37 protein-coding genes and 1 pseudogene are annotated in these 57,671 nt (G+C 52.0%); 24 read left to right on the top strand and 14 right to left on the bottom strand.

Annotation, left to right across the window (positions count from 1 at the left end; translation table 11 throughout):
- The first annotated feature begins 149 nt into the window (after positions 1 to 149).
- The 6 genes from AC01YT_RS01355 to AC01YT_RS01330 all read left to right on the top strand — a co-directional run bounded on the left by AC01YT_RS01355 (position 150) and on the right by AC01YT_RS01330 (position 7,362).
- A complete protein-coding gene (locus AC01YT_RS01355) occupies positions 150 to 1,397 on the top strand; it encodes a CpaE/TadZ family protein (RefSeq protein ID WP_424911665.1) in 1,248 nt (415 codons plus the stop codon).
- Between the two features lie 97 nt (positions 1,398 to 1,494).
- Complete coding sequence (gene lepA / locus AC01YT_RS01350) at positions 1,495 to 3,297, top strand: translation elongation factor 4 (RefSeq protein WP_476672370.1); 1,803 nt, start codon at positions 1,495 to 1,497, stop codon at positions 3,295 to 3,297.
- On the top strand, positions 3,294 to 4,322 hold the full coding sequence (locus AC01YT_RS01345; RefSeq protein WP_476672369.1) for a lysylphosphatidylglycerol synthase transmembrane domain-containing protein: 1,029 nt from the start codon (positions 3,294 to 3,296) through the stop codon (positions 4,320 to 4,322). The genes lepA and AC01YT_RS01345 overlap by 4 nt, the downstream gene beginning before the upstream one ends.
- A 14-nt stretch (positions 4,323 to 4,336) precedes the next feature.
- Positions 4,337 to 5,362, top strand: coding sequence for a GDP-mannose 4,6-dehydratase (locus tag AC01YT_RS01340; protein WP_476672368.1), 1,026 nt, complete (start codon positions 4,337 to 4,339; stop codon positions 5,360 to 5,362).
- Positions 5,363 to 5,377: 15 nt separating this feature from the next.
- Positions 5,378 to 6,541 (top strand): glycosyltransferase family 4 protein, encoded by a 1,164-nt coding sequence (locus AC01YT_RS01335; protein WP_424911661.1) that lies wholly within the window; start codon positions 5,378 to 5,380, stop codon positions 6,539 to 6,541.
- A 2-nt stretch (positions 6,542 to 6,543) separates the two neighbouring features.
- On the top strand, positions 6,544 to 7,362 hold the full coding sequence (locus tag AC01YT_RS01330; protein WP_424911660.1) for a class I SAM-dependent methyltransferase: 819 nt from the start codon (positions 6,544 to 6,546) through the stop codon (positions 7,360 to 7,362).
- Here the strand turns inward: AC01YT_RS01330 and AC01YT_RS01325 are convergent.
- Positions 7,359 to 8,456: a DNA methyltransferase gene (locus tag AC01YT_RS01325; RefSeq protein WP_476672366.1), complete on the bottom strand. Its 1,098-nt coding sequence runs from the start codon at positions 8,454 to 8,456 to the stop codon at positions 7,359 to 7,361. The genes AC01YT_RS01330 and AC01YT_RS01325 overlap by 4 nt on opposite strands.
- 159 nt (positions 8,457 to 8,615) lie before the next feature.
- On the opposite strand from AC01YT_RS01325, the gene AC01YT_RS01320 reads away from it, so the two are divergent.
- The 7 genes from AC01YT_RS01320 to rpoC all read left to right on the top strand — a co-directional run bounded on the left by AC01YT_RS01320 (position 8,616) and on the right by rpoC (position 27,615).
- A complete protein-coding gene (locus tag AC01YT_RS01320) occupies positions 8,616 to 10,775 on the top strand; it encodes a glycosyltransferase family 39 protein (protein WP_424911658.1) in 2,160 nt (719 codons plus the stop codon).
- A 21-nt stretch (positions 10,776 to 10,796) separates the two neighbouring features.
- A complete protein-coding gene (locus AC01YT_RS01315) occupies positions 10,797 to 16,067 on the top strand; it encodes a DUF2298 domain-containing protein (RefSeq protein WP_476672365.1) in 5,271 nt (1,756 codons plus the stop codon).
- Positions 16,068 to 16,074: 7 nt separating this feature from the next.
- Entirely contained in the window at positions 16,075 to 17,817 is a 1,743-nt protein-coding gene (locus AC01YT_RS01310) for a hypothetical protein (RefSeq protein WP_476672363.1), read from the top strand.
- A gap of 16 nt (positions 17,818 to 17,833) precedes the next feature.
- Entirely contained in the window at positions 17,834 to 18,511 is a 678-nt protein-coding gene (gene cmk / locus AC01YT_RS01305; protein ID WP_476672362.1) for a (d)CMP kinase, read from the top strand.
- Between the two features lie 8 nt (positions 18,512 to 18,519).
- Positions 18,520 to 19,869, top strand: coding sequence for a C69 family dipeptidase (locus AC01YT_RS01300; protein ID WP_476672361.1), 1,350 nt, complete (start codon positions 18,520 to 18,522; stop codon positions 19,867 to 19,869).
- A gap of 15 nt (positions 19,870 to 19,884) precedes the next feature.
- Entirely contained in the window at positions 19,885 to 23,190 is a 3,306-nt protein-coding gene (locus tag AC01YT_RS01295; RefSeq protein WP_476672359.1) for an ATP-binding protein, read from the top strand.
- 198 nt (positions 23,191 to 23,388) lie between these two features.
- On the top strand, positions 23,389 to 27,615 hold the full coding sequence (gene rpoC, locus AC01YT_RS01290) for a DNA-directed RNA polymerase subunit beta' (protein WP_476672357.1): 4,227 nt from the start codon (positions 23,389 to 23,391) through the stop codon (positions 27,613 to 27,615).
- 76 nt (positions 27,616 to 27,691) lie between these two features.
- Here rpoC and AC01YT_RS01285 read toward each other — a convergent pair whose 3' ends face one another.
- The 5 genes from AC01YT_RS01285 to AC01YT_RS01265 are packed head-to-tail and all read right to left on the bottom strand — an operon-like array spanning position 27,692 to position 31,922.
- Positions 27,692 to 28,789, bottom strand: coding sequence for a nuclear transport factor 2 family protein (locus AC01YT_RS01285; RefSeq protein WP_476672355.1), 1,098 nt, complete (start codon positions 28,787 to 28,789; stop codon positions 27,692 to 27,694).
- A gap of 31 nt (positions 28,790 to 28,820) precedes the next feature.
- Complete coding sequence (locus tag AC01YT_RS01280; protein ID WP_476672354.1) at positions 28,821 to 29,402, bottom strand: HDIG domain-containing metalloprotein; 582 nt, start codon at positions 29,400 to 29,402, stop codon at positions 28,821 to 28,823.
- On the bottom strand, positions 29,399 to 30,100 hold the full coding sequence (locus AC01YT_RS01275) for a SanA/YdcF family protein (RefSeq protein WP_476672352.1): 702 nt from the start codon (positions 30,098 to 30,100) through the stop codon (positions 29,399 to 29,401). The genes AC01YT_RS01280 and AC01YT_RS01275 overlap by 4 nt, the downstream gene beginning before the upstream one ends.
- Before the next feature lie 47 nt (positions 30,101 to 30,147).
- Positions 30,148 to 31,167 carry a phosphate/phosphite/phosphonate ABC transporter substrate-binding protein gene (locus AC01YT_RS01270; RefSeq protein WP_476672351.1) on the bottom strand — a complete coding sequence of 340 codons (1,020 nt, stop codon included), beginning with the start codon at positions 31,165 to 31,167 and terminating at the stop codon, positions 30,148 to 30,150.
- The gene (locus AC01YT_RS01265; protein ID WP_476672349.1) at positions 31,164 to 31,922 is read right to left on the bottom strand and encodes a lipoate--protein ligase family protein; all 759 of its coding nucleotides are present in this window, start codon (positions 31,920 to 31,922) and stop codon (positions 31,164 to 31,166) included. The genes AC01YT_RS01270 and AC01YT_RS01265 overlap by 4 nt, the downstream gene beginning before the upstream one ends.
- A 398-nt stretch (positions 31,923 to 32,320) precedes the next feature.
- Between AC01YT_RS01265 and AC01YT_RS01260 the strand changes: the two genes are divergently transcribed.
- The 5 genes from AC01YT_RS01260 to AC01YT_RS01240 all read left to right on the top strand — a co-directional run bounded on the left by AC01YT_RS01260 (position 32,321) and on the right by AC01YT_RS01240 (position 41,126).
- Positions 32,321 to 33,628: a sugar ABC transporter substrate-binding protein gene (locus AC01YT_RS01260; protein ID WP_476672348.1), complete on the top strand. Its 1,308-nt coding sequence runs from the start codon at positions 32,321 to 32,323 to the stop codon at positions 33,626 to 33,628.
- A gap of 68 nt (positions 33,629 to 33,696) precedes the next feature.
- A complete protein-coding gene (locus AC01YT_RS01255) occupies positions 33,697 to 35,199 on the top strand; it encodes a carbohydrate ABC transporter permease (RefSeq protein ID WP_476672346.1) in 1,503 nt (500 codons plus the stop codon).
- 15 nt (positions 35,200 to 35,214) lie between these two features.
- Positions 35,215 to 36,123 carry a sugar ABC transporter permease gene (locus tag AC01YT_RS01250; protein WP_476672344.1) on the top strand — a complete coding sequence of 303 codons (909 nt, stop codon included), beginning with the start codon at positions 35,215 to 35,217 and terminating at the stop codon, positions 36,121 to 36,123.
- A gap of 4 nt (positions 36,124 to 36,127) precedes the next feature.
- Positions 36,128 to 39,229 (top strand): glucodextranase DOMON-like domain-containing protein, encoded by a 3,102-nt coding sequence (locus tag AC01YT_RS01245; RefSeq protein ID WP_476672343.1) that lies wholly within the window; start codon positions 36,128 to 36,130, stop codon positions 39,227 to 39,229.
- A gap of 130 nt (positions 39,230 to 39,359) precedes the next feature.
- Positions 39,360 to 41,126 (top strand): uridine kinase family protein, encoded by a 1,767-nt coding sequence (locus tag AC01YT_RS01240; protein ID WP_476672341.1) that lies wholly within the window; start codon positions 39,360 to 39,362, stop codon positions 41,124 to 41,126.
- Positions 41,127 to 41,204: 78 nt separating this feature from the next.
- Here AC01YT_RS01240 and AC01YT_RS01235 read toward each other — a convergent pair whose 3' ends face one another.
- From AC01YT_RS01235 to AC01YT_RS01220, 4 genes and pseudogenes are all read right to left on the bottom strand, one after another.
- Positions 41,205 to 42,431, bottom strand: coding sequence for an aminotransferase-like domain-containing protein (locus AC01YT_RS01235; protein ID WP_476672340.1), 1,227 nt, complete (start codon positions 42,429 to 42,431; stop codon positions 41,205 to 41,207).
- 227 nt (positions 42,432 to 42,658) lie between these two features.
- The gene (gcvT, locus tag AC01YT_RS01230; protein ID WP_476672497.1) at positions 42,659 to 44,131 is read right to left on the bottom strand and encodes a glycine cleavage system aminomethyltransferase GcvT; all 1,473 of its coding nucleotides are present in this window, start codon (positions 44,129 to 44,131) and stop codon (positions 42,659 to 42,661) included.
- A 255-nt stretch (positions 44,132 to 44,386) separates the two neighbouring features.
- Positions 44,387 to 45,787, bottom strand: a pseudogene (locus AC01YT_RS01225) (serine hydroxymethyltransferase); the annotation flags it as partial.
- Positions 45,788 to 45,929: 142 nt separating this feature from the next.
- Complete coding sequence (locus AC01YT_RS01220) at positions 45,930 to 46,766, bottom strand: lysophospholipase (protein ID WP_476672339.1); 837 nt, start codon at positions 46,764 to 46,766, stop codon at positions 45,930 to 45,932.
- 205 nt (positions 46,767 to 46,971) lie between these two features.
- On the opposite strand from AC01YT_RS01220, the gene AC01YT_RS01215 reads away from it, so the two are divergent.
- Genes AC01YT_RS01215 through AC01YT_RS01205 form a run of 3 tightly spaced genes read left to right on the top strand, consistent with a single transcriptional unit; the run spans position 46,972 to position 48,651 of the window.
- Positions 46,972 to 47,547, top strand: a complete 576-nt coding sequence (locus AC01YT_RS01215) for an RNA polymerase sigma factor (protein WP_476672338.1) — start codon at positions 46,972 to 46,974, stop codon at positions 47,545 to 47,547.
- Positions 47,544 to 48,398, top strand: a complete 855-nt coding sequence (locus AC01YT_RS01210) for a DegV family protein (RefSeq protein WP_476672337.1) — start codon at positions 47,544 to 47,546, stop codon at positions 48,396 to 48,398. Before AC01YT_RS01215 ends, AC01YT_RS01210 begins: the two co-directional genes overlap by 4 nt.
- Positions 48,399 to 48,402: 4 nt before the next feature.
- A complete protein-coding gene (locus AC01YT_RS01205; RefSeq protein WP_476672336.1) occupies positions 48,403 to 48,651 on the top strand; it encodes a hypothetical protein in 249 nt (82 codons plus the stop codon).
- A 21-nt stretch (positions 48,652 to 48,672) separates the two neighbouring features.
- Here the strand turns inward: AC01YT_RS01205 and AC01YT_RS01200 are convergent, their stop codons facing one another.
- Both AC01YT_RS01200 and AC01YT_RS01195 read right to left on the bottom strand, forming a co-directional pair.
- A complete protein-coding gene (locus AC01YT_RS01200; RefSeq protein ID WP_476672335.1) occupies positions 48,673 to 48,954 on the bottom strand; it encodes a glutaredoxin family protein in 282 nt (93 codons plus the stop codon).
- Entirely contained in the window at positions 48,944 to 49,303 is a 360-nt protein-coding gene (locus AC01YT_RS01195; protein ID WP_476672333.1) for a hypothetical protein, read from the bottom strand. Before AC01YT_RS01195 ends, AC01YT_RS01200 begins: the two co-directional genes overlap by 11 nt.
- Positions 49,304 to 49,400: 97 nt before the next feature.
- Between AC01YT_RS01195 and AC01YT_RS01190 the strand changes: the two genes are divergently transcribed.
- Genes AC01YT_RS01190 through AC01YT_RS01180 form a run of 3 tightly spaced genes read left to right on the top strand, consistent with a single transcriptional unit; the run spans position 49,401 to position 53,954 of the window.
- Positions 49,401 to 49,892: a MarR family winged helix-turn-helix transcriptional regulator gene (locus AC01YT_RS01190; protein WP_476672331.1), complete on the top strand. Its 492-nt coding sequence runs from the start codon at positions 49,401 to 49,403 to the stop codon at positions 49,890 to 49,892.
- Positions 49,879 to 51,867, top strand: a complete 1,989-nt coding sequence (locus tag AC01YT_RS01185; protein WP_476672329.1) for an ABC transporter ATP-binding protein — start codon at positions 49,879 to 49,881, stop codon at positions 51,865 to 51,867. The genes AC01YT_RS01190 and AC01YT_RS01185 overlap by 14 nt, the downstream gene beginning before the upstream one ends.
- Positions 51,868 to 51,893: 26 nt before the next feature.
- Positions 51,894 to 53,954: an ABC transporter ATP-binding protein gene (locus AC01YT_RS01180; RefSeq protein WP_476672328.1), complete on the top strand. Its 2,061-nt coding sequence runs from the start codon at positions 51,894 to 51,896 to the stop codon at positions 53,952 to 53,954.
- Positions 53,955 to 54,028: 74 nt separating this feature from the next.
- On the opposite strand, the gene AC01YT_RS01175 is transcribed toward AC01YT_RS01180, so the two are convergent.
- Both AC01YT_RS01175 and AC01YT_RS01170 read right to left on the bottom strand, forming a co-directional pair.
- Positions 54,029 to 54,373, bottom strand: a complete 345-nt coding sequence (locus AC01YT_RS01175; RefSeq protein ID WP_476672326.1) for a DUF4870 domain-containing protein — start codon at positions 54,371 to 54,373, stop codon at positions 54,029 to 54,031.
- A 147-nt stretch (positions 54,374 to 54,520) separates the two neighbouring features.
- Positions 54,521 to 57,671: S8 family peptidase (locus AC01YT_RS01170; RefSeq protein ID WP_476672324.1), on the bottom strand; the 3,151-nt coding region annotated here is incomplete at its 5' end.

Genomic DNA, 57,671 nt, shown 5'->3' with positions numbered 1-57,671 from the left:
TACTAATAATATCCCTGCTTAACTTGCATGTCAATTATAGAGTAGATTAAAACTTTTACTCTATGATCTGTTGAATAGCCTACTTGTCCATGAGATCATGAGATAATAATGTGGAAACCCGAGCTGTGCTCAAGAGGGAGAGAGAGGCGATGACTAGTCCACAGGACTTAATCACGGTTGTTTTAGTGGAAAACAATCCACAACTAAGCAAGCACCTTCAAAAAACGCTAGGTTTGATTGAAGAGGTTGATTTAGTTAATGTCTCGATGTCGGCTCAAGAGGCGGTTGAGGCCATTCGAGATCTTAAACCCGATGTTGTCCTGATCGAGTATGATCTCCCGGATATGAATGGAATTACCTTGACCGAAATGCTGCGTCGAGATTTTCCGGGCACTCAAGTGGTTCTTATCTCACAAGACAACTACACTGATTTGGTATTGCGAGCCGTTCGAGCGGGGGCGTGCGACTTTATTACCCATGATGTTTCTATTAAGGAGATTACCGATGTCCTAAGACGTGCGGCACAACTTTCTTCAGCCGAGCGGCAACGACAAACTCCACCGGCCGGCTTGCCAGCCGGACCAACGCAAATGTTTGTGCCTGGGCGCGGCATTAATGGTCGAATTGTGACCGTTTACAGCCCTAAAGGGGGGACGGGGGCTACAACCATCGCGGCTAATTTGGCCCTGGCTCTACTGAATAACGAGGTGCGGGTAGCTCTGGTAGATGGGTGCTTGCAGTACGGGGATGCTCATATGTTCTTCAACGAACTGGGGCAGTTCTCGGTTTTAGATCTTGTTCCCCGTATTTACGATTTGGATATCCCTTTGGTTGAGAGCGTGATGATTCTAAATCGGGCTACTGGGCTCTATCTTTTACCGGCACCACCGCGCCCAGAATTTGCAGAAAAGATTACCGGGGAAAACTTTGCACGCATTTTAGAATTCATGCGTCGGTTTAGTGATTACACTGTTGTAAATACACATTCTTTCATTAACGATCCGGTTTTGGCTGCATTGGATGCAGGGGATGTGGTGGTTCTGGTGGTAGAACAACAGATAAATTCTATTCGTAACGTGCGGCTTTTTCTGGATCTTTGGGATGCGTTAGGGATGTCGCGAGAACGAATTACGTTAGTGATGAATCGTTATCGTAAAGATCACCCGATTACTGTAGAAAAAGTGAGTGAACGTCTTAAGCACACTGTTGTCATGAGCATTCCTGAAGACATTGAAGCCGCCCAAAAAGCGGATGCTCTGGGAATACCGATTATACGCAGTAGTAAAGATTCACTCATTGCTCAAAGTTTTATGGATCTGGCTGAGCATGTGCGTAAACGCATTACTAACCTTGAGCGAGTCGAAGCGCCGCGAATGCGCCTCTTTTCGGTGAGTTAGTCGTTTTTTTTTCGATGTATTCTATCTTCTTAATTGCCTCTGCTGGAATGGGCAGAGGTTTTTTGTCTTCATTTTGGGGTATACTTATTCCCCGGCGATGGATAAGGCTTTAATTCGCAATTTTTGTGTTATTGCCCATATTGATCATGGGAAGTCCACCCTGGCGGATCGTCTCTTGCAGATCACCGGTACGATCTCTGATCGCCAGATGGTAGAGCAGGTTTTGGATTCCATGGAATTGGAGCGCGAGAAGGGGGTGACCATCAAGGCTTCGGCGGTGCGAATGCTTTACCGTCGTTCCGATGGTCAAGAGTATGAGTTAAATCTTATTGACACACCGGGGCATGTGGACTTCAGTTATGAAGTTAGCCGTGCCCTGATGGCCTGTGAAGGTGCGTTGTTGGTTGTAGATGCTACTCAGGGAATTGAAGCCCAGACGTTAGCCAATCTTTACCTGGCACTGGATGCCGATCTGACAATCATCCCGGTTATTAATAAGATTGATTTGCCCTCAGCGCGGGTGGAAGAGGTGGCGCAGGAGATTCAAAATTTATTAGGAACGCCATCGGAAGAAATCCTGGCGGTTTCAGCCAAAGAGGGCACCAATGTAGAGAAGGTGTTAGAAGCTGTCATCGAGCGAGTACCACCGCCCCAGGGTGACGCATCTTTACCTCTACGAGCATTGGTGTTTGATTCGCATTATGACCCCTACAAAGGTGTGGTGGCATATATCCGCGTATTTGATGGCACACTTCGCCCTGAAGCTATACTCAGGGTAATGTCCAGTGGCATTGATTTCCGACCGGTTGAAATTGGGGTGTTCGCTCCGGATATGCGTCCGGTTAACTCACTGAGCGCAGGTGAGGTGGGGTATGTAGCGACTGGTCTAAAAACAGTTTCGGAATGTCGCGTCGGGGACACAATCACCCTTGCCACCCATCCGGCCGCGGAGCCACTGCCTGGTTTTCGTCATCCCAAGCCAATGGTTTTTGCTGGAATTTATCCGGTTGAAAATGAAGATTATGAACGCCTAAAAGAGGCCCTTGAGAAATTGCAACTCAATGATGCCTCGCTTGTCTTCCAACCCGAAAAGTCCCAGGCGCTTAATTTCGGCTTCCGTTGTGGTTTTCTTGGTCTGTTTCATATGGAAATCATCCAGGAGCGCTTGGAACGGGAATACGACCTGGATATTGTGGTCACGGCGCCTTCAGTGGAATATGAGGTAGTTTTACGCACCGGTGAAGTGATTCGGATTGATTCCCCGGCCTTGCTCCCAGATGAAGGGCTGATTGAAGAGATACGCGAACCCTGGATGGTGGTTCAGATTTTCACCCCTATGGAATACTATGGTACCGTGATGGATTTGGTGCGTCGTCGCCGGGGAATTTTCCGCGAGCAGGAATATCCGGCTCCCAATCGTGTCCAGTTAACTTTCGAGGTCCCTCTCTCCGAATTGATTGTGGATTTTTTCGATGAACTGAAATCGCGCACGCGGGGATATGGCTCGATGGATTATCATTTTGCCGAATATCGCCCCGGTGATTTGGTTAAGTTAGAGGTGTTGGTGGCCGGAGAGCCGGTGGATGCGCTGGCGACCATTGTGCATCGTGATCAGGCCTATCATAAGGGGCAAGCCCTGGTGAGCAAACTCAAAGAGGTCATTCCGCGTCAATTGTTCGATGTGGCGATTCAAGCTGCCGCCGGAGGGCGCATCATCTCGCGGGCGAATGTCAAAGCACTGCGCAAAGATGTGCTGGCAAAGTGTTATGGCGGGGATGTGACGCGCAAGAAAAAGTTGTTGGAGAAGCAGAAGCGGGGTAAGAAGCGCATGAAGATGGTAGGTAATGTAGAAATTCCGCAGGAAGCTTTCCTGGCGGTTTTGGGCTTGGAGGAAGATTGAAGCGGGAAAGCAGTGCGCAAAAATCTTTCCAGTGGTTGCAATGGTTGCCGGGGGTGGTGATCAGTTTACTGGCGATAGGTATTTTGTTCCGGGTCGCTAACTGGAAAGATGTTGGAGCCGCATTGGCGGCCTATCGGTGGCCGTTTATTATGGGTTCATTGCTCTTAACCCTTAGCTTTTTGTGGGCGCGAGCCTGGGCCTGGACGGCTCTGCTGGAAGGACAAGCCCGCCCTATTCAAGCCTTCTGGGCGATTAACCAGGGGTATTTAATCAATAATCTGTTGCCACTGCGGGCAGGTGAAGTGGGTCGCTCAGTTCTTTTGGGTCACCAGATCAACCAAAACCCTGTTCGGGTTCTCTCAACAGTTGTTATTGAACGGATCTTAGACCTTGCCTTTGCAGCGACGCTTCTTTTGAGCACCTTACCTTTGGTGGTGGGGATGGCTTGGGCGCGTACCGTGTCCTGGCTTACGCTGGCGATAATTCTAGCTGTTCTGGTCATGTTGATAATTCTCTCGCGAAACCAAGAAAGCACCCTACAGTTCTTTGATAATATAACTCAAAGGTGGCGCTGGCGATTTCTGAGAGTGGTTATATTACCGCAGTTGCGCCATCTAATGCAAGGCTTAGGCGCTTTGCGCAATCCCCGTGCGCTTTGGAAGGCTCTGTTCTGGGTTGGCGTTTCATGGGGATTAGCTGTTTGCAATTATTATTTGATGCTCTTGCCCCTTGCCCCACACGCTCGTTTTTGGTGGGGGGTATTTGCTGATGGGGTATTAGCCATGGGGATTGCCTTGCCATCAGCACCAGCTGCGCTGGGTACTTTTGAAGCCTCTCTGGTAGCAGCCTTGGCCCTATTAGGGGTGAATTCAACGGCAGCATTGGCCTATGCAATAACCCTTCACTTCTTGCAATTCCTGGTCACAGGAGTTTTGGGGTTGCTGGGGTTTCTGCGTCAACGGCATTCTTTACAGGAATGGGGTCAATGGTTGCAACTTCGTGAACGTGGAAATCTTACTCAATAAATTTGGGAGGTACAATGCCCCGACGCTATCTTATCACCGGTGGAGCAGGTTTCATTGGCTCGAATTATGCTGCGCGGCTAATCGGTCAGGGACACGAGGTTATCCTGTATGATAATCTTTCCCGGGCTGGTGCGGTGCGTAATCTGGAATGGTTACGGACGACCTTTGGTGAAGATGCCTATCGTTTGATCGTGGCGGACGTGCGAGATGCGTCCCGATTGAACGAGGCTGTGCAAGGCGTGGATGTCATTGTGCATCTAGCAGCACAGGTAGCAGTGACGACTTCGGTTGCCGATCCGCGCACAGACTTTGAGATCAATGCCCTGGGCACGTTTAATGTCCTGGAAGCTGCCCGGCTCTCAGGCCGAGATCCTATCGTGATTTATGCTTCAACAAATAAGGTATATGGGGGAATGGAGAATGTGGCGGTGGTGGAAGATCAAACGCGTTGGCGTTATCAGGACTTGCCCGAGGGATGCCCTGAAACCCAACCCTTGGATTTCCATTCCCCCTATGGGTGTTCAAAAGGTTGTGGTGACCAATACGTTCGCGACTATGCTCGCATTTATGGACTACCCACGGTGGTGATGCGCCAGTCCTGCATATATGGGCCGCGGCAGTTTGGGGTAGAAGATCAGGGCTGGGTGGCTTGGTTTGTCATTGCCGCCCTGCTCAAACGACGATTGACCATTTACGGAGACGGCAAGCAGGTACGTGACTTATTGTTTGTTGATGATCTTCTGGATGCCTATGATGCCGCAATTGAACGCATTGAGCAGGTTGCTGGGCAAATTTTCAATCTCGGTGGCGGACCACAAAACAGTATTTCCATCTGGCGTGAGTTTGGCCCCCTACTGGAACGCTTGGTGGGTTACCCCATTCCAGTAGATTTCGGAGAGTGGCGTCCTGGTGATCAGCGGGTTTATATCTCCGATATTCGCAAGGCACGTCAGTGGTTGGAATGGCAGCCCAAGGTGGGCGTGGAAGAGGGGGTTGAGCGACTGGTAACTTGGGTCAAGAACAATCTCAATCTGTTCTAATTCCGGCGAACAACGATGCGCATTCTAACAGTATTGACCTATTATCGTCCGCATACGTCGGGGCTCACCATTTACGCAGAAAGATTGGCTAAAGCCTTGGCACGACGCGGCCATCAGGTGACTGTGTTGACCTCGCACTATGACCGTTCGTTGCCGCGCGAGGAAATCATAGATGGGGTGCGAATTGTCCGGGCGCCGGTGGTGATGCGGGTAAGCAAGGGGGTTATCATGCCCACATTTGGCTTCTTAGCCACGCGGCTGGTGCTGAGCCACGATGTGGTGCATTTGCATTTACCTCAGTTCGATGCCGCCGGGATCGCCTTGCGCGGGCGGCTGTTTCGCAAGCCCACGGTGATCACTTATCACTGTGATTTGCGCATGCCTCCGGGATTAATAGCCTGGTTGGCCAATCAAGCCGTATTGGTCATGAACGAATTGGCAGCCTTATTTACGCATCGCATGGTGACCTACACCCAAGATTACGCCGATCACTCGGCCTACTTACGCCGTTATCAGCATAAATTACAGATCATCCCACCGCCAGTTGAATTGCCCGAGGTTAACCCGGAAAGTATTCAGGCGTTTAGACAACGTAATAATCCTGAGGGCAATCGCCCGGTGATTGGCATGGCAGCGCGCTTTGCCACTGAAAAGGGAGTAGAAGTATTGCTAGATGCGCTCCCTCGGATTTTAGAGGTCTATCCGCGGGCCCAAGTGCATTTTGCCGGCCCTTATCAGAACATCGTTGGCGAAGAGCACTACTTTCAGCGTTTAGCGCCGCGCATTCAGGCTTTTCAAGCGCAGGGACATTGGCGCTTTCTGGGTGTTTTAAACCCCGAAGATATGGCACGCTTTTATCCAAATATTGATGTCTTGGTCTTGCCTTCCCTTAACTCAACCGAAGCCTTTGGGTTAGTCCAGGTTGAGGCGATGATGAACGGTGTGCCGTGCGTGGCTTCGGACTTGCCGGGTGTACGCCAGCCAGTGCTTCGACACCGTATGGGGAGAATTGCCCCCGTGGGTGACTCCAAAGCCCTCGCCGAGGCCATTTTGGATGTGCTCAATCACCGTGAACAGTTTATGGTGGATCGTGACGCCATTCGTCAGCAATATCATCCTGATGCCATTGCGGCGCAGTTTGAAGGCCTGTTTCAAAGCATGCTGAACAAGTTGCGGTAGTTATGGACAAACCTTCAGCATCATCAAGTCAGCCGTCAGAGCGAGATTTTCTTTGGTTGCATTTACGCGAATTGCCTTACTTTCGGGCATTACTGCGGGCGGTTGAGGCGCGTTTTTACCAGGGGTTGCACTTGCCACATCCGATATTGGATATCGGTTGCGGAGATGGTCATTTTGCCAGTGTGACCTTTGATGAACCTTTGGATGTTGGCCTTGATCCCGATCCTCGGGTTTTACCCTTGGCGCGGGGGTATGGAGGCTACCGCTGGGTATTGCGCGGCTATGGAGATGCCTTACCCTTTGGTCGGGCAACTTTTGCCAGTGCGGTCAGCAACTCTGTTCTTGAACATATCCCTGATATAGATAATGTTTTATGTGAGGTTGCACGGGTTCTGCGCCCAGGTGCGCCCTTTATCTTCTGTGTGCCAAATCATCGTTTTGCCCCCTCGCTTTCGGTGGTGCGTTTCTTCGAGCGCTTGGGTTGGTGTGGGCTCGCCAATGCCTATCAACGCTTCTTCAATCGTATTTCACGGCATTATCATTGTGATGATGTTCCGCGCTGGCAAGAGAGGCTCGAGAGAGCGGGCTTCACTTTGGAAAACTACTGGCATTATTTCTCGCCTGGGGCTCTGGCTTGTCTGGAATGGGGACATTACTTTGGCCTGCCATCGCTAGTCTGGCGGAAATTGACCGGTAAATGGATTTTAGCGCCGTACCCATGGAATCTGGCACTAACCCGACGGGTTGTTCAACCTTACTTTGATCAACCAGCAGAGTGTGCAAATGGGGTTTATACGTTTTACATCGCGCGGCGATCTTAATCGCTTTGGCCCCCTGAAGACTCCTGGATTAGTTTCTGGCGTAATTCATTAATGGGGTGTAGATTGCCATCGGTATCGCGGAAATGCCAGAGTTCCCATCCATTGCACGGGGCATTATTGAGCATGGCCCGTGCTAAGGTGTGAATTGAACCGGTTAGATTACCACAACGAAGATGTCCGTTGGCCTGGATCGTAGCCTCGGGGGTATTACCGCGAAAATAGAGAATTTGTCCGGGTTGGAGTAGGCCGGCCTCTAGCAGAGCCCCAAACGGGATACGTGGACGGCGTCGAGGTTCGTTCAGTATTACCGCAGAAAGAGGGGCGGGGGTTGTTTCTTCGATGCGAGCGCACGCAATGTTCACATACCTGGGATCGCGTTCAATGCCCACAAAGTGGCGATGGAGTTTCTTTGCTACGGCACCGGTTGTCCCGGTGCCGAAAAATGGGTCTAAAATGATATCACCGGGTTGGGTAGATGCCAGAATAATGCGGTAAAGGAGGGCTTCGGGTTTTTGGGTGGCGTGGGCTTTTTCGCCATTAATACGAATGCGTTCATTGCCAATGCAGGTGGGCAAATACCAGTCAGACCGCATTTGTAGATCATCGTTGAGTGCCTTCATGGTGTGATAGTTGAAGGTATATTTTCTGCCTTTTACTTTCTGGGCCCAAATTAATGTTTCGTGAGCATTGGTAAAGCGGGTACCGTGAAAATTGGGGGTGGGGTTGGTTTTGATCCAGATTAAATCATTGAGAATCCAGAATCCCAACTCTTGTAAAATTGCACCGACTCGATAGATATTATGGTAAGTTCCGATCACCCAGAGGGTTCCAGTATCTTTGAGGATACGGCGGCACTCGGAAAGCCAGGCACGGGTAAAGGCATCATACGCGGCGAAGGACTCAAACTGATCCCAATGATCATCAACGGCATCCACGCGGGTGAAGTTAGGGCGATATAGAGCATTTCGTAATTGCAGGTTGTAAGGTGGATCCGCGAATACCATATCCACGACCCCAGAGGGTAATTGGGGCAGAATTTCAAGGCAATCACCTTCCAGAATGGTATCCAGAGGAAGAGGGGAAACTGATTTCATCACGTCATCTCTGTGTGCATCGCACTACTAAAAATAAGTTTAGCACAACCGTTATTGAGTGAGGCAGCGCTTGTCAGCCCCCTGGTCTTGAATTATGATATACACTCAATCGGAATGATCCGCTGAAAAAACGGTGAACCCGCAAAAGACACATCAATCATGAAAGAGCCGACCATTCTGGATTTCGTGAAAGCCCTACTGACGCCCTGGCGGGGTAGACCCCCGGCCATTCCTCCATTAGAAGAATCCCAATCCGCATCTCCATCGCCATTAGAACGCCAAGTTGCGTCAATACCCAAACCTGAAAGCCCTGGCCAGATTTTCCCAGAACGACGGGTCGGATTCCGAGTTCCCTGGTCAAGTCTCTTGGCGGTGGGGTTGGCACTTCTAGCCCAACGTCTACTGGAACCACCGCGTCAGGGCTCACCCTTGGTGGCCGTTATAATCTACGCTATGGCGTTTGTGGCCCTGGTAGCGGCCATTGGGAGACGGGAATGGCAAATCCCGCCGCTTACTAATAATGAAGATTCTCCCCCTCCTATGCCGTTAAGGGTGCAAACTCGCGCCGCGCTTCTGGCAGCTGGATTGTTACCATTGGCCTTTATTGCACTGGGGGGAAACCGGTTTACGGTGTTTAATCTGGTGCTTTGGTTGGGGGCATTGGCAGCCACCTTGGTAGCGTTTATTCTCCCTGGGCAGCGGTCGCATAATCGGCGTGATTGGCTGACCTTCCTGCATCAACCCGGGTGGACGATAACTATCTCGCGTTGGGCTATTTTGCTGAGTTTAGCTACCTTGGTTGTGGCCTTCTTCCGTTTCTATCGCCTGGATAGTGTGTTGGGGGAGATGTTCAGCGATCATGCCGAAAAATTACTGGATGTGGCGGATGTGTTGCAGGGTCAGACGTCTATTTTCTTCCCCCGCAATACTGGGCGAGAGGCGTTTCAGATGTATCTGACGGCGCTGATCGCGGTTGTCGCTGGAACTGATTTGTCTTTCATGAGTTTGAAACTTGGTACAGCGTTGGCTGGCTTCATCGCACTGCCTTTTATCTATCTTTTAGGCAAGGAAATTGGGGGAAAATGGACGGGATTAACGGCCTTTCTCCTGGCTGGGATGGCCTATTGGCCGAATGTGATTTCGCGAGTGGGGTTGCGTTTTCCTCTTTATCCGATGGCAGCGGCGCCAGCGCTGTATTTTCTTATCCGCGGCCTAAGGCATGGAAGCCGCAACGATTTTATTTGGTCGGGACTGGCTCTGGGGGTTGGCTTACACGGTTACAGCCCCACCCGACTTCTGCCCGTGGTCATGGTTCTGGCGCTGGTTCTATATTTACTCCATCGCCATTCTGAAGGGCGGCGTTGGGCATCCCTATGGGCTTTTGGAATGCTGGCTTTCACGGCGCTGGTGGTATTTTTGCCCCTTTTACGGTATATGATGGAACAGCCAGACATGTTTGCCTTCCGCGCGTTGACGCGACTGAGCGCCATTGAACGGCCGTATCCAGCCCCGGTATGGCAAATCTTCCTAAGTAATTTAGGAGAAGCTTTGGTGATGTTCTTTTATGATAATGGGAACATCTGGGTGCACTCCATTCCTGGCCGCCCGGCGCTAGATATTTTCACGGCGGTGCTTTATTTCCTTGGTTTGGTGGTAGTAGGAGGGCGTTACCTCCGTGAGCGCCATTGGGTGGATCTTTTCCTCTTGCTTTCGATACCTATGCTCATGATGCCCTCCATTCTTTCCTTGGCTTTCCCTGAGGAAAACCCTTCGCTTAATCGCACTGGTGGGGCAATTGTGCCGGTGTTTATCATCGCGGCGATTGGTTTGATTTCCTTTTTGCAGACCATGGTCAATCATCTTCAACCCCGGCTGGGGCGAATGGCTGCTACATTAACCGGGGCGGCGCTTTTGATTGGAGTCGGTTATCAGAACTTTGACTTAGTGTTTCGTCAATTCGATCGGCAGTTTATGGCCGGTGCCTGGAACACATCGCAAATCGGGCATGTGATTCGTGCGTTTGCCGATTCAATTGGCAACCCCGATTCGGCATACGTTGTCCCTTATCCATATTGGGTTGACACGCGGTTGGTGGGGATCAACGCGGGCTATCCATTGAAGGACTATGCGCTGTGGCCTCAAGATTTCGAGAAGACACTTGATCAACTCGGGGCCAAGTTGTTTATTCTGAAACCCGAGGATCAGGCCGCTTTGGATAAACTGCGCCAGCTTTACCCGACAGGGTTTCTCTATTATTATGACAGTCACCGTGAGGGCAAAGATTTCTTGATCTTTTTTGTCCCTCCCACGGCACCCTAGGATTCACAGGCGGATCATACTATGGTTGAAGCCTATATTATGAAAGAAACCTTAACGGTCAAGCCTCGGCGCCTGTTTGGGGATGTGCTGTTACTTGTCATTTTATTGGTGGGGGCTTATTTTCGGTTGATTGGGCTGGATTGGGATGAAGAGCAACATCTTCATCCCGATGAGCGATTCATGACCATGGTTGCCAGTTCCATCCACACACCGGGAAGCCTGGGAGATTATTTCAATACGGCTACCTCATCGCTAAATCCTCATGTGGTGGGTTATGGCTTTTATGTATATGGTACATTTCCGTTGTTTCTGACGCGATGGGTGGGCGAGGCACTAGGCAAAACCGGTTACGGCGACATTTATCTCGTGGGTCGCGTGCTTTCAGCCCTGGCTGACCTGCTGGCTGTTTTCTTGGTTTATCATATTGCATGGCATCTCTATCGCCGTTACGCCATAGGGACACTGGCGGCAGGGTTTGCCGCCCTGGCTGTATTGCAGATTCAACTCTCGCACTATTTTACGGTAGATACATTTGCCAACGCGTTTCTCTACTTGGCATTTTACGCCGCCGTGCGGGTGATGACGGTGCCATTACCATCTTGGAGTCAGGATAGCACCTCCATACGCCATTTGGACGAGCCGGTGGGATTCTATCTTTTGTTCGGACTCGGGTTGGGTTTGGCGCTGGCTTCCAAAGTAAGCACCCTCCCTGTTGTTCTTCTGTTGCCTATAGCGGCTCTCATTCGTTATTCTCGTGTACCCACCCCCCAATTGCGCAGTCGGCTTAGCCTTGGGATCGTGCGTAACCTGGTGCTGGCCGTAGTGGTAGCCTTTTTCACCTTTCGCATCTTTCAACCTTATGCGTTCAGTGGACCGGGCTTTTGGGGGCTGGCCATTAATCCGCGCTGGGTGGATAACCTGCGTGAGTTGAGCAACTTGAGCAACGGGGATGTAGATTTTCCTCCGGCGTTGCAGTGGGCACGGCGTCCGTTAACCTTTGCCTGGGTGAACATGGTAAGATGGGGGTTGGGCTGGCCATTGGGACTTTTGGCGTGGGTAGGGTTTTTATGGATGGGGTATCGAATTATCAGGGGGGCTTGGCGTGAGCACATCTTATTGTGGGCATGGACTGGATTGTATTTTTCATGGCAGAGCCTGAACTTCACCCGTGCCATGCGCTATCAACTTCCGGTATATCCTGCGCTGGCAATCATTGCCGCCTGGGCAATCATCACATTGTGGGATAAAGCCGCGTTAAACGGCTTGCTCACACGGGCGGTGAGAAGGATTAACCCGTGCCGATTGATGGCGGTGGTTTTGGGGGGCTTGGTTCTGCTCGGCACGTTTTTATGGGCGTTTGCTTTCACCCGCATCTATACCCGTCCGGTGACCCGCGTGGCGGCCAGCCGTTGGATTTATCAGCATGTGCCCGGCCCGATCAATTTGCGCATCCAGACCGGAACCGAAACGGTTAACCAGCCGTTGCCAATCCGAGAGGGAGTATCCTTAACCGTCCAACACCCTCTCCGTTGGGTATTTACACCGACTGAAGATTGGCGTGTGACTCAGGCTTGGATTACGGCCATTTATGACCCAGCTTTGGGTTCCGATTTGAAAAATGTGCAATTTGTTTTAGGGCAAGGTGACGGAAAGGTTCTGGCAGTTTCACAACTAACCGATACCTTTGCCATCCCTGAGGAACAAGCGAATCGCGTTATCCCATTTGATTCAGTGGTAACCCTTATAGCCGGCCACCCTTACTGGTTCGAAGTCCGTTTGGAGGGTGAAGCGCGTTTACTGCGTCTGAACGGTGCGATTCAGTTAGGTAATGCTCAGGTTCCCCAGCGGCTCACCGTGATCCCGGCACTCGTTGAACCTTTGCGCTTGGGGCAGGGGCTGGTCATTCCATTCACACCGGTGCAGTCTGGGATGTTGTCGCAAGTTCTGCTCAACCGCATTGTGGATTGGAAAGCCCTGGAGGATATAAAAACACTGCGTTTGCAAATCTTAGATTCGGCTAGCGGTATAACATTAATCACAATTGAATTTAAGGGAGTCTTCCACGCATTGAGCGATCCGCGTGGGGAATCCTATTCGATTACATTGGAGAACCCAATTCAGATCGAGAAGAATAAAAGCTATCTTCTCACATTAGATGTCACAACCGGTGAAGGTGACCTTGCGATTTACGGCAGTGCACCAGCGCATGAATCCACTTGGGATGATGGACTGCCTTTACGCTTGGATGGTTATGATCCCTATGGGGGGATTTACCGCAGTGGTTTGAACTTTGAGATGTATTGGGATGACAACGAAGACAAACTGGCGCGCTTCCTCTCTATTCTCGATCAGGCTGATTATATTTTCATCACGTCCAATCGCCAATGGGGGACAACGACCCGTGTACCCGAACGTTATCCGTTAACAACGGTTTATTATCGCAATTTGTTGGGCTGTCCGGAAGAGACATCCATACTTTGGTGCTATAGTGTAGCCCAGCCGGGCATGTTTGAAGGTAAGTTGGGCTTTGAGTTGGTAGCAGTTTTCCAGAGCGACCCTAACCTGGGTTCGCTACGTTTCAATACACAGTTTGCTGAGGAAGCGTTCACGGTTTACGATCATCCCAAGGTGTTGATCTTTAAGAAACAGGCCGATTACAACCCGGCACAGGTGCGTGCGGTATTGGGCGGTGTGGATTTAAGTAAAGTGATCCGGCTAACCCCGCGTCAGTTTAAATCTTACCCGGCTACGCTAATGCTCCCTCTAGAACGTTGGGTTCAACAGGTCAAGGGAGGGACTTGGTCGGAATTATTTAGCACCTCGGCCTGGAATAACCGGTATCCCGGCTTAGGACTTATCATCTGGTATGTTGCGTTAATGTTAATAGGGTGGATGGTGTACCCCTTGGCACGGTTGGTTTTTGGGGTCTTACCCGACAAGGGATATCCGCTGTTACGGATATTAGGTTTACTGTGCTTGGGGTGGGGGGTATGGATTCTGGGATCAATGGGTGTGCCGTTTACGCCATTTACCATCTCCCTTAGCGCCTTGGCGATTCTGATGCTAAACCTGGGATTAGGTTATCTCCAGCGTGAGGCTATTCGCCAGGAATTACGGCAAGAATGGCGCGATTTTTTACGCATCGAAGCCCTAGCCCTGGCTTTCTTCCTCTTCTTTTTGCTTATTCGCCTCGGCAATCCGGATCTCTGGCACCCCTATAAGGGGGGAGAGAAGCCGATGGATTTTTCCTATTTCAATGCAGTGCTGAAGAGCACTACGTTTCCACCCTATGATCCTTGGTTCGCGGGTGGATACATTAACTACTACTATTTTGGTTTTGTGTTGGCGGCTGTTCCCACCAAATGGCTGGGAATTGTTCCTTCAATTGCCTACAATTTCATTTTGCCCTCATTCTTTGCGCTAGTGGCATTGGGGGCGTTCAGCGCGGGCTACAACCTAGTGGCGTGGGTCAATAGCCAGCGCGTTCGCGGTGACCATAAAAATCCATATTACGTAGATGGGCATCCCTGGTTGGGCGGATGGGCGGCGGCCATTGGTGTGCTAATCCTGGGCAACCTGGGTACGGTGCGCATGATCTGGCATGGGTTGCAACGGCTGGTTGCCCCAAATGGGCAAATTGAAGGGGTAAATTTCTTCCAGCAGATTATTTGGGCATTAGGCGGATTGGGGCGCTTGGTGGCAGGGGCTCATTTACCCTATGCGCCAGGGGATTGGTATTGGATCCCCAGCCGCGTTTATCCGGGTGAACCGATTACCGAATTTCCGTTCTTTACTTTCCTTTACGCCGATCCGCATGCTCATCTCTTTGCGCTGCCGCTGACCCTTTTGGCGTTAGGGTGGGCGCTGGCAATTTCCTTCGCGGCTTGGCGCTGGGGACGTTCTGATGACCTCCCCTGGCCGATACGGACGGCGGCGGTGTTTTTCCTGGGCGGGCTGATCATTGGCGCCCTACGCCCGACCAATACCTGGGATTTGCCCACTTATCTGGGATTGGGCCTGCTGGCGTTGGCCTACAGCGGTTGGAAGGATGCGGACCTTCCGGAGGGTTGGTGTCCATACTTCCCTGCTTGGCTGAGGCGCTGGGTAGCCATAGGTCTGGCTGCGGTTTTGCTGATCGGGCTGTCGTTCTTGCTCTATCTCCCTTTTAGTCAATGGTATGGGCAGGCCTATGCGGCGATAGATCTGTGGCGTGGCGCTCGTTCGCCTTTCTGGTCGTATCTGACTCACTTGGGGGTCTTCCTGTTCATTTTGGCTTTCTGGTATGGCTGGGAGACCTATATCTGGATGGCGACCACACCACTTTCAGCCTTAAGGCGAATCTATCCTTACCGGTATCACTTGTTGGTTGGATTAGCGGTTTACCTTGGGATCATGATTTATCTGACTCATGGGCTTGGGGTAGAGATTGCCTGGCTGGTTATGCTTTTGGTACTGTGGGCAGGGCTACTCCTCTTACGTCCTCGCCAGGATGATTCACGACGTGCTGTGTTGGTTATAAGCATCACGGCGCTGGTGCTTACGTTGGCGGTGGAACTGGTGGTTTTGCGTGGTGATATTGGGCGCATGAACACGGTCTTCAAGTTCTATCTGCAAGCCTGGGTGCTACTAGGGCTCAGCGCTGCCGTGGCTCTGACATGGTTATGGCCCGCGGTACGGCGATTCTGGAAGACAGGCTGGCAGTATGTTTTTAGAGTGGGGGTCAGTTTGTTGGTGGGAGGTGCGTTACTTTTCCCCTTATTGGGTGGGTTGGATAAAATTCGTGATCGTATGAGCCCGACCGCGCCTCATAGCCTGGATGGCATGGCTTATATGCCATTTTCAACTTATTGGGAGGGGGAGCACACGCTTGATTTAAGCCAGGACTATCGTGCTATTCGCTGGATGCAAGAGAATGTAGAAGGATCGCCAGTTATTGTCGAGGCGAATGTCCCCGAATACCGCTGGGGTAACCGATTCACAATTTACACCGGCTTGCCGGGGGTGGTAGGGTGGAATTGGCACCAGCGGCAGCAGCGTGCCCTGCTACCCGACACCTGGGTGACCGAACGGGTGTTGGCAATTGCTTCTTTCTATAACACGACCGACCTCCAAGAAACCAAGCATTTTTTGGAGCAGTATCACGTTTCGTATATTATCGTGGGTCAGTTGGAAAGGGCGGTTTACCAACCGGAAGGGTTAGCCAAATTCGAAGCCCAAGAAGGCCGGCTCTGGCGAAGAGTCTATCAGGATGCCGATACCGCCATTTACTGGGTTATTCGTCCGGGCGAGTGAGGTGACTATGAGCACCATTCCTGCCGATCAACCATGGCATCAAACGCTCAAATGGGAGCAGGGGGTATTTTTAATCGCACTACTGTTGGGAGGCATATTGCGTTTTGTTGGCTTGAATCTTCACCCTTTGAGCGATACCGAAGCGCACTTAGCCTTACAGGCTTATACGTTGGCTCAAGGGCAATCTGTGACTGATTGGGTTGGGCAACCCGGTTATCTGATCCCAACCGCAGTGGCATTTTTCTTGGTGGGTGCACGCGAAGCCACCGCCCGCTTTTGGCCGGCCGTTTGGGGGTTGCTGGTTATCATTCTGCCTTGGCTATTGCGGAATCGCTTGGGGCGACCCTTAGCGATCTTTCTCACCTTAGGTCTGGCAATGGACGCGGGTTTGGTTGCGACCTCGCGTTTGGCCGCTGCAGATTCTTTAGCCTTGCTTGGGGTTATAGGTTTTATCACGTTCTTTTGGCGTGGCGAATGGTACCTAGCAGGGGTCGCGTTAGCTTTGGGTGTATTAAGTGGCCCTTCGTTTTGGGTTGGGATTTTGATCCTGTTGTTAACCTGGCAGATCTGGCGCTGGGTTAATGGATCATGGCAGAATGGGTTGATGTTAGACCCCCAAAAACGTGAAGCGGGTCAATCTGTTTCTTGGAAGAAGGTGGGCTTTGCTTTTCTGATCACTCTGGTGGCGGTGGGGAGCGGTATGGGCGCGTTTTGGCGCGGCTTGGGGGCAGTAGCAACCGGGCTAGCTGAATTTCTACACAGTTGGTCATCTGAAGGGGTGTCGCTGGGGCTGATGGGAGTGGGTTTATTCATCTATCAACCTTTGGGTTGGTTTATGGCGTTGGCTCAGTGGCTAAGGGGATGGCGGCGTATTCCACCATTGGCACAAGTGGCGACACTGTGGCTGGGGATTGGTCTGTTGGTTCTTGCAGTGTATCCGGGGCGACAGGTTTCTCATTTAGTGTGGCTGTTGGTGCCGATGTGGGTGTTGGCGGCTTCTACATTAGCCCAAGCGATTGAGCATCTAGCGCAGACGGATTGGATAAAACTGGTTGTAGTCGCGGCGGGATACTTTACTCTGGTGGGTTACCTTTGGTTGAATATCGAAGGATTTGTCCCCGGTAACTTGATGCCACAGTGGGTATGGGTGCGCTGGTTGGCTATTTTAGGGGTGATCTTGTTGGGTATTGCGATAGGATTGGTTGTGAGTTGGACGTGGGGATTACATGTGGCCCGTCAAGGATTGTTCCTGGGGGGATTTGTCTTCTTGTCCTTTTTAACCTTTTCATCTACATGGCAAGCGGCGGGATTGGGGCGTGCGCCATCAGCACAGGTGTGGGGACCCCAACCATATCCTGCTGAGGCAGATCTGTTAGTGAAAACATTAGGCGATGTTTCCGAGTGGACGAGCGGGCGACGCGATGCCATTGATATTCGGGTTGTGGGGGTGGATTCACCTGCATTGCGGTGGGCCTTACGCCATTTTTATCATGCCCAGTTTGTTCCAGTCCTAACCCCGATGGAAACACCCTCAGTGATTATCACACCTGAAACCGCAATGCCTGGGGTGAGTGCGCTGTATCGTGGACAAGATTTCGTCTGGCGGGAAACACCATCTTGGTCTCTGTTCTTGCCAGGCGAGTGGTTATCCTGGATAATATATCGTAAAGCCCCCTTACAACGCCAAGGTGTGATTGTTTGGGTGCGCACAGATCGTTTTCCACACGTTTTGGGTTTTGCGAGTCCATAACATTAGGAATTCAATCATGGAAGCACCACCATTGACAATTGCAATTGATGGACCAGCCGCTTCGGGAAAATCTACCGTGGGGGAACGTTTAGCGAAGGCACTGGGTTATTTGTTTTTTGACACCGGAGTGATGTACCGCGCGGTAACTTGGGTGGCCTTGCAGTGTTTGGGATCCGTTGAAGATGAGTCTGCTGTTACCCGCCTGGCCGAGGTCGTGCAAATTGATGTTCAGCCGCCGAGTCAGAACGATGGTCGGCAAGCCGATGTGTGGGTAGATGGTGAAGATGTCACCTGGGCGATTCGCCGTCCTGAGGTAGATAAATGGGTCTCGCGCATAGCGGCCTATCCAGGGGTACGTCAAGCCATGACTCAACAACAACGGCGGATCGGCTTACGCGGGAAAGTCGTGATGATTGGCCGCGATATTACTACCGTGGTGCTTCCGGAGGCGGAAGCCAAGATTTACCTAGATGCTTCAGTAGAAGAACGTGCCCGCCGGAGATACTTAGAGCGAAAAGCACGAGGCGAAGAGGTTAACTACGAGGAAATTTTGGAGAGCTTGCGGCAACGGGACTATTTGGACTCTACACGCGAAGTGGCTCCACTTCGGGTGGCTCCGGATGCCATCGTGATCAATACCGATGGCTTGAGTGTAGACGAGGTGGTGCAAAAGATCCTGGCTGAGATCAATTAGGAGCGCCGATGTGTGACACTCTGGTGGCTTTAAACAATGCAACTGCAGATGGGTCGGTCATTTTTGCGAAGAATTCTGACCGTGAGCCGGATGAGGCTCAAATTCTGGAATTGATCCCAGGAGGGTTTCATCCGCCTGGGACAATGGTTAATTGCACCTATCTTGAGATTCCTCAGGTGGAGCGGACCTACACCGTACTGCTTTCACGCCCCTTCTGGATGTGGGGGGCGGAAATGGGTGCTAATGAATATGGCGTGGTCATTGGAAATGAAGCGGTTTTTACCCGTATCCCCTATGAAAAGCAACCCGGTCTGACCGGTATGGATTTGTTGCGGTTAGCCCTGGAACGATCTCAAAAAGCCGAAGAAGCACTGTGGGTGATTGTACGCTTGCTGAAAACTTATGGGCAAGGGGGGAATTGCGGTTTCCGTCATCCTTTTTACTATCACAATAGTTTTTTAATTGCAGATCCTTCGGAAGCATGGGTTTTAGAAACGGCGGGACGCCATTGGGTGGCAGAACGTGTGCGTGATGTACGCACGATATCAAATGCACTAAGCATCCGCAAGGCAGGGGATTTGGCCTCCGAGGATGTCGTGCGTTATGCCCTTGATCAAGGGTGGTGCAAACGCCGCGAGGATTTTGACTTTGCGACCTGCTATTCGGATTGGTTGTATACCCGTTTTGGTGATGGACATCGTCGTCAGGTTTGCACTTTAGAAGCTCTCGGTCGAGCAAAAGGGGGGATACAAGTTGCTACGATTATGGCTGTGCTTCGTTCCCATCCGGTTTCTCGAGGAACCCCCTGGCGACCAGATCGGGGTTTACTTGGTGCGGATGTGTGCATGCATGCCGGATTTGGTCCGGTGCGGCGCAGCCAATCGGTAGCCTCGTTTATTGCCCATCTTAAGCCCAACCAGTTTACGTTTTGGGGAACAGCTACCTCAGCACCCTGTACCAGCCTGTTTAAACCTTTCTGGCTGGATAGCGGCTTGCCTAACATGGGACCCAAACCGCAAGGTGAATATGATCCTGATTCCTTGTTCTGGCGACATGAGGTGCTGCATCGGGAGATACTGCGTGACTATCCCACCCGAATAGAAGCGATACGGGCGGAGAGAGAAGCCTTAGAAACCGAGTTCTTATCCGAGGTGGAGCGCCTGAATGGAAGCTCGGCAGAGGAACGGTATCAGTTGAGTCAGCGATGCTTGGAGCAAAGCATTTTAACCGAACAACGCTGGCTGGATATTGTGCGCCGTTTGCCGCTAGAAACTCGGCTTGCATGGGTTTACAAGGCCTTTTGGCGAAAGATGAATCGGCTGAATAAGATTCCTCAAGAGGTGCTGGATTGGGTCTAGGAGCGGGATAGTCGTATGATGGAATGGGTCTGGCCGTTTCTCCAGGAGCCCTCAATTTCTCTACCTGCCCAGTGGTTGGGTTGGGTAGGGTGGGGGCTTTTATTGCTCGTTTGGGGGTGGGGAATCCGGTGTTTTGCCCCCGACGCCTTAGAAGTAGCCCGTCAACGATGGCATTTATTGGCTGGGTTGGTGCTTTTATCGCCATTGGTTACCCTGGGAGTGGGCTTACGTCTGGTAGGGGAGACCTTACAGCCCTTGCCCTACCTTCCTGGTGAGTCTCCTTTACCGTTATTTTTGCCCTTAGCGGCCATCCCCTGGGTTTTGGCATCGGGATGGCTAGGGCCGTTCTGGGCCGCCTGGATTGCGTTGGAGAGCGGTATGTTTATGGGGTTGTGGGTGACTCATGAGCTTTTTACCCCATTGTTAATAAGTGGGCTGGGTATGCTGTATGGGTTTACGGTATCTCAGGCATATCACGGACGGCTCTGGGCTTGGTTGCGACGACCTTGGGTGGCGGCTCTTGGGGTGGGGTTGGCTTATGCTCCAATTTTGATTTTGGGCGCTTTCTTTGCCACCCCTGGGGGTTTGGCGGCACGACTTGATTTTGCTTTATCCCAGGCCTGGTTACCGGGGTTGGTGCGTTATTTTGAATTGATTTTGGCTAGCATAATGGCTACGATGGTGTCAATGCTTCCTGGCCTGGGTTGGCGGCGGAGCACAATTCTTGTATCTGCCCCCTGGGAGTCCAGTCTAGCTAAGAAGATTTTAGTCATTACCTTGCCTTTGATCATGCTCTTGGTGATAGTGATGACGGTAAGCCATTGGATGGCGGCGGGGAACGCTGCGCGCGAGATGCTCCGTGAACGTTTAAGTGCGGCGGCTCAGGTGGCGGCTGAGGGATTGCCGTATTTTTTGGAGAGCGGTCAGAGCCTAATCACACGTCTGGCGGAACCCAGCCTATTGGTTCAACCACCGGAGGTTATGCGGGACCGATTGGCACAACAATTACGTGCGGTACCTTACTTTAACCAATTGATGCTATTCAACTCTGCTGGTGAGCTGGTTGCAGCCTATCCTGAGGTGGATATAAAGACAACCCCACTTTCTGACCAAGAAAACCAGGGAATTAGGTTGGCCCTCAAAGGTGTGCCGATTCAAGTGTATTCAATTCTTCCGGTGGGAGAAAAGCGTTCCATGCAGGTGGTTTTTGTGGCAACCATTCAAGAAGGGGGAAAGGTAGAGGGTGTTTTATTAGGTCGCACTGACTTTGATACCAATCCATTTACCCAACCCGCCCTGGCCGCATTACAAAGCATTCTGGCTCAAGGTGGGGATGGGTTTATCCTGGATGAGAACGGGATAGTGTTGTATCAAGCCAATCCCAGCCAGGGAGCACTTCTTGGCGAGCCATATGGCGCGATTGGGCTTGGAGATGCACCGCGGTTCTTTGAAGGCCTTTCGCCGCTGGGTACACGCCAATTTGCCTTCTACCAACCGGCGGTGGGCAAAGCGTGGAGTGTGATCCTCGTTCTACCGGCACAACGTGTGCAAGAGGTGGCACTTCAAATTGCAGCGCCCACTTTGATCTCATTAGCGGTCTTTGCAGCCTTGCTGATTCTGCTGGCTAATTTAAGTTCACGCACCCTAGCCGCTTCACTTTCTCTTTTGGCTTCTCAAGCAACCCGAATTGCGCAGGGCCACTTGGAATCTGTTGTCAATGTAGAGGGGGTAGATGAAGTTGGACGGTTAGGGCACGCTTTTGAGCAGATGCGGGTGAGCCTCAAAGCACGCCTTGAAGAATTGAACAAACTTTTGCAAGTTAGTCAAGCGGTGGCGACCAACTTAGATATTGAAGCTGCAATTGCCCCCGCACTTGAAGTTACCCTTGGGGAGCATGTGGTTGCGGCACGGGTGATGTTGGTGCCTGAGGTAAAACTGGATTTTGCCGGTGGGGGCGAGGTCAAAGTAGCGAAAGGGAAGCTTTCAGAGACATTTGGTTACCTGGATGAGGTGCTCTTTGATTGGCTTCGACAACAGAATCTGTTCACGGTTGCCAATGTCAGTCGTGCCCGGCACCTACAAGAGGTTGTGCGCGACCGTCCCTACCCAGCAGCGCTGGTTGCCCTTGCCCTTCGCTATGAGAACACCTATTACGGTGTGTTTTGGGTAGGATACGATCAGCCGCGGGCGTTCTCTGATGAAGAATTGCGCTTTTTAGAAACGTTAGCGGGATATATTGCGGTAGCCGCGGCCAATGCGCGTTTGTATGCCACCGCCGAAGTTGGACGTAAACGTCTTGAGGCCGTCCTGACCTCAGTACCTGAACCGGTGCTGGTGTTTGATGATCAGGATGAGCTACTGCTCTTAAACCCGGCGGCGCTCCAGGTGCAGGGATTGTTTAGTCAGGTTGCACCGGGTCGCCCATTGCGTGAGGTGATCAGTGTTCCTGCACTGCTTGATCTTTTATCGTTGAGGCCCGGAGCGCATTTCCAGGCGCGAGAAATTGCGCTTCCTGATGGCCGGGTTTACCATGCCAGTGTTGCAGCCGTGTGGGGTGAAGAGCGGCCCATTGGCAAGGTGTGCGTGTTGCAGGATATCACGCACTACAAGCAACTGGATGCGCTGAAGTCCGAATTTGTGGCGACAGTAAGTCACGATTTACGTTCGCCGCTGACTCTTATTCGAGGTTATGCCACGATGTTGCAAATGATCGGTGATCTCAACGAGCAGCAGCGGGGTTATCTGCAGAAAATGATCAACGGTATCGAATCCATGACCCGCTTGGTGAATAATTTGCTTGACCTAGGGCGGATTGAAGCGGGCGTGGACTTAAAACTTGAACCCCTTGAACCGGCTGAAATCGTTGGTCAGGTTATCGCTCAACTGCAACCCCAGGCGGCTCAAAAGAACATTGAGATACAGCGGGAGTTTCATCTTCCTGAGGGGTTAATGCTACGGGCTGATCCCGACCTGCTGAAGCAGGCATTGTTTAATCTGGTGGATAATGCTGTTAAATACACACGACTTCAGGGTGAAGTAAGTGTGATAACGACGTATAACAATGGCTATATCACGTTTGCGGTGCGCGATAATGGGATTGGTATTGCCCCGCTGGATCTTCCACGCTTGTTTGAGAAATTCTACCGCAGTGGGCGGCGCGAGGCATATGAGCAACGCGGCACGGGGTTAGGCTTAGCCATTGTCAAATCTATTGTTGAGCGTCACCATGGGCGGATATGGGTAGAAAGCCAACTTGGTAAGGGAAGTGTTTTCTATGTTGAATTGCCTCTTGACCCTGAAAAAAGCGAATCTTTGGTATAATAAACATAGGAAATTGGTTTCTCTAAAACCTTAAAATTTCGCCAGAGGGGATACAAAGAACGTTTTTCGTGTTATAATTTGATTTTGCATGCATGCTAATGTTTAATGCTCAGGCGAACTTAAACGCATGAGACTGTGAGTCTCACGCGTGTATCTTGTTTAACGTCAAAAAGGTTATTTGCTAGAGGAGGCGTATTTGTGGAAACGAAAAGCCTGATTGCCCTTCGAATCAGCCTGGCCTCTCCGGAGACGATTCGGTCCTGGTCGTATGGCGAAGTCCTCAAACCTGAAACGATTAACTATCGTCGGCTGCGCCCCGAAAAAGATGGGCTCTTTTGCGAGGCCATCTTTGGCCCAACCAAGGATTATCAATGCTACTGCGGTAAGTATAAAAATCCACGTTATAAAGGCATTGTTTGCGACAAGTGTGGGGTAGAAGTCACGCGGTCTTCGGTGCGCCGTGAACGCATGGGGCATATTGAATTAGCCTCCCCGGTGGCTCATATCTGGTATACGCGGCGTGTGCCTTCTTACCTTGGCTTGCTATTGGATATCTCGCGCCGTAACCTGGATCGTGTGCTTTATTTTGCCCAGTATATTGTCACCTACGTGGATGAAGAAGCACGCCAGAAGGTGCTCAAGCGCATGGAAGATGAAATCACTGTATCCGAGCGCCAAAAAGCGGCTGAACTTAATAAACGTATTCTTGAAGTCAAACAAGCACGCGATCGCCGCATCGCCGAGTTGAATCAGCAGCGGGCTGAAATGGAAGCCCGTCGCGATGAGCAAATTGCATCCCGCTTAGAGCCAGTGATCCAGGAAGGGCAGTCCCTGGAACGAATGCTGCAGGAGAAAGTAGGGACGGTGGTGCGCGTTCCGGTGGTCTTTTCTTCGGCGAATGTCGAAATCGCCGCTGCCGGGGAGACGATCACCCCACAGCATATTGGGCGGGTGCAGCGGGTGGTTAAAGAGCACCTGGAAGAATTGGAGAACGAATTCCGCGAGCAATTCCAGCGTGAACTCGAACAAATTAAGATGCAGATCGAAGAGATTCGAGCGCAGGCTGAGATGGAAATGGAAGCCTTGCGAAGCGAACTCGAGGATCAGTCGGTGGCGGCGCAGAGCAGTAGCGCGCGCCAGCGGGATGAATTGCAGGAACTGCGCCCCTTTACCTTCCTGACCGAAAGCCGCTATCGCGAGTTGAAATCGCGTTGGGGGCAGGTGTTCCGTGCCGACATGGGTGCGGAAGCCTTCTATGATATTTTGCGTCGTTTAGACCTGGACAAACTGGCCGAAGACCTATGGCATGAGGTGCGTACCTCCAAGAGCAAGCAGAAGCGCAAGAAGGCTACCACGCGCCTCAAAGTGGTTGAGGCATTTCGCCGATCGGGCAACCGTCCCGAGTGGATGATCTTGCAGGTCTTGCCGGTCATCCCGCCTGATTTGCGCCCTATGGTGCAATTGGATGGTGGGCGTTTTGCCACGTCGGATCTCAACGATCTCTATCGGCGAGTTATTAACCGCAATAACCGCCTCAAACGTTTGCTCGAATTGGGTGCGCCAGACGTGATTGTGCGTAATGAGAAACGTATGCTACAGGAGGCGGTGGATTCCCTCATTGATAACTCACAGCGCGGCAAAGCTCTTTCGCGCCGGGGACGCCGCGAACTCAAATCCCTAAGTGATATGCTTAAGGGTAAGAAGGGGCGTTTCCGCCGCAACTTGCTGGGTAAGCGTGTGGACTACTCGGGTCGCTCTGTGATTGTCGTTGGGCCAACCCTGAAACTTTATCAGTGTGGTTTGCCCAAGACCATGGCGCTGGAACTATTCCGCCCCTTTGTCATTGCGCGTCTGGTACAGCATAATTATGCCGCTAATGTCAAAGGCGCGCGCCGTTTAATTGAGCGCAATCGCCCTGAGGTTTGGGAAGTCTTGGAAGAGGTTATTAAGGAGCGCCCGGTATTGCTCAACCGTGCGCCGACTCTGCACCGTTTAGGTATTCAGGCGTTTGAACCGGTATTGATTGAAGGTAGCGCGATTCAACTTCACCCCCTGGTTACCACCGCCTTCAACGCTGACTTCGACGGTGACCAGATGGCTGTTCATGTGCCGCTTTCCGAAAAAGCCGTCTGGGAAGCGCGCAACTTGATGCTGTCTTCCAAGAACCTGCTCAAGCCAGCGGATGGCGAGCCGATCATCAGCCCGTCCAAGGATATGGTGCTCGGGGTTTATTACCTTACCATGGAAGATAATAAATCCCATCGCGGGGATGGACGGATCTTTGCTGATTTGGATGAGGTGGAGTTGGCCTATCACCTCGAGCAGGTTGAAGTTCACACGAAAATCCGTCTACGAGTCAAAACTTGGTACGATGATCAGGGCAATCGCCTATCAGCGCCACGGCAGGCCCTCATTGAAACCACAGTTGGGCGTGCATTGTTCAATCGTATTCTTCCTGAAGAGGTGCAGTTTGTCAATGAAGCGCTAGATAAAGGCGGGGTAAAAGATCTCATCGCCCAAGTCTATGAACTCTGCGGCGAAGAGGTTACCACAGTAGTTGCTGACCGCATTAAGGACATTGGCTTCGAATACGCGATGCGTTCGGGTGCGACGCTGGCGGTAGAGGATATCACCATGCCGCCGGAAAAGCGGGAGATCCTGGCCAAGGCTCACCAGCGTGTGGATGAAGTGCAGCGTGCTTTCCGCCGCGGCTTGCTCACCGAACAGGAACGCAATGAGCGTGAAATTGAAATTTGGCAGCAAACCACCAAAGAGGTGGCCGAGGCGGTGCGCCGCGTAATGGATCCAAACGGCAACCTGGCTATTATGGCTAACAGTGGCGCCACCAAAGGTGGCTTTGGGCCGATCTCGCAGTTAGCTGGTATGCGCGGATTGATGGCGGATCCAGCGGGACGCATTATTCGCTTGCCAATTCAGTCCAACTTCCGCGAAGGTTTGACCGCGTTGGAGTACTTCATCTCCACCCACGGCGCCCGCAAGGGTTTGGCGGATACCGCCTTGCGTACCGCAGATGCGGGTTATCTAACCCGCCGCTTGGTGGATGTAGCCCAGGATATCATTGTCAATGAGGTGGACTGCGGCACCCAGGAAGGTATTTGGATCCGCAAGTCAGATGATGTGGCAGGGCAATCTATGGCGAGCCGCTTATATGGCCGTCTGACCGCAGCACGCGTGGTGCATCCTTTGACCGGTGAAGTATTGGCAGAACGCAATCAGATGTTGGATCATGATTTGATCCGTAAGATTTTGGCCGCTGGTATTGATGAGGTTAAGGTGCGCTCGCCGCTCACCTGTGAGTTGGTGCACGGGGTCTGTGCCCATTGTTACGGTATGGACCTGGGTCGGGGCAAGATGGTCGAGTTGGGCGCGGCGGTAGGAATTGTGGCAGCCCAGTCCATTGGTGAGCCGGGTACGCAGTTGACCCTGCGCACTTTCCACACCGGTGGTGTAGCTGCGGGTGGTGACATCACGACCGGTCTGCCGCGCGTGGAAGAACTTTTTGAGGCTCGCCGCCAGCCCAAGGGTGAAGCGGTCATGGCACGTATTTCTGGTACAGCAAAGATCATTCAATCTGATCGTTACTCTGACCAACGCGTAGTGCGCGTTGAGCACTCTGAAATGGTCAGCGACGAGTACGACGTGCCTGAGGGTTGGGAGATAAACGTCACCGATGAGGGTGAAGTGAAAATCGGTGATTCAATTGCAACCCAGGGTGAGGCGGTAATCACGGCTCAACACAGCGGTCGGGTGCGCTTAGAAGGGCGGCGCGTGATTGTCTCTTACGAACAGAAAGAGGCTGAGGAATATGAAATCCCCAGCACGGCGCGCCTGCTCATTCGTGATGGGGACCATGTTGAGGCGGGCCAACCTTTGACCGAGGGCTCACTTAATCCGCATATGATCCTACGGGTGAAAGGGCGTGAAGCCTGCCAGATGTATCTGCTCTCGGAAATCCAGAAAGTTTACCGTGCGCAAGGGCAGAACATTAATGATAAACACTTTGAAGTGATCATCCGCAAGATGATGGGACGCGTTCAGGTCATCCGGCCGGGAGATTCGCCCTACCTGCCAATGGATTTGGTGGATCGGCTGGAAATCCGCCGCGTCAACGAGCAGTTGATCGCTGAGGGTAAGCAACCCGCTCGCTACGTTGAGGTGCTCTTAGGGATCACCAAAGCCTCATTGAGCACCGATTCGTTCCTCTCAGCGGCCTCCTTCCAGCACACGATCAAAGTATTAGCCGGAGCAGCCATTGCGGGCGCGGTGGACCCGCTTTACGGCTTGAAAGAGAACGTGATCATCGGTAAACTCATCCCGGCTGGCACAGGTTTCCATCCTGATCGCTTTAAGGCGGATGGAATCTTCTCCAAGAGCGTCTCTATGGCCAATATCACCGGCGACTAAGTGGATGCTCGCGCAGAGAGATGAAATAAAAGCAGGTGGTTAAAAAGCCATCTGCTTTTTTCTTGTCATTAAGGGGTCATGAAATTTTGAAGGATGAATAATGGTAAGCGATCTTTCCATCAAAGGTGCCCAGCGTATCGCTGCCGTCGCGCACGTTACCCAGACTGGATTGGGCAGTCCAGGTGAAATGTCGCGAGTTACCGCTACCGCTAACGCTGGTTAAAGTAAAAGTCGCTTGGGGTAATAGTTGGCGTAACAGCGTCGTGTACCAGGCACGGATAGCCTCTCGTCCCTGGATAGTGCGAGCTGCCGTGATATGCACTGCGTCCGGATGGTATAAGGCCACCACGCTGTCTGGATTACCGCTGTTTAAGGCGGTGATGAATTGTTGGGTAATATCGGGTGGAGGGGGTTGAATGTTCCATATATAGGTGGCTATAGTGTTCCATATGGTGGGGAGATCACGACGGCACTCATCCCACGAGAAGAAATTGGCTGCACTTAGATTAAGCGCTCGGGCAGTATCCAGGAATGTAACGATATCAGCGGGAGTTGGTGCCCAGCCGTTAACTTTATAGGCCGGTCCAGTGGGAATGATGGGACGAACCGGGGATAAAGCCTGAAATTCGCTCACACAACGCCGGAGTTGGGCATCTGGGTTATGCGCCTGTTCCCAATAAACCTGAGGCATGTTGTAGTCACAATATTCCAGAAAGGCTTGCCAGGGGAAGGAGCGGTGGTAAGAAGGGAAGCGATAGGAACTGAGGGCAAAGGGAAGATTGGGAAACGTGCTACGTAGGCGGCTCATCAAGGTGCGGGCGGCGGTTTCTCGTCCGGGCTGCTTGAACTCGGCCTCAGCGTCAATCACGTAGCCTTCTAAGCCCAAGGTTTGAATGCGCTGAATCGCGATATTAGCTTCTCCCACTGGGTTGGAACCGTATACATAATGCCACCCCCAGACTCTGATACCTCGGGCACGCAAGGCTTGCAAAACCGGGGGCACCAGATCGGCGCCGGTCGAGGTGTTGATATTATAAGCATATGGCCCGTCGGCAACCTTGATCAAGATATGCGTATAGCCAGAGGATTGAGCGAGGTTTGCAATGGCTTGAGGATCGCCACCTTCACAATCGCGGACTTTCCAGATAAAAAAACCCTTTCCTTGGAGCGTCATGTTACTCCCTCTTCCCTATGTAAATTGAGACTCAAACCTGGGAAGAAGGTTGCAAGTTCCCTGCCAGTCCAATCTCGGGTGCAATACGGCGCATGGCAATGATCACATTTTCCACGTGTTCCCACAGTTCAACCCCGAATTCTTCCGCAGCACGGGCGATTTCCTCACGATTGGCACCCGCTGCAAAAGAGCGCTCTTTCCATTTCTTTTTGACTGAGGCAGCGGTGAGGTCATAAAGCGAACGTGAGGGGCGAACTAAAGCCACGGCAGTGATCAATCCTGTGATTTCGTCGCAGGCGTAGAGGGCTTTTTCCATCAATGTGACACGCGGAACACCAGTGTGATCGGCGTGGCTTAGGATAGCGCGCACAATATCTTCTGGAACACCTCGCGCGCGCAAAATGGGTGCACCGGCTTGGGGATGTTCTTCCAGAGTGGGGTGAATTTCCCAATCAAAGTCATGGAGCAAGCCAGTTATGCCCCATAATTCTGTGTCTTGTCCCAATTTCTCGGCGTAGAAGCGCATTGCCGCTTCAACTGCCAGCATGTGGTGAATGAGATTCTCGTTCTTTACGTATTCGGTAACAATGGCAAGCGCCTCATCGCGATTCATGCTTCTATACCTCCTTGGTGATTTTGAAGGTTCAACGGGTATGCCCCGTGTGGTTCAGGGAATATAGGCTCGGGTTCTCCCAATACTGGCACCGGTCGCCGAATAAGAACATCTATGAGCGCCATAAAGGTAGCCGGGATTTCACGCAAACGCCAGTAACGATAAGCGATCGGATGGTAGGCGCGCTGATCTGCTGGCACCCCCCAGGCATTAACACCGAGTAGGTTGCAAGTGATGAGTGCGCGTGGAAGATGGAATGCCTGAGTCACCAGCACGGCTTGTTGGACACCAAAAATATAGCGGGCACGATAACAGGTGTCGTAAGTACGCCGTCCGGCATAATCCAACACAATGTCGGCATCGGGAACGCCCAACTGAAGGGCGTAATCGCGCATGGCACCCGGTTCGTTATAGTTGATGAAGCGGTTATCTCCGCTCATGAGCAACTTGCTGACCTTACCTTCAAAATATAATTGCGCCGCGGTTGCCACGCGATCACGCAATACGGGGGAAGGGCTGCCATCACGAGACAGGCCAGCACCAAACACGATCGCCACAGGGGCCGTTGGGCTCTCATGGAGGGCAAATGTGCGTGGTTTAGCATAGAGCCAGGCGGTGAGATTGGAAATCCCGAGCAAAAGAATTGCGCCACTGCCAATGACGGTTGAGATGGTGAACAGATTCTTCAAAGTCTTCATGCGGAAAATTCTACCATGAGGGGCAACTTGGTAAGGATCAGGCTTGTTCATCGCCCCAGCAAGGTTTCTAAGTCCGGTGAAAGCGCCGAGAGCACTTCGCGCAGTGGGTCATAAACCGAGTCATCCACCCGCTTGAAAGCCTGCAATGTGTAGCCCTGATTGAGTTGAGAGATCAAGGCATTCAAATCGCTATCATTGATGGCATCCATTAGTGCTGACACAAGCGCCTGGCGCACCGCTTCTGGCACCCGCGGGTGAAAAGAGACATTCAGGTTCGGGATGATGGGCTCAGTCTGCCAGAGAATAACCACCCGCTGTTCTGCGTCTGGCAGGTCTCTTAATACCGTAGATGCCGTACGCGGATCACCAGAAATGGCAAAGGTAGCACCGAAATCGCAGATTCCTTTGATGTAAAGAGCACGAACAACTGCGCTGGGGGTTTGGGCAATAACCGCGGGTAAGGTTTCGATATCAAATTGTTTTAATAGCGCGGCTGGGAGCAAATACCCTGCAATAGACGTGTTTTCAACCCAGCAGGGACGTGTCCCGGCTAATTGAAAAAGTGCAGTTTCGGCCGGGGCGGTGCTGCGATTTGTCATGGGGTCAAAGTAACGAACGAAGTTGCTCTCGGCATTGGCCAAGAACATGCTGCCATAAAAATAAACGCCGAAATGATTGGCCAATAACGCAACTTCGGCGAGGCCTTTGTCATGCGCGTAGATATAAGTTATTGGAGGTAAGAAGGCGGCTTGGATCGCTCCGCTTTCCAGAGATGTCATGAGAGCGGAGTAAGACGCGAAGAGGCGAGCATTTACACTAATTTTCGCTCGCTCGCTCAAAGCCATGCTCAAGCCTTGGGCTGCGGATTGGTTTTCTGGGGCGAGGGGATTTTCGATGACGAAGCCGATAACCAAGGGGTTTTCGGGATGTCCCAGGGGTTGGGGGGTAGGGGTAAGGGTTGGAGTTGGGGTGTGGGTTACAGGGGTAAGCGTGTCGGTGGAAGTGCAGGATGTCTGTATTACTAACCCAAAAAACACCCCTAAAGCGAAGAATAGTTTACGCTTCATCGGTGCTGAGTCCATGATGGATTAGCGTATTTTTCGCGTACCAAGGCCTCGGCACGCTGCATTTCGATAGGGGAAGGGAAACCTTCCCGGAGATCCAAGTCAAACGTTTCGGCGAAGGCGCGGGCAAAAGCCTCGGCCGCCGTTTCCCAGGCCAGTGGATATCCCAATACTCTTTCGGCTGTGGTGGCGTGTTCTAGAAGGCGCTCGGCATCTCTGGCGCGCTGTTGAGGATCATCATAGCGAAGCACGTGTACGATGCGGGTCAGGTCACCATATAATGGGAATGAGCCGTGTTGGAGGACACCTTGCAGGCGGCGTGCCTGAGCACTGCCGATAATCTTCTTGCCATCTACAGTGATCTCGTAATTCGAAGGAACCTCGAAGCACACTGCACCGTTGGCTTCGATTTGTCCATATTCGCGGTCGGCGCGCGCCGGGAGTCCCAAATCATGCAAGGCTTTGACCAGGGCAGCGGCAACGCGGCGGTATGATTCAATTACGCTTCCGCTGACAATCGGGTGATCATGGGGAGCGATGACAGCATAGGTAAGTTCGTCAGTGTGAAGGATGGCTCGTCCCCCGGTGGGGCGACGAACTATGTCCCACCCAAGCGCTTCAAGGGCTTCAATGTCCACATCACTGAAACTTTGCGCATAACCCAGAGAAAGGCAAGGGGGATCCCAGGCGTATAACCGCAGGGTGGGAGGAGATTGCCATTGGACCACGGCTTCCAATATGGCTTCATCCAGAGCCATATTCCAAGCCCCCGGAGCGGGCGAAGAGCAGATGAGTCGCCAGGTTTGCCGCATCGTGACCCAAATTATAAACCAGAAAAGCGGAGAAAACCAAAGTTTAGACAGGCACGGGGGCGGCTTTACCGCTTATGCTATAATGAAGATTGTAAATAGGTTTAATGCGAGTTTTCCTTATAGTTCATCGAGGCAGGGGGTTTAAGAAAAGGCTTGTCAACAATTTTAGGACTGTGGTATATATAGGCTTGCCTCTTTGTGAGACGTATGTCTGTAAGGAACAATGTGGAAAGGAGGTGATGAGGTTCTTAAGTTACGAGTTAAAGTGAATTTGTGCCCCTTTTACCCTGCCGAATCCGTTTGATAGGCATCCAAATTTCCAAAAGCAACAATAAGGAGGAAAGATGAAAGCGAAGTTACTGCCCTTAATCAGCCTGCTGCTTGTGGTGGCCTTTGTGCTGGCCGCATGCCAACCGGCGTCTCCGACGGCTGCTCCCACTCAACCGCCGGCGCAAGAACAACCTACGCAACCGCCGGCTCAGGAACAGCCGACTCAACCACCGGCGGCGGAAGAAGTCACCCTCTCGTTCTGGGAGCAAGAGGGTGACGAGGTGGACGTGTTCATTGACCAGTTGTTGGCAGAGTTCATGGCCGCCAATCCCAACATTAAGGTCGAACGCACCCATTATGAGAATGAGGCACTCCGAGACCAATTCCAGACCGCGGCGTTGGCCAATGCGGCTCCCGAAGTCGTGCGCGTTCCGAACGACTTTGCCGGCCCCTTCAGCAAGCTGGATATTGTAGCCCCGGTGGATCAGCTCTTTGATCAGGCGTTCCTGGATCAGTTCTTCCCTGGCGCGCTTGAGCCCGCCGTGGTTGGTGGAACGCTGTGGGGCGTTCCAGATAACTATGGCAACCATCTGATGTTGCTCTATAATAAGGACCTCATCGCAGAACCTCCTGCGACGTTTGAGGATCTGATTGAAAAAGCTAAGGAGCTGACCAAGGGCGACATTCAGGGCTTCGCTTACAACCTCAATGAACCCTTCTGGGGCGCTGGTTTCTACGGCGCTTTTGGCGGCTGGCCTCTGGATGAGAACGACAAGCCCCAATTCAACAATGAGGCCTTTATCAACTACCTGAAGTTCGTCAAGAGCCTTAAGGATCAGGGCGTTGTTCCACAGGAATGCGATTACAACTGCGCCGATACGCTCTTTAAAGAGGGTAAGGCGGCCATGATCATCAATGGTGACTGGTCGTTGGGCGACTATGTCAAGGCCTTGGGTGATAAACTGGGTGTTGCCCCGGTGCCGCCGATCAACGGCAAGCCCTACACCGAGATGACCAGCGGCAAGTACTTCATGGTTTACAAGGGCGTTTTGGATGATCCGGTTAAGAAGGATGCCGTGGTGAAATTCATCACTTTCATGACCTCGAAAGAGGTTCAGAAGCGGTGGCTCGAGGAATTCAAGCGTCTGCCTTCAAACAAAGAGGTTGCGCAGGATCCGTTGATCACCAGCGATCCGATCCTGGCTGGTTCTATGGCAGCGCTTCAGAATGGTCGTGGTATGCCGGCAGCGCCGGAGATGCGTTGTGCGTGGGATGCCTGGCGTCCGGCGCTCGAAGGTGTGATGGCAGGTACCACGACACCCGAGGACGCCGCTGCCGCGGCTCAGAAATCAGCCGATGAGTGTGTGGCCACGTTACAGTAAGTAGCACTTGAGTTGAGGGGAGCATGAGTTCTCATGCTCCCCTTTTTTACTAGAAGGGGACAGGTGCCATGGAGGAAAAAAACGGATTGCGCCGCTTTTTACCCACCTTTCTCTGGCTCGCTGCAGGGGTGGCTGTTATCTGGGGCTTGGTCCGCCTAATCGCTCCCTATTCGGCTGGGATCACTCTAACGCAAAAGATTATTGTGGCACGATTGACCGAGGTGAGCGGTTTTCTAATCGCTCTTTTGATGGGTCTGGCTGCTATCGAAGTCTTCGTCTATCAGATTTTCTTCCGCGGTCCACGGGATATCGTGACCGCGATTATTGTGCGTGTTTTGCAGAGCGTTTTTGGGCTAACCCTATTGCTGGCGGTTGTGGCCTTTTTTGATCTCACCGATTTAATTCGTCTAGGGGATAGTACGCTTGCCAATTTGATCCGGTTTCCAATAAATCTGCCGGCCAACCTACAAAAGGCGCTCATTAATGCCTCAATTGCGTCAAAATCGTCGGCAGGCTTGTGGAGTATGCTGATTATCGTAGGTGGGGTGGCGATTCTACTGGGGGCAGTGCAAGCCCTTACTCGCCCCCGCCCGACCAAACTTGGCCTGGCGTATCTTCTGGTCACTCCGGCTTTCATCGGTATCTTCTTCCTTATCCTTTACCCATTTGCCTTTGAGGTCAAACTGGCTTTCTCTAACGCGTCGTTGGGCACGCAAGCAACCAAAAACGCATCTTATGGCTTGATCTATGGCTGGCAAAACCTGGTCACCTTGTTTACGGGCAATGTCGCCAAAGAAGCAAAGTTTTTTGAGGTCTTAGGTCGCACTGTGCTCTGGACGGTGATCAATGTCACATTCCACGTCACCGGGGGTATGATTCTGGCTTTGATGCTTAATCGCCCAATGAAGTTGCGCGGTCTATACCGCACCTTGCTGGTCTTCCCCTGGGCGATTCCAACCACCATTGCGGCGATGGCTTTTCGCAATGAGTTTGACTCCCGCTATGGGTTCTTCAATATTATCCTTCGTAACCTGCAAAGTTGGTTTGCCGATGTTACAAGTCAAACCGGTTCGTGGTTGGTGATCGGTGATGCTTTTAACTGGCTGGCACAAAACATCGGCCCGGTTTCCTGGAAACAGGATCCGTTCTGGGCGTTTGTGTCTGTGCTCATTGTCAACATCTGGTTGGGTATTCCGTTCATGATGGTCATCATTCTCGGCGGCTTGCAGAGCATTTCACATGAATACTACGAAGCCGCCGAAATTGATGGTGCCAGCCCCTGGCAATCCTTTTGGAATATTACCATCCCCTTGCTCCGCCCCGTGCTCACTCCGGCGATCATTTTAGGGGTGGTGTGGACGTTCAACAAATTTGATGTCATCTATCTGGTGACGCAGGGGGGGCCACAGGAGAAAACCGATATTTTGGTTTCATCCATGTATAAGGCGGCTTTTCAATTCTACCGCTATGGTTTCACTGCCATGTTTGCCCTAGTGATCTTCCTGATTTTGTTTGTCTTCACCCTGGTGTTCCTCAGAGTTAGTGGTGGGTTAAAGTCAGCAACCGATTAAAAGGAGAGATGAGCCATGAAAAATGTGAGCCTGGCATTAAGACGTTTTTACCGCTGGTTCTTCTTCCGTGCCCGTGGGGATAGCCCCTTCAAACGCTTGCTTATTCACCTAGGGTTGATTGTGGCTTGTATTATTGCCGTCTATCCCGTCTTGCGGGTGGTCACCATTTCTCTCCGTCCAAATGATACGTTGCTGACCACGAGCCTGCGCATCATTCCCGAAAATGCGACCCTAGATAATTACAAAGAGGTGCTGTTTGGCGCCCCGGAGAAAAATCGCAAATCCGATTTCTTCCTCTGGTTATGGAATTCCCTTTCGATTGTCATGGTAACCTCGATTGCCAGTGTGGTTTTAGCCGCCACCAGCGCCTATGCGTTTTCCCGCTTTCGCTTTCCGGGCCGCAATGCAGGGTTGGTTTTCCTGTTTACAACCCAAATGATCCCGGCGGGGATGTTGCTCTTGCCACTCTTCATTATGTTGGCCAAATTACAAATGATCAACACCTCACTGGGCTTGATCATTGCCTATTCCGTTAGTTCTGTGCCGCTGACCATTTGGACTTTGAAGGGTTATTACGATACCATCCCGGTGGACCTTGAAGAGGCGGCGTTGATTGATGGTGCCTCACGCTTGCGCACCTTTACCCAAATAATTTTGCCACTTTCCAGTCCGGCCTTGGCAATAGCGTTCCTCTTCAGTTTTATGGGTGGCTGGAGTGAGTACCTGGTAGCGCGGGTGGTATTGCAGAAGAACGAAATGTACACCTGGCCGTTAGGTATCTTTACTTATGCCCAGCAGTTTACTGTCGCCTGGGGTAAATTTGCAGCGGCTTCGGTATTAATTGCCATTCCGGTGATGGCGCTGTTCTTGTATTCTTCAAAATGGCTGATTTCAGGTCTAACTCTAGGAAGTGTCAAGGGATAGAACCATGCGTCAACTACTGCGATTCCTGCCATTGACAAACGCACTATTAATTCTTGTTCTACTCATTACAGCGTGCACGGCAATAACACCGACGCCAACTCTTTCCGCGCCTACGGCAACCCCAGTAGCCACAGAGACACAACCCCCTCAGGAAGAGGTTCTTTATCTTAACCTTATTTGGCATCAGCATCAGCCGCTCTATTACAAAGACGCGAATGAGGTTTATACCCGTCCCTGGGTAAGGGTGCATGCCACTAAAGACTATTACGACATGGCAGCAACCGTTGCTCAGTATCCAAATGTCCATGTTACCTTTAACCTGACACCGGTGTTGCTGCGTCAGTTGGACGACTTTGTCCAAAACGGGGCCAAGGATAAATATTGGGTACTGGCAGAAAAACCGGCTAGCGATCTTACAACGGATGAGAAAGAGTTTATCCTACGCCGTTTTTTCGATGTCAATTGGGATAACATCATCAGTCGCTATCCCGGTTACAAGGCTTTACTGGATAAACGCGGCGGTACGGATGACAAGGCAATTGCAAACGCCCTGGAGACTTTTAACGAACAGGATTTTCGCGACCTACAGATTTGGTTCAATCTGGCCTGGATTGATCCTGATGAATTGGCCAAAGAACCCCTGAAGTCGCTGGTTGCGAAAGATCACGGTTTCTCAGAGGCAGATAAAGGGGTACTCTTTAACGAGATTCGCCGCATCATGGCGCAGGTGGTACCGATCCATAAAGATCTCCAGGAGAAAGGGCAAATCGAAGTCATCACCACCCCCTACGCCCACCCGATTCTGCCCTTGTTGTATGATACCAATTTGGCAGCGGTAGGTAACCCGGGAGCCGAACTGCCGACTCGTTTTTCCTACCCCAACGATGCCATTGCGCATTTACAACGTAGCATTCAGATATACCAGGACCACTTTGGGGTCGCTCCGAAGGGACTTTGGCCGGGTGAGGGGGCGGTGGCGCAGGAGATCGTGCCGTTGGTGGCAAAGGCCGGTTATCAATGGATGGCAACCGGCGAGCCGGTCCTGGCCCAATCTCTGGGCATTGGCTCGTTCACCCGCGATGCAAAGGAAACCGTCCAAGAAGCCGACCTTCTTTATCGGCCCTATTATGTTCAGGATAAAGATGGCCATAAAGTTGCTGTTTTCTTCCGCGATTGGACCCTCTCCGACAAAATTGGTTTCACTTATTCCGGAATGCCGGGTGAAGCCGCGGCAAAAGATTTGATGCAACGCTTGGAGAACATTCGCCAGCGCCTGAAGGAGGAAGGTGCCCAGGGTCCTCATATTGTAAGCATTATCCTGGATGGCGAGAACGCCTGGGAATATTACAAGAACGATGGCAAAGAGTTCTTGAATGCGTTTTATCAGCTGCTCTCCGAGAGTACTACGATCAAGACGATCACTCCCACCGAATACCTCAAGCGCTTCCCCGAACAGCGCACCTTGGATAATCTTTTCCCCGGAGCCTGGTTTAGCCCCAATTACGATACCTGGATTGGTGAACCGGAAGAAACACAGGCGTGGGAATACCTGCGACAGACACGTGAACTGCTTGCCAAATACGATCTGACCCGCACTCGCAAGACTTCTCCAGAGGCCATTGCAAAGGCTCAGGATTATATGTACCTGGCGGAGGGTTCGGATTGGTTCTGGTGGTATGGGAGCGATCAGGACTCCGGACAAGATAAGTATTTTGACGAAGGCTTCCGGGCACTATTACGTGGGGTTTATGAAGCGCTGGGTGAACCTGTTCCGGCATTTGTTAGTGTACCTATCATCCAGGCGAAGCCGGTAGCCGCAAGCCGTCCGATGAACGGAACGGCGACCCCTACCATTGATGGGGTGGCTGGCGCCGAGGAGTGGGCAAATGCAGCCGCGTATACGGTAGAAGAGGGCAAACCATTGACCGGTTTCGAAATCGCCCTGGATGGCAAAACTCTTTACCTGAAGGCCGTTGCTGCGGCGGGTGAAAAATTGCCTGCACGTTTGGGTATTTACCTCACGGTGCCTCGCGTTGCCAACCCCTATCCCTTTACTCAGACGGTGGAGGGTGAATCTCCAGTCTTGTTAGGCATTGCGGCAACCCATGCCTTTGTTTGGGAAGGTGGCCGAGATTTGGCTTTCTATACCGCCTCGGCTAAAGGGTGGCAGTCCGCTGAGCAAGGGGGAACCGCAGCCGCCAAGGGCGGGGTCCTTGAGGTTGCCATTCCTTTGACTGCTTTGGGCGCAGTGGAAGCGGGTGATGACCTGCGCTTAGTCGTGGTGGCTCAACCAGAGGGTCAGGTCTTACCCGTGGGTGGACCGGCGCAGGTTGTGCTCCCCGATTTGGGCCTTTCCACGGTGATCTTGGATCTCGAAGATCCGGAAGGCGATGATCACGGTCCAGGAACTTACACCTACCCCACCGATGGCGTCTTCCAGGAGAAGGCCTTTGATCTAAAAGCTTTCCGCGTTTCCTATGACGAGAACAATATCATTTTCCGCTTCACTTTCTATGGCCCAATCCCTAATCCGTGGGGGTCGCCGAATAATTTGGCGATCCAGACGCTGGATGTTTATGTGGATAAGGATCCGGGGGCGGGAACTGGAGCGCGGTTGCTCTTGCCGGGGCGAAATGCGGCTTTGAAGTCCGGCAATGGATGGGAGATTGCCATCTGGGCTGAAGGGTGGACACCACAAATTCTTGCCCCTGATCCTGCGTCCTTGACCCCGAAACAGGTCACTGGGGTAGATTTCAAAATCCTGGTTGATCCTGCTGCTCGGACGGTCACATTGCGCGTTCCGCGGCAGGTGTTTGGTGAGGGCGATCCCCGCACCTGGGGGTATGTGGCTGTGGTGTTGGGTCAGGAGGGCTTCCCGGCAACGGGAGTCTGGCGGGTGCGGGATGTTGAACCCCAGGCAGCACAGTGGCGTTTTGGGGGTGGCCCGGCAGATACCAATCACACGCGGATTATAGACTTGGCCTGGCCAGTTAATCGTACCCCAACTCAAGAGGACATGCTGGGCACCTATCCTTCGTCAACTAAGCCAGTGGATCAACTTACTCCGGATGATTTCGCCCAGTTGGAACTCTTGCGTACCCCTTGAGATTGATTTGACTACCACTCGGACCTGGCCTGCCCGGCACTTGCAGGAGTGTTAGGTGCAGGCCAGTCTCTCTTGCTTAGAGGGGTGTATACTTGATTTACCCGTTATCTTGACCTGATAGCCGAGGTACATGATGACAGAAACACTTCACATCAGCCAGGTTTTGCAACCTCGCGAAACAGTTGAAATCCACTTGCCGGATGGGCGTGTATTTAGTGGTCCACGCCACACACCTGTGGGAGAGTTCCTTAGAGCATTGCCGGAGTGGGATAATCCTCCTATTGTAGGGGCTGTGGTTAATGGCGAATTGCGTGAACTGACTTATCCCATCAGCATGGATGCACGTGTGCGACCGGTTACCATGGCAGATGCGGACGGCGCGCGCATTTACCGCCGTTCGATCACTTTTTTGCTCGAGGCGGCTTTTGAGGACCTCTTTCCACAGGCGATATTAACCGTGGACCACTCGGTGGCTTTTGGCGGTTACTACTGCCGGGTGAGCGGCAGACCACCCCTGAGTGCAGATGAGGTCCGGGCGCTTGAATCTCATATGCGCCACTTGGTGGAGCAGGATTTACCTTTTGAGCGGCAAGTGGTTCCCTTATCTGAAGCCATGACTTACTTTGAGCAAAAGGGTTATCCGGATAAACTACGGTTGCTTAAGTACCGCCAGAAAGATACCTTGGTGCTCTATCGTCTAGGAGAGCATCGTGATTATCACCACGGCTATATGGTGCCCTCGACCGGTTACTTGCGTTGGTTTGCGCTTACGCCACAAGAGGAAGGATTCGTTCTGCGATTTCCACGTCGCCATGCTCCAACAACCCTTTCCCCCATGCCAGCCTATCCCAAACTTCTACATGCCTTTCGCCAATACGGGGACTGGCTAGCCCGCCTGGGTATAGAAAGCGTGGGTGCTCTTAATGATGCCATTCATGCCGGGCGCATTCGAGAGGTGATTCTGGTCTCCGAGGCACTTCACGAGCAGCGTATTGCCGAGATTGCGCGACAAATTGCCAAACGGGCTGAACAAGCGCGCATTATTTTGATCGCCGGTCCTTCTTCTTCGGGAAAGACCACCTTTGCCAAACGCCTGGCGGTGCAATTGTTGGCCTACGGGCTTTCGCCGTTCCCGCTGGAGTTAGATAACTTTTTTGTCGAACGAGAACGCTCACCGCGTGATGAAAACGGGAATTACGATTTTGAAGCCCTCGAGGCGCTGGATATTGTGCGTCTTGAGGAGTGTTTGGAGGGATTGATCGCGGGAAAGGTGGTGCAATTGCCGCGGTTTAATTTCAAGTTGGGGCGTCCTGAACCCGGAGATGTGGTGCAACTACGTCCCGATCAATTGATCATTTTAGAGGGCATTCACGGGCTGAATCCACGCCTCTTGCCCGATTTTCCCCAAGAACGGGCATACCGAATTTATGTTTCGTGCCTTACCCAACTTAATCTGGATCGGTATAATCGTATCTCCACCACCGACACGCGCTTGATCCGCCGCATTGTGCGCGATGCCCGTGAGCGCGGGTATTCGGCAACCGAGACAATCGCTCGTTGGGAGTCTGTGCGCCGTGGGGAAAAGCGCTACATCTTTCCCTATCAGGAAAATGCAGATGAAATGTTCAACTCAGCCCTGGTTTACGAACTCTCGGCGCTGAAACCGTTGGTCGAGCCGCTTTTACGCCAAGTACCTTATGGGAGTCTCGAGCACATCGAGGCGAAACGATTGTTGAGTTTTATGGAGTGGTTTCTCCCAATTGAGAGCGATCTTATTCCGGATAACTCGATCTTGCGGGAATTTATTGGTGGTTCGATTCTCAGCGATTTTAAGTTATGGGAGCATGGGCTCGAGGGTTCACCCAATGGTCTTTCCCCCCTTTTTTCCATGCGATAAACACCAATTTAAGCAGGATATACAACACCTTACCCGCTTGAAATGGCGAGTAAGGTGTTGTGGGCGGAAGGATCAGGGTTATTTCAAGTGGGCTTTAATGACCTGGCTCAGGCGGCGAATGCCCTCTTCAATAACCTCAGGCTTGGAATACGAGAAGTTTAGGCGCATGGTGTTCTCGCCCCCGCCACAAGGGTGGAAAGGTTCACCGGGTACATATGCAACCTTGTTTTCGACTGCCTCGGTAAAGAGTTCGGTGGTGTTCATCCCTTCCGGTAGGGTCACCCAGAGGAAGAGCCCGCCCTGTGGCCGAGTCCAGCGGACGCCTTCAGGCATATATTTTTCGAGCGCTGCCAGCATGGCATCACGGCGCTCGCGATAAACTTCGCGGATCTTGAGCACATGGCGATCTAAAAATCCGCCATGGCCAACTTCATAAGCCACAACCTGATTGAACGTTGCAGTGTGTAAATCTGCGCCCTGCTTAGCCAACACCAGTTTGCGAATCACCTCGGTCGGGCCAATAACCCAGCCCAGGCGCAAACCTGGGGCGAGGATTTTGGAGAACGTGCTCAGGTAGATCACGTTCCCGCTGTAGTATCCATTCCGGTCGTTTTGGGCGTGGATCTTGGCATCCATGACCACGACCGAGGGCAGGTGCTCGCCCTCATAGCGCAATTGACCATATGGATCATCCTCGATGATGGGCACACCGTAACGCGAGGCGAGTTCCACCAGTTGACGCCGGCGCTGGGTGGACATGGTGACGCCCATAGGATTCTGAAAATTGGGCAGGACGTAAATGAATTTAGGACCAGCGCGCAGAGCATCTTCAAGTTCTTCGGTGACCATCCCCTCGTCATCTGTGCGCACGGTGATGTACTCAGCGCCATATGCATTCCAGGCTTGTAGAGCCCCCAAGTAGGTAGGGGATTCAACCAGGATGCGGTCACCCCGATTGATAAATACCTTTCCGATCAGGTCAAGTGCCTGCTGTGAACCAGCCGTGATGAGGATGTTATCGGCAGAGACGCGAATGCCGTAGCGCGAGGTATGACGGGCAATCATTTCTCGTAGGGGAAGATAACCCTCGGTCGAGCCATACTGGAGCGCCATACCGCCGTTTTCGCGTAGGACCCGCAAACACGCTGCTGTGAACTCTTCGATCGGAAATACTTCAGGAGCAGGCAATCCCCCGGCAAAGGAAATGACATCGGGTTGCTCAGTCAGTTTGAGTAATTCACGAATGGCCGAGCCCTTCATCCGCTGTGTGCGCTGCGCATAGCGGTGATCCCAAAGTGTTTGCATGCTCGTTCTCCTGGTTGAATTCTCCAAGGAAAATTCGGGAATGTTAGCGGCGGAGGCGAACTCTTCGGGTTTGACCATGAACGGGTCGAACGGCATAGGAAAACCTCCTGGTCACATAAACGATATGGTTTTGAAATGGAAGAGACAAGACAAGCCAGCATCTGTACTGCCTTCTGAAAAGCACCAGGTGTGCGGTGGAGTTATGCCCGCACACCTGGTGCTCTTACCTACCTAGGGAAGCGGCTAAGGACCACTGCCGGCGTGGGTAGCAACAAACGATCCCCGGTCTTTAGTTCAGCTGGGCTTTTACCCAGGCTCTGTGGTTTGCCCTGGAAGATGTAAAGCGGGGTGCCTTCCTCAGCATATTTGAGATCCACCCAGGCTTGCCCGGTTAGGAAACCTTCGGAGTCAATGGCACAACTGGTCACAAAGCCAATCGTTCGTCCTTTGCGGTCCAAGACCGGATCGCCCAGATGTGCCATGCGCACGCCTTTCTCAGTGAAGCGGAAACGCACCACCACGGTCTGGCGTTGTTTTTCACGAGCGAGGAATGCTTCGCGCCCGATGAACCAAGGTTTGTAGGTTTTGACAAACGAGCCAAACCCAGCTTCACCTACGCCTAGGTTGAAGGGCCCTGCTAGTTCATGCCCATAAAGGGGCAAGCCGGCTTCGGTGCGGAGCGAATCGCGCGCTCCCAACCCACATGGCTTCAAACCCATGGGTTCGCCAACTTTGAGCAGGGCGTTCCACAGATCAACCGCCCGCTCCGGATGGACGAAGAGTTCAAAGGCCATTTTTTCGCCAGTGTAGCCCGTGCGCGAGACCACAAGATCAAAGCCGCCAATTGTGGCTTTGCACAGTTCAGTGCGTTTGAGGGCGAGAACGCGCTTGCGGGTTTCTCCGTCGCAACCTAAAGCCAACAAAATATCGCGGGACTTTGGGCCTTGTAGTGCTATGTCCACGCGCATGTCTGGCCCTTCTTTGGGATCACGCAGATTGCGTAGGATTACCCGGCGGCCAAAGGCGCGCGCCCAGGGACGTTGAGAGTCGATACGCACCTTCCCATCCCGCACGGCATTGAGCCAAGCCCAGTCCTTATCATCATTGGCGGCATTGACGACGATAAGGTATTTATCCTGATCGCGCCGATAGACGATGGTGTCATCAATAACATTGGCGTCAGGGTCAAGAAAATGGGTGTAGCAAGATTCGCCGACAGCCAAAGCACTAATATCATTGCCACAGACGCTATCCAGGAAGACCCCCGCATCGGGTCCCTCAGCCTGATAAACGCCCATGTGCGCCACATCGAAAAGCCCGGCTGCCTGACGTGTGGCGAGGTGTTCTTCAGTGACCGAGGTATACCAGACCGGCATCTCCCATCCGGCGAAGGGGATCATCTTGGCACCCATTTGGCGGTGGGTCTCAAAGAGCGGCGTGCGGCGTAATTGTTCGGGTTCGCGCTCTTCCCAGGTAAAAGCGGGGAGAGGTTCAAGGCCGGTGGTCGAGCCAATCCCGATGTAGTAGGGTTTAAGATGGGACTCAGGGACACCGGTGGCCTGAGTGACCGGTTGTGCCTCGCTCTCACTAACGATAATTGGTCCCGGTAGGCGGCACAGTGGATCGGGATCGAAGGCGACATACCCATCAGAAAGATCCCGCAACCAGGTGGCTGCTAATGTGGCTTTATCCTCGGGCACCGAAAGGCGGAAGTACCAGGGTGTTACACAGGTGATCACGCCTTCAACATCGCCTTTGGGGGTATGCAAACGTGTGGCTTGGCTTTCACCCGGTTGTAGCAGTTCCACATCGCTAGCAAAGACGAAGTTGGCAAACGTGCGCAAACGCTCACCCTGCAAGTCGTAGCTAACCCATCCCTTTTGGGCTTTGGGTTTATCATCCAGGTAGTAGAAGTGAGGATAACCATGCCGTGTGGGCTCGTAATCAATTCCGGCTTGTTCGGCCAGGGTACGTGCGCGGAGTTTAGCGTTTTCTAGGACTTCGAAATTGACTTTAGCGCGTTGAGCGAGTCCTTTGCGGGTCTCAACGCTGTATGGGGTGATCGCGAGAAGGACATCCGCAATGATGTCGGCGATTTGATGCATTTCGGCTTCCTTTAAACCGCGCTGAGTCACCCACGGGGTGCCGTAGCGGATTCCCGACGCATTAAGGGCGGCTTTATCACCAGGAATGGTGTTGCGGTTGAGGACAATGCCGGCGATATCGAGGATGCGTGCCGCCATATCACCGGAGAGAGGTGTACCATCGGGCCCAGTGATGGTCTTGCAATCCACATTCCCCAAGTGGGTATTGCTACCACCATAGGCAATGCGCAGACCACGCTGTGCTAAACGATCGGTCAGGGCGGCGCAATTCTTGACAATTTGTGCTTGCAATTGCTTAAAGGTCTCTGTACGTGCCAGTTTGAAAGCCACGGCCATGCCAGCGATAGCGTGTAAGTGAGGTCCGCCTTGCTCGCCGGGGAAGACAGCGCGGTCGAGTTTCTTGGCTAAATTGGCATCTGTAGTCAGGATGCAAGCACCACGTGGCCCCATTAGACTCTTATGCGTGGTGAAGGTAATCACATGAGCATGTCCCACGGGTGAAGGTAATACGCCCGCGGCCACCATTCCGGCGATGTGAGCGATATCGGCTAGGAGGACGGCCCCCACACGGTCAGCGATGGCGCGGAAGCGCGCCCAATCAGGCACCCAGGGGTAAGAGGAATAACCGGCGATAATGATCTTGGGCTTATGCTCTAGGGCTAAAGCCTCAACTTCGTCATAATCAATCTGTTCGGTCTGGGGGTTAACCCCGTAGGCAATAACGTTGAACCACTTTCCCGAGCGGTTGACAGGTGAGCCATGTGACAAGTGCCCACCATGGAGCAGGTTCATGGCCAAAATGGTATCGCCGGGGTTGAGTAACGCAGTATAAACGGCATTGTTAGCTGGCGCACCGGAAAGTGGCTGCACGTTAGCATAAATCTGGTCGGGTGAGATGCCGTTAGTGGCAAAAAGTTCGGCCAAGCGGCGACGGGCCAAGGCTTCTAAAATATCGGCGTATTCGACCCCCTTGTAGTAACGAGGATCGGAATAGCGCCGGTAATAAGTCAGGCGGGCATTATAGTCCAGGATCTCCGCTTCACTCATCCAGCGAGTTTCTTCATCGGGGTAACCTTCGGCATAAAGGTTCTGAAAGATGGAGCCCAAGGCTTCACGAACGGCAAGAGGGGCAGTACTTTCGCTGGGGATGAGGATTAGTTTACGGTACTGGCGTTCAGCCTCGATTTGAATCAATTCATGCAGATCGGGATCAATGTCTGCCAGTGAACCGCGAATCAGATAATCATTCATTGTCGGCTCCTTAGGACGAGAGTTGGGGATGGATGCCGGGTTGTAATAGCCCAATCCAATTGTAGCCCTGCCAAAAGGGTGGGTCAAGTGTCATCCTTCCCTAGCCGGGTGATGTAAGTTGTAACCATTATGTCCGAAATGTTTACAAAGTTGCAATCAAAGGCTCGATCCAGTTTAGGATAAAGGCAATGACCTCATCTTTTTCTGGTTCATTGTGTAGTTCATGGTAAAACCCCTCCCAGGTCTTATAGATGATGTTACCGCTGATTTGGTGGGCAAATTGATCAGTGGCATGGGGATCAACCAATCGGTCAGCGGTACCCTGCATGACCAGCAAGGGTAAGGGGAATTTGCCTTTAAAATTGAGTAGCCACTCCCCGGCTGAAATTAGGCCAACCCCTAATCGCAAAGAAATATAGGGATGAACCAGAGGATCGCGACGGTAGGCTTCAACGACCTTTGGGTCTCGTGAGAGTCCGCTAAGATCCAATCCGTTGTTGATCCGAAGCACTGGTAGGATTTGCTGTAGCGCTTTTCCTAATCCAAGTGGAATAGGGGAGGGTTGGGCTGGTCGCAACCCAGGGCTACAAGCAATGACACCCGTGGCAGACGGATTACGTCGTAACACGTAATAAAGCACCAAGTTACCCCCCATGCTATGCCCATAGAGAAACCAGGGTACTTTGGGATAACGTTGGCGCAAATCCCGATTGAACCAATCAAAGAGGTCTAGAAAATCGTCATAAGCACGGATGTGTCCCCGTGGCCCGGCAGAACGCCCATGCCCGGGTAAATCGGGGGCGAAGACGAGAAAACCACGTTGATTGAAGGCATCGGCAACGTGTTGATAGCGCCCACTGTGCTCTCCCAAACCGTGAATGAGTAAGACGACAGCCCGCGGGGGAGATTCGGGCTGCCACTCGCGCGCAAAAACTTGGTAACCTTGTGGGGAGGTGAGATTGAGTTCTTGGAGCAACATTAGACCGAGCCTCCATGGTGAATTTTCATTTTACGTTTTAGCCGAGATAGGATGAAAAGGCAAGTCAGTCGCTGCTTGGATTTTCGGATCAGCAGAATGACACAGAGCTGCAATGGTAAAATTACCTTAGGATGACCATGCAACCCTTCAGATTATCTGGGGTTAACTATTTCGAGTTATCCTCCTCAGAGCGGAGGAGGTAGCGTTGAGCGGACTCAACGAGGCTGACGAGAAGGACATCATTCTACGCGCCGCTCAAGGTGATCAGGAGGCTTTTAGTGTGCTCTATGAGCGGTATGTCCGGCGGATTTACAGTTATATTTACTACCGCACGGGTAATGTTCATGATGCTGAGGATTTGACCGAACGAGTTTTTCACCGCGCCTTACACCACATCCGCAATTTCCGTTACCAGGGGTTGCCTTTTTCGGCTTGGTTGTATCGAATCGCCCATAACCTTGTGGCCAATTGGCATCGTGATAACCAGCGGCGTCAGGAAGTTCCGATCGAAGGCCATTTGCATCTGGCCATGCCTGGTGAACATCCTGAAAGTCATCTAGAGCGCAATCAGGAGATCGAGCGTCTAATCCAGGCGATCCAGAAACTATCACCCGAGCGTCAGAACTTGATTGTTTTGAAATTTGTGGAACAACTTTCGAATGAAGAGATTGGAAAAATCATGGGACGGAGTGAAGGGGCGATTAAGAGTTTATATCATCGCACCTTGCTTGCTCTGAGAAATGAATTGGATTTGAACCTAGAAGAGGAGAAAGACCAATGACTCTACAAATCGTGACCGATGGATCTGCTGATATTCCTGAGGATTGGCAACGAGACTATCAAATTCATGTGATCCCGCTAAGCGTACGCTTTGGCGAGGAGTCCTATTCGCAGCGCGACTTGACGTTCAAGGACTTCTATGCCTTGGTGCGTCAAAAACGTCTTTTGCCTAAAACGTCGCTACCTTCACCTCAACAAATTGTGGAGTTTTACCGCCGCATTGCCAGCAAGGGAGATTCGGTGCTTTCTATTCATCTTTCCAGTAAACTCTCAGGGACGTTTGCAGCGGTCCAGATGGCAGCCCGGGAGTTGGCAGGTGAACTCAATATTCATCCTTTCGATTCAGGGGCGGGTTCGGCGGCTTTGGGTTTTATGTGCCGCGAAGCGCGTGTGCTTTCCTGGCGGGGATGGGATATCGAGCGCATTTTGCAGCGACTAACCCAGATTCGTGACCAATTAATGGTGCTTTTCACCCTGGAGAACCTCGAATTTGCTCAGATGAGTGGGCGGATTAACGCATTACAGGGAGCGGTTTCGTCGCTGCTCAAGATCAATCCCATCATCAAATTGCGCGAAGGACTGCTCTACGCTGCAGACAAGGTCCGTGGAAGGCAGCGAGCATTAGAACGAATCGTAGAGGACCTCAAACAGCAGATGCAAGAGCGGAAGATCAATCTCGCGGTTGTCCACGCGGCGGCGCCGGAGGTAGCGCAAGAACTCGTGACGAAAATTAAGGCGCTTTTGAATTGCCAGGATGTGATCGTAACGGATCTCTCGGTTCCGGTGGCTGCTCACCTGGGACCCGGCACCATTGGCATTGTGGCGTATCCTGTCACGGACGAGGAGGGGTAGTCCTTTGATCTCTGAATCCATGAATGATGAGGTCCTGCGTCGCATCGAGGAACGCTTACGATCCCACCTGCAACCGGTTGAGCCTGACCCCCAATTTGCGGTTCGGCTTCAGCGACGGTTAAGCCAGGTACCGCGGGTGACCCTAGAGCGTTCCATAGGGCTTATGTGGGCGCTTTTTAGCCTTGGCGTTGGTGTCTTTTTGGGGGCTTTAGTGCTATGGTTGCTGCGGCGCTCGCCCCGGACTGTGGAATAGCAATTCTTTTTTGCTCTCGGGTTATGGGCGGGTCTTAAAACGCTCCAAATGGGCGATTAACGTGTCCCGATCAGGTTCTACTAGCACGCTTCCATCAGGAAAAATGATGGTGGGTACACTGCGATAGCCCTCATTAAGGGTTTCTACAAGTTGGCGTGCCTCTATATCCCGATCAATATCTATCCATTGATAAACAAGCCCACTTTCATCCAGAGCCTGGTGGGCTTGGCGTGATCCATAACACCAAGTTGTACCATAAAGCACGATGGTTGAAGGGGGATGCTCAATCTGTTTAATTTTCATTAGCAGCCTCCGCGGACTTAAGGCGTTCAAGTTCTTCAACAAGCCAACGTGCTTCTGCTAGAAGGTCAACATCTACAGGCAGGCGAAACTCGGGGGTTACCCGCATCAGAAAATGCTCGGCAATGTTACGAAGCGCTTGGGGTAGAGACTCGGTCTCTTGTAATCGTTGAAGCAAGGGAATGATCGAAGGGGTGTAAGGTGTGTCTTCACCCCAAAAAGCACGCAATGCGATACCCACCGCACGACGGGCACACACGCGAGCCTGTGCTTCGTTTCCGGCACTTCGGGCTCTTTCACCCTGCTCAAGTTCCCGAACAATTGCGGCTTTAACTTCAGGCCCAAAACTCATAGAGAAATTTTAACCTAATTCTTATCCTTCGGGTATTGACAAGAGAATGGGCTTGGAATATTGTTAAGCCAACTAAATAAATAAGGATGCTAAAGCAATGGACGAGCGTGAGGAATTGACTTGGCGTTTACGAGAATGGATGGATACATTTATGGTAAACAGCATGCACGAACTGTTTCGTTATGTGCGGGGGACAGGGCTTTCAATACCTCAGTTCAATGTTTTGATGGCTCTTTATTATAAGGAAAGCTGCGCTGTTTCGGAGTTGAGCGAACGAATGGATATCACGCTGGCGGCCGCCAGCCAACTGGTGGACAAGTTGGTTCAAAGTGGGCTACTGGTCAGGGTTGAAGACCCCCGGGATCGGCGATCTAAACGCCTAAGCCTCACGCCTAAGGGGCGCAGTCTGGTCGAAGCAGGGAATGCCCACCGCTTGCGTTGGATGGATGAGGTGACTAAGCGCTTGCAATCAGATGAAGTTAGACCGATTTGCCAAGCGGTTATGCGTTTATCTCAAATTGCGCGTGAATTAAGAGTTCCAGAAACTACTTCTACGCTCAGCAAGGTGAACAACCATGGTCAACAATGAGATTGGTCATCGTCGCCCTGAAAAATTATCAAGTGCAACGGGTGAACTTAAACCTACGGGTGGGGTAATGCGCCGCGCATTACGTTATCTGAGTCGTTACCGCGCCCAAGCGTTGTTACCCTATGTGTTCTTGACCCTTGCCACACTGGCACAATTGGCAGTACCGCGCATGGTACGAAATATGATTGATGCGGTAACTCGTGGGGCTATTGCCGATCAGGTGCTTAAGGCGCTTGAACGCATTCCGGCAACGTTTATCAACCAAGCGCTGCCGCGTATCCTGGACGTGTTGAATTACCCCACGACCTGGGATTTGCAACAATTACGTGACCACTTAAGTCAGGATGTGAGCAATGCGCCTGGTGGTTTGATACGTGCCGCGATTGCGATTTTGGCTTTTGCGGTGGTGCGCGGTTTGTTTGCTTTTTTGCAATCTTACTGGGCGGAACGGAATTCCCAGGCGGTGGCCTTTGATTTACGCAACGAACTCTATGCCAAAATCCAGCGCCTCTCATTCTCCTACCACGACCGACAGCAAACTGGTCAGTTGATGGTGCGAGCTACCGATGATGTCGAAAAATTACGCTTGTTCCTTGGGCAAGGGCTATTGCAATTGGTGGGCGCAACTGTCCTGTTGACAGGCACGCTGATTTTACTGTTCTCAACCAATCCCGGCCTGGCCCTAACGACGCTGTGGATCTTACCGGTGGCGCTAGTTCTGTTTGCCATTTTCAGTCGCATCAGTCGTCCGATGTTTACCCGGGTGCAACAGCGCCTTTCGGAATTAAACACGATTTTGCAAGAGAATCTGGCCGGGATCAAGGTGATCAAGGCCTTTGTACGTGAGCGTGAGGAACAAGCCAAGTTTCGTTCGGCGGCGGATCGGCTCATGAATCAGCAAATAGCCATTGCTCGACTGTTTACATTTCTCTTCCCCTTTGCTTTTCTGATCGCTAATTTGGGGCAAGCCACCATCTTATATGCTGGAGGACAGCGCATCATCCAGGGGTTGCTCACGTTGGGGGAATGGCAGGAGTTCAGTCTGTATCTGGTATTTCTTTTCCTCCCCATTGCTCAATTTGGTTTCATCATCAACCAATTCAGTCAAGCATCGGCCTCGGCAGTGCGCATTTTCGAAATTCTTGATGCTCAGTCTGATGTCGTGGAGAAGCCCAATGCTATGGTCCTTCCGCCAATTCAAGGGCATGTGAAATTTGAAAACGTTTCATTCCATTACTTTGGTAGCGGTGAACCGGTCTTGAAAAATGTTTCCTTTGAGGTTCAGCCGGGGCAAACGGTGGCCCTTTTGGGTGCAACGGGTTCGGGCAAGACCACGATTATCAACCTGATCCCTCGTTTCTACGATCCAACCGAGGGGCGGATCCTCATTGATGGCTACGATATTCGTGATGTCACGCTTCAATCTTTGCGCGCACAAATTGGGATTGTGTTGCAGGAAACCACTCTATTTTCAGGCACCATCCGGGATAACATTGCTTTCGGCAAACCAGACGCCACCATGGATGAAATTATCGCTGCGGCGAAAGCCGCTGCGGCGCATGATTTCATCATGTCGTTTCCCCAGGGCTATGATACCTTGGTGGGCGAGCGAGGGACAACGCTATCAGGGGGGCAAAAACAACGCATTGCCCTTGCGCGCGCCTTGCTTCTTAATCCGCGCATCTTGATCTTGGATGAGGCCACCTCGAATGTGGATGTGGCAACTGAGGTTCAGATTCAAACCGCATTGCAACAGTTGATGAAAGGGCGCACATCGTTTGTCATCGCACAACGTATCAGCACAGTAATGAACGCTGATTTGATTCTGGTGTTGGATCGAGGACAGATTGTCGCCCAGGGGCGACATGAGGACTTGCTTGAAGAGAGTGAGATTTATGCTGAGATTTACTCCTCACAGTTACTGGACGATGAAGCCCAATTTACCGCTGATGCTGTGATTCTACCTGGAGATTGAGTTCATTAGAACGGAGAACAGACGCTATGTTTCATGGTGGTCCACGTAACGCTTTGAACCGCGAAACCCTTAAGCCTCAGAACACCTTCCGAACCTTAGGGCGATTAGCCAGATATTTCGGAACTTACTGGCCCGTACTGGTGGGTGCCGTAGTGATGGTCATTGTTTCAACCTGGACCCAGGTGACCACCCCAGACCTGACAGGACAACTGGTGGATTGTTATTTGGCACCAGCGGCCTCAGGTGCCTTTGGCTCATCCTTTCCGGGTTTGGCTGCTTCGGGGGAGGCAGCACAATCGAACTGCTGGTTGAGCGTTGACCATGCGCCGCATGGGCTCACCCAAATGCTTGTTCGCAGCGTCTTTCAACTGGGTGGTTTTCCACTCCCTCCGGCGGATCCTTCACGATTGAGTACGGCAGATCGCTTGGCGGGCTTGGGACGCTTTGTACTGGTGATTGTTGTGCTTTATGTCTTGGGGGCATTGCTCACGGGCTTGACGTTTTATGCGGTATCTTGGACCGGGCAACATGTGCTACGTTCGTTACGAGTGAGTGTTTTTGAGCATTTGCACCGTTTGCCGCTCTCGTTTTATGCCGAAAATGAGGCTGGTGACCTGATGAGTCGTATTACCAACGACACGGAGGCATTGCAGCAAGCCCTTTCTTTCGCTTTGGTGAATGTGGCAAGTGGGGTGCTATTACTGGGTTGGATCATTTACAACATGTTTACAAAGAACACGGTATTTGCACTCCTGAGTGTTGCCGTTGCCCCGCTGATGTTGTTTGCTACGCTATGGTTCTCTTTGCAGGCGCGCAAGGCATTTCGACGTGCACGCCAGGAATTGGGTTCCATCAATGCTGAACTCCAGGAGACAATCTCGGCAGTGCGAGAGGTGCAGGCGTTCAACCGAGTGGAGGCCAACATCGAGCAATTTCGTCAGATTAACGCTGCCAATCGGGACGCTAATGTGCGGGCAGTCTCCTTTACGGCGGCGCTCTCGCCAACGTTAGAAGCGTTAGGCTATCTGGCTTTAGCCATCGTAACAGTGGTAGGAGGCACGGCGTTGTTGCGTGGTGCCCAACTAGGCGGTGAGGCGGTTTCATTGGGTCTGGTGATTACCTTTTTAGGATATGTACAGCGTTTCAACCAGCCTATTCAGCAGATTGCAGTGTTGTGGACGAATATTCAGAATGGTATTGCCGGCGCTGAACGCATTTTCAACCTTCTTGATATTGAGCCGACCATTCAAGATGCACCCGATGCCATTGAAATGCCCCCGATACGAGGCGAGGTGGAGTTTCGCAACGTCTCAGCGGAGTATATTAAGGGCCAACCGGTACTCAAGAATGTCTCGTTTGTGGCTAAACCCGGCCAGACGATAGCTATTGTGGGCCCAACCGGCGCGGGCAAGACCACCATGATAAACCTGATCCCGCGTTTCTATGATGTAACCAAAGGGGCGGTACTTATTGATGGGATTGATGTGCGGCGGGTGAAAGCCGAATCCTTGCGGCGACAGATTGGCATTGTTCTGCAGGATACATTTTTGTTCAGCACCACAGTAATGGAGAACATTCGCGTTGGTAAGCCCGATGCAAGTGATGAAGAGGTGATTGAAGCGGCGCGGTTAGCCCATGCGGATACGTTTATTGATCGTTTGCCTGAGAAGTTTCAAACGGTTTTGGGAGAACGAGGGGCAGGGCTAAGCCAAGGCCAGCGCCAACTACTGGCGATAGCCCGTGCCATTTTGGCAAATCCACGCATTCTGATTTTAGACGAGGCGACCTCCAGTGTAGATACGCGGACTGAGCGTCTGATTCAAAGTGCCTTAGAGCGCTTGCTGGAGGGACGTACTGCGTTTGTCATTGCGCATCGTCTCAGCACGATTCGTAATGCCGACATGGTGTTGGTGGTGCATGAAGGGGAAATTATTGAACGAGGGCGCCACGAAGAATTGCTGGCACAAAAAGGCTTTTACTATCACTTGTATATGAGCCAGTTCCGGCGCAATTTAGCCCTTGGGATGGGCAAAGATGGGCGTGAACAACCCACACCCCAACCTCTTTCGGCTTCTAAAGAGGCATAAAAACTGATTTATTTAACTAATGTAATGAGACCTCTATGTCAATTAGCACATAGAGGTCTCATTATATCTCTTTGTTATGCCCAGCCCTGGTTGCGGACGAAGTTGGTAATCACGGGGATTTCGAAGACCTCACCCCGATTGGCCTTGATGCCGTAATAAATGACCAGGACAATAGTAACAATTGGGCCAATGCACCATCCTACCACTGGGATAAAGCCCATCAAAATGTTAAAAACGATCAGAACAACACCAAGGATAAGGGCTTGCATAGTGTGGGCTTTGAGGAAGGGGCGGTTTTTCTTATCCTCAAGAAGAAGGATGATAATGGGGACAAGCGGGGTTAAGAGGTAAGCCAGCAGACCCCACAGACGATCATCGCTGGTAATTTCTTCAGGGGGAATTGAGAATTGGGTGCTCATCGCAGCCTCCAGATAAAGGGATTGAGAGAAAACTCTCTTTGACTTATTTTACAACTGTTATCGGAATTAGCAAACCCAAGATGGGAAAAAAGCAGGTGGCTTAAAGAGAGCCACCTGCTCAGTCGGATGGGAATTATTTTGAAAAGGCTATTTGCTGATCAACGGCAGGTAGTTAAGCCACTTGCTCTCCAGTGATATGACCTGTGCGGTTTGGGTTGTATTGTGGTGGTGCATGAGCAATATTCCCTTAAGACCAGTGGTCTCAGCGTGATCAAGATCATAACTGAAGGTCAATGTTTGAGGCACATCCTTATAGAAGGGCAGTCCCTCAAAGTCATCATCGGCTATCGTGTTGATAGTGAGGAGGGCCGGATGGCGCCAATCGTAGGTGTAGACCTCACTGACGTCTACTGGATTCTCGTCCTCCTGGTCACGACTGTAGGTCTCGATGTAAAAATCGAACTTGCCATCTGTGTCGTTTAGCCGGTATGCAGCGATGGGTAAGATGACCACGTTATTGTTGAAGGGCGCTGTATCTACCTCATCGGCAAAGAAGGCATTCAAGAGATAAGCATACCCTGAAGAAGTGTTTAGATTTAGCAATCGTGATAGGAACACATCAGAGGAATTTGAATTGTAGAGAACACTGGTATTATAAACGGCGAAGTCTGCTGTGCCATCCTGATCAGTGTCAATGTAGATGTCAAACTCCACCTCATTGGGTGTGTTCCAATCTGCCTGGGTGGCAATGGCAAAGTAAAGCGATGTATAATTATCCACTCCCCATTGCGGATAGTCGCTCATCACGCCAATGTACTTCAAGTCAGCGTGTTTAAGAGGTTGGGGCACAGGCGTCTCATCCGCATCCGTCCCAAGGAGCTCGAAGGCAGAGACGAGGGAGGGATAGTCTGCCAGCTCACTACCTTGTAAGGTAACCTTGATTGTGCCGGTTGGATTGGCTTTGTTGAGGATGATCTGAGAAGGTACAGCGGCCATGGCCGAAGCCGGACGTGCCACCGCATGGACGGGCAGGCGAAGCGCAGGTTGAGCACCACCTCCACTTGGGGTCAGCGTGATCAGCGCGGCGGCTTCACTTATCCAGTGGCGAGGGAGTCCGGCCTGAGTGGCATTTACTGTTACATCCCGAGTATGGGTCATTTGAGAGGCATCAGCAGTCAGTCTAACTTTGAAGGTCTTTTGTTGGCCTGGGCCAAGGCTGAGGGTTGTAAGCGGCGTATTATCCGGGTTGAGGAGTTCAAAAGTAACTCCAGGGATGCTTACGCGTTGATCGAGTGATACATTGTAATTAAATGTCTGGCTGGCGTGCTTATTGACAACCTTGACCACTTTCTCGGCGGTGTAGGTGCCTACAACCTCAATGTTTCCAAAAGAGACACTCACCGCTCCCTCGTCATTGGCGTTATAGAGCACCACAAAAGACCGCGCTGCTTGTTCCGCATCCACACGGCCAGCCCCGACCCGTCCTGCACCATACTTATTACCAGTTTGTCCACTCTCAGTGAACAGGTCATGGTTGGCTGTATTCATCACCAGGGCTTTGAGTTCTTCAACACTCCACGAAGGACGCAACTGGCGTAAGAGTGCCATCACTCCACTGATGTGTGGGGCAGCCATAGAGGTGCCATTAAAGGAGACTCCTTGATTCCCGGTTAACGCGGCTGTGGAGAATATTGTTTGTCCAGGGGCGGTAATATCGGGTTTTAGGAAAGAATCCCCTCGACGTGGTCCACGTGAAGAGAAGCGGGAAACCAGGTCGTTCAGCCCTGGATCGCTGGTGATAAAACTTCCCATCTTCTCATTGCTGAGGGAGACGGTAACAGACCCAGCCCCCAAGGCGGCCTTAAGTGCGCTGCCAACGCCTTGGGTGGTAATGGTGGCAGGAATGGTATTTGTTCCCGCAATAAGGATATCTAGATAGGGTTTTGTGTAAACAAGAATGACCCCCTTTGCGCCCGCGTTGTAGGCATTGCCCACTCGAGTAGCCGAACCACACTCATGGGTTTCACCATCAGGGAGGAAGGTCCAATCGAGTAGCGCAATAGTGTCAGTAAAATAATTGAGGGGGAATGAAGTACATCCTCCAGTATTGTCGGATGGAGGGAGCTTCAGAACACCAGTCACTGGTGAAGTCATTGCTGCCCAATTGTAATTGGCAGAGTGATATGAACCGTGCCATCCCTCAAGAGCCTTGTGCCCCGCAGGTGCTTCTGTGACCTTAAAGGCGTCCATGATGTCCTGGGCATCAATGGATGAGGCAACCGAAATCGCACGGGTGGCGACAGCAGGAGAGCCGGTGATGTAATAGGTGTCGTAGCTATTGCCTGCCGAGGCTACGACGATTACTCCTGCAAGCGCCGCGTTGTTACTGGCAATCGTAGACGTGTCGTATTCAGACCCGTATACTGAGCCCAGGGACATGTTGATGACATCCAGGTGATCTGAGAAGTCCCCATCACCGTTAGGATCCACCGCCCACTCGATCGCAAGATCAGTTACTGCGGTAGAACCTTCACAGCCGAATACGCGTAGTGCTACCAGTTGAGCCTTAGGCGCTACACCCGGACCAATATAGAAATTATTGGAATAGGCGTCAGGTCCGTAAGGTCCACTATAGGTGCTTCCATCTTGCAACACACCATAACCCGCTACGGTGCCGGCTACATGAGATCCGTGGCCGTTACAATCCATAGGGTCGGGGTCGGGTTGAGGAACGGGGTTGCCCGATACCCCGCTAGCATCATAGTCATCTCCAACGAAATCGTAGCCCCCAATGACCTTGACGCCTGGGTAATTGAGAACATCGCCTACAACTGTCGTATCGTTCTCATCATATCCCGTGCCGGGGCCGCCAAAGTTGGTGTGTAGATAATCAATCCCGGTGTCAATAATGCCCACTTTAATGCCATCACCGGTGTATCCAAGGTTAAGATTCCAGACTTGTGGAGCTTTGATCAGAGGGACACTGTAACTATTATCTAATGTCTTGAGGTTGAGCCGATGAATAGCCTTTACCCCTGAAAGTTGAGCGATTTGGGGAATCTTTTCGGCCTTAACACGCAAAGCCACCCCGTTATATACCCGCTGAGTTTGATAAACCACAAATTCAGTGTCACCAACAGCGGGCTTGACATTTTTCAATATTCCCTGGTTGAGAAGCGCGTTGATAAAACGATCTTGGGCTCGCTTGATGCGTTGAATTTGTGCCTGGGCGGCAGATACAGCTTCGTTTTCCGTGCGTACGGTTCGCTCGCGGGCATAGACTTGGGTAGCAGGTTCA

The sequence above is a fragment of the Thermanaerothrix sp. genome (assembly GCF_056331585.1).
Note: the sequence above shows the minus strand (reverse complement) of the source record. Positions and strands in the feature narration are given on the sequence as shown.

Excerpts from the sequence above, each read along its gene's own strand:
- AC01YT_RS01355 (WP_424911665.1), top strand. The coding sequence starts at position 150 with ATGACTAGTCCACAGGACTTAATCACGGTTGTTTTAGTGGAAAACAAT.
- lepA (WP_476672370.1), top strand. The coding sequence starts at position 1,495 with ATGGATAAGGCTTTAATTCGCAATTTTTGTGTTATTGCCCATATTGAT.
- AC01YT_RS01340 (WP_476672368.1), top strand. The coding sequence starts at position 4,337 with ATGCCCCGACGCTATCTTATCACCGGTGGAGCAGGTTTCATTGGCTCG.
- AC01YT_RS01335 (WP_424911661.1), top strand. The coding sequence starts at position 5,378 with ATGCGCATTCTAACAGTATTGACCTATTATCGTCCGCATACGTCGGGG.
- AC01YT_RS01330 (WP_424911660.1), top strand. The coding sequence starts at position 6,544 with ATGGACAAACCTTCAGCATCATCAAGTCAGCCGTCAGAGCGAGATTTT.
- AC01YT_RS01325 (WP_476672366.1), bottom strand. The coding sequence starts at position 8,456 with ATGAAATCAGTTTCCCCTCTTCCTCTGGATACCATTCTGGAAGGTGAT.
- AC01YT_RS01320 (WP_424911658.1), top strand. The coding sequence starts at position 8,616 with ATGAAAGAGCCGACCATTCTGGATTTCGTGAAAGCCCTACTGACGCCC.
- AC01YT_RS01315 (WP_476672365.1), top strand. The coding sequence starts at position 10,797 with ATGGTTGAAGCCTATATTATGAAAGAAACCTTAACGGTCAAGCCTCGG.
- AC01YT_RS01310 (WP_476672363.1), top strand. The coding sequence starts at position 16,075 with ATGAGCACCATTCCTGCCGATCAACCATGGCATCAAACGCTCAAATGG.
- cmk (WP_476672362.1), top strand. The coding sequence starts at position 17,834 with ATGGAAGCACCACCATTGACAATTGCAATTGATGGACCAGCCGCTTCG.
- AC01YT_RS01300 (WP_476672361.1), top strand. The coding sequence starts at position 18,520 with ATGTGTGACACTCTGGTGGCTTTAAACAATGCAACTGCAGATGGGTCG.
- AC01YT_RS01295 (WP_476672359.1), top strand. The coding sequence starts at position 19,885 with ATGATGGAATGGGTCTGGCCGTTTCTCCAGGAGCCCTCAATTTCTCTA.
- AC01YT_RS01285 (WP_476672355.1), bottom strand. The coding sequence starts at position 28,789 with ATGACGCTCCAAGGAAAGGGTTTTTTTATCTGGAAAGTCCGCGATTGT.
- AC01YT_RS01280 (WP_476672354.1), bottom strand. The coding sequence starts at position 29,402 with ATGAATCGCGATGAGGCGCTTGCCATTGTTACCGAATACGTAAAGAAC.
- AC01YT_RS01275 (WP_476672352.1), bottom strand. The coding sequence starts at position 30,100 with ATGAAGACTTTGAAGAATCTGTTCACCATCTCAACCGTCATTGGCAGT.
- AC01YT_RS01270 (WP_476672351.1), bottom strand. The coding sequence starts at position 31,167 with ATGAAGCGTAAACTATTCTTCGCTTTAGGGGTGTTTTTTGGGTTAGTA.
- AC01YT_RS01265 (WP_476672349.1), bottom strand. The coding sequence starts at position 31,922 with ATGGCTCTGGATGAAGCCATATTGGAAGCCGTGGTCCAATGGCAATCT.
- AC01YT_RS01260 (WP_476672348.1), top strand. The coding sequence starts at position 32,321 with ATGAAAGCGAAGTTACTGCCCTTAATCAGCCTGCTGCTTGTGGTGGCC.
- AC01YT_RS01255 (WP_476672346.1), top strand. The coding sequence starts at position 33,697 with ATGGAGGAAAAAAACGGATTGCGCCGCTTTTTACCCACCTTTCTCTGG.
- AC01YT_RS01250 (WP_476672344.1), top strand. The coding sequence starts at position 35,215 with ATGAAAAATGTGAGCCTGGCATTAAGACGTTTTTACCGCTGGTTCTTC.
- AC01YT_RS01245 (WP_476672343.1), top strand. The coding sequence starts at position 36,128 with ATGCGTCAACTACTGCGATTCCTGCCATTGACAAACGCACTATTAATT.
- AC01YT_RS01240 (WP_476672341.1), top strand. The coding sequence starts at position 39,360 with ATGATGACAGAAACACTTCACATCAGCCAGGTTTTGCAACCTCGCGAA.
- AC01YT_RS01235 (WP_476672340.1), bottom strand. The coding sequence starts at position 42,431 with ATGCAAACACTTTGGGATCACCGCTATGCGCAGCGCACACAGCGGATG.
- AC01YT_RS01220 (WP_476672339.1), bottom strand. The coding sequence starts at position 46,766 with ATGTTGCTCCAAGAACTCAATCTCACCTCCCCACAAGGTTACCAAGTT.
- AC01YT_RS01210 (WP_476672337.1), top strand. The coding sequence starts at position 47,544 with ATGACTCTACAAATCGTGACCGATGGATCTGCTGATATTCCTGAGGAT.
- AC01YT_RS01200 (WP_476672335.1), bottom strand. The coding sequence starts at position 48,954 with ATGAAAATTAAACAGATTGAGCATCCCCCTTCAACCATCGTGCTTTAT.
- AC01YT_RS01195 (WP_476672333.1), bottom strand. The coding sequence starts at position 49,303 with ATGAGTTTTGGGCCTGAAGTTAAAGCCGCAATTGTTCGGGAACTTGAG.
- AC01YT_RS01190 (WP_476672331.1), top strand. The coding sequence starts at position 49,401 with ATGGACGAGCGTGAGGAATTGACTTGGCGTTTACGAGAATGGATGGAT.
- AC01YT_RS01185 (WP_476672329.1), top strand. The coding sequence starts at position 49,879 with ATGGTCAACAATGAGATTGGTCATCGTCGCCCTGAAAAATTATCAAGT.
- AC01YT_RS01180 (WP_476672328.1), top strand. The coding sequence starts at position 51,894 with ATGTTTCATGGTGGTCCACGTAACGCTTTGAACCGCGAAACCCTTAAG.
- AC01YT_RS01175 (WP_476672326.1), bottom strand. The coding sequence starts at position 54,373 with ATGAGCACCCAATTCTCAATTCCCCCTGAAGAAATTACCAGCGATGAT.